Below are 57,671 nucleotides of genomic sequence, written 5' to 3' on the forward strand. Positions count from 1 at the left end.
AGCGTTGCGGTTCATACCATTCATGTTCGCAGTTAAGCGCTTGACTCAATCTCAGGTTGGGAATGACCCCTTCATTCAATAAAACGGATTTTGCGACAATATCGACCTGCTTGCCATTATGGGTGAAGCGCAGACCTTCAGCTCGCTCGCAACCGATAACTTCGAGATCTCTGCAACCCATGTAAAGAGGTACTCCCGCTCGTTTCACCTTCCATCTCATCTGCATCCCTTTAATAAGGTAGCTGGATCTGAGTAGAGCTTTAGGCAAAAATGGAATCGCTTTTAGGTAATCTTTAAAACCAGCCGTTTCGACCATCGCAGCGATTTCGACACCGTTATCAACTAAGTGGCAAGCTGCCAGCAATAGCAGAGGTCCACTTCCGGCAATAACCACTGGCTGATCTGGGACCATATTTGCGGACTTGAATAGAATGTCCGCCGCGGCAGCACCCATCACACCGGGTAGCGTCCAGTTTTTCATTGGTACTGGGCGCTCTACTGCGCCAATACCAAGCAGCATTCGCCGTCCCTTTACTCGTTTCATTGCCCCTGAAGATAAGAGATCTACATTGAAATCATTGGTGATATTCAAAACAGTGGTGTTAGGCATATATGTAACACCGGAACCACGGAAAGCTTCAATAAGAGACTTACCTGCAAAATAGTCCTTCCCTAGCACATGAGCATTTTCCGAACGACTACGCTCCATAGAGCGGTAGATCTGCCCGCCGGGCTCTGGCTGTTCATCAACTACTAAGGTGTTAACCCCTAAACTGTCGGCAGTGACTGCCGCTGCTACCCCAGCTGGGCCTGAGCCAACGATAATAAGGTCGTAAATTCTATCCATTTGCCAACACCTTTTTTCCGTCTTGACGATTGACAACCATACCGTTGCGTACCTGGATAGCGCACGCCTGCTGATTGGGGATGCCATCTATCTCCATTAAACACTCGAAACAGACGCCCATTTGGCAATACCCAGAACGATGTTCACCACTTATCGGTGAAGTTCGGTTGTGACCAGCACCTGCAGCCATGACTGATGCTAGAACGGTTTCACCAGCGGGTACCTGCAACTGTTCATCCTCAAAGGTGATGGTTACAAGTTCAGTGGTAGGAGTGTTTTCAGACAACCTTTTCAACATTCTTAATTCCTTGCAGGTACCCCGAAAAGCACCTATTTACAATTTGTTTAATCTGTACAAGTTTCACAGCCAAGAATCGCTTCAAGTTCAATTTCAACTAGTTGACTCGGACGGTTTAATTTTGGCGTTTCAACCATGGTGAACAGTGGTTTTACTTCTTTGAAATACTCACTAAACGCGCAAGCAACATCTTTGGCCTGCCCCATATCAGTGACGTAAGCCTTCACTTTATAGACATCTTTCGCTTCAGCGTCCGCTTGCTTCAACAGATCGATAAACTTGCCGAAAATGTACTTGGCTTGTTCGTAAGCTGTAGTACCAAAGACAGTGCCATCTGGTTGAACGGCTGTCGTTCCGCAAACATGGATTTGGTTTCCAATCTTGACCATGCGTGAATAGCCCGTAAATTCTTCGAGTTTTGAGCCCGTGGTATAGTTGATTCGTTGCATGTTCTCTCCTTATTTAAGTACAGGCTCATCCCAAAGGTTCAGTGAAACACCAATACCTTTTTCAATCGCGTTACGATAAATTTTTGTTGCCCATGCAACGTCTTCTACTGGCATCCCACCAACAGACATCACTATGATTTCATCGTCGTTTTTGCGACCCGGAGTCACGCCAGCAACAATTTCGCCAAGGTCTTCTAGTTCACTCTTGGTTAATGTTCCTTCCTCAACCATGTCCATATAACGCACCCCTACCAAAGGGATAATGTTGTGTGCAGGTTTCGGCACTTCTTCGTACCACGCCTCATATAAACCGGTGTTATCCAGAACCTTTCGAATATCGGAAGCTTCCATACCATCATCAAGTCGGCAGCTCGCAGGCATTGCTAAAAAGGCACCTGGTTTAACCCATTCACGTTTCACTTCTGGGTAAGTCATTGGGTCTCCGGTTTCTCCAGAATTACAGTAGGTAACTAGGTCTGAATTACGCACGACTTCTTCAACGGTATCGACGATCTGCACATTCGTGATTTGTGGATATTCAACGGAGAGCCAGGTGATAAAACTGTCTAAGCTCGTTTTTCCACGGCCTTTAATCTTGATTGTGTCTACACCTGGGCAGGCAGCAATAAATGCCGCTACTGTTGTTTTTCCCATAACGCCCGGCCCAAGCAGACCGATGACTTTAGAGTCCTTACGAGCTAAATAGCGAGCCCCCCACACCGGAATAGCCCCAGTTCGATAAGCGGACAGTAAATTTGCTGACATATAGGCAAGTGGTGCACTTGTTTCTATATCGTTGAGGATGAACATGAGAATAGAGCGAGGTAGGCCTTTCTCGCGGTTAGCGATATTGGAGCCATACCACTTAACGCCACAAGTTTGAAAGTCACCACCCAGGTAAGCAGGCATTGCCATTAGACGACGATCAGCCGTTGGCTTAGGCATATTCGGGAAAGGCGATTCATCAGGGAAGGTAACCATTGCACCATGCGAGTCGCTATTTGGGCCCGCCATACGGTAGTCTCCCTTTTGCAGGAGAACAAACATCTCCTCCATTGTATCGACGCAGCCGGACATATCGGTTACGCCAGCCTTAATCATGTCTTGTTCAGAAAGGTATATAAAATCAATTTTTGTGCTGTCTGACATATCGTCACCTATATCCATATTATCTGCTGTGGCTTCTTACTCTACTCATATGCCCGCGTTTGTTGTTGCAACGTTGACTGGGTGCTTAATGAGTTATTGCTTTCAATACTAATGCTCACATTTAGATGTGTATTGTAATTTTGCGACATTGGTCATAATCAAATACGCATAGCTGACTTGGCATTCACCTTGCTTATCTCACTTAATACTCAAGCATTTAAGGATTAGCTATGTCTGTCTCTTCATTGTTATCGAATATTTCTGGGATTCACTCTAAGCAACCTTTTTTTGTCTTGAGTTCAGAGCAATTTCTTACTCATCTCGCACCAGACATCCCGGAGGTTTCCCATTTCTATAGCTTTAAAGCCGGTAGTTCTAAAGAATCGACGATAGCAATCCCGGATGGCTGTATAGATATCGTGTTTGACTGTGATTCAGTGTCACCTGCTGCGCAGGTCTGCGGGACAAGATTAGAAGCAGGAGCTGTCTCATTTGACCCCGGCCATCAGTACTTTGGTGTTCGATTTGTTCCCGGAGTTCTCCCAGACTTTTTAACCATTTCAGCGCAAGAACTTATTGAGCATGAGTTAGATTTGCACGATGTAACCACGGGGTCCGAATGCCTGCTCGAACAGGTAATAAAGAGTGAAAACTTTTCGCAAAAAGTAGATGCAGTAAGTCAGTTTTTGAAGAAAAATCAACGACGAAAAACCTCTGAGTTAACCAATAAAGTGATCGCAAAGATCCGTCTACACAAAGGAAATATTCAAATTAAGGACCTGGAGCGCTTTTCAGGTTATAGCACCCGCACTTTGCAGCGTATGTTTAAGAATGATGTTGGTTTGACTCCGAAAGGATTTAGCCGTGCTATTCGTTGCCAATCAGCGGTTTATGATATCAATCACTGTGACGGTCTCGCTTTCTCTGATCTTGCTTTTGACCTTGGATTCAGTGACCAATCCCACTTCCTCAGAGAGTTTAAAAAGCTGGTTAATGTTACCCCACAGGAATATCAAAATAGGGTTAAAGAAAAGGCCTATCTTGAACGCATCCATTGCTATTGATGGGTCAATTTTGGTGCAAACTGCACCAACGGTGAATTCATTTACAAAGTTCAGCGAGAGATAGGCTGAGTAACTATGCGGCACTCGATGCAATGAATGTACAACTCTGGCTGACTTTTGACAAGGGAGCAATTATGGATACTCGCGGGAACGATTTTTTTTCACAAGCAGTCCGTAACCAAGCAAGTATGAGAGATAAACAGAAGCATTGTGATGGATTTCAAAAACTGTACATGGCTAAGTGAATCACACATAGCTCAAAGACAGATGACGTGTAATTAAAGAATTTATGAAAGTTGGTACCGGTCCTTCTCTCTTAAACAGCAGACCAGTAGGCTGACAATGTGTTTGTAAAGACTTAACTTAACTGTCAATGGTGAGCTCCTCGCATTTGGTCCCATTTAACGACAAGTTTCTAGAGCTTGGGGGCCGAACGCTTGGAGCTCTTTTCTACCTACGTAGAACCACTCTTTCGCAATACTCGCTATTGTGCTCAATAGTTAAAACCGCGCTGTAGTGGTCAACAAATTCCGGACACTAACATAAGCCGATTTTCGGCAGTAACTGGCGACAGCCCATCATTTGCTTGATGAGGCCGTTGCCTATTGTAGTAATCCATCAAGTAATAGCTGATATCTTTCTTTGCCTGTGTTTGGGTCAGGTACCCAGTAGCTGGTATCCACTCGGTTTTAAAGCTTCTAAATAGCCTCTCCATAGGAGCAGTATCCCAGCAGTAACCTCGACGACTCATACTCTGAGTTATGCGATATCGCCAAAGCCTTTGACGGTATTTTAGGCTACTGTATTGGCTTCCTTGGTCTGAGTGGAACATCACGTTGCTAGGTCGTCCTCGTTGTTCCCAAGCCATATCCAAGGCTTTGCAAGTCAACTCTGCATTGGGTTTGTCTGATAGCGCCCAACCCACTACTCGGCGGCTAAATAAGTCGAGTACAACAGCCAGATAACTCCACTTTGAACCTGACCAGATGTAAGTAATATCGCCACACCAAACTTCATTTGGAGTGGTAACAGAGAATTCACGCTTCAACCTATTGGGGATATCTGGTCGCTCTAGCTTGGCTTGCTTATAGCGATGCGAACCTGGTTGTTTGCTTATCAGCTCGGCTTCTTGCATAAGCTTGCGTACTTTGAAGCGTCCGACATCGAAGCCTTCAGACTGCAGCATAGAAGCAAGAGTCCGACTACCGGCAGCGCCACGACTCATGTTAAAGAGCTGTTTAACTCGGCTAGCTAACCGAATACGATTAGCATCCGGCTTTCGTTGTTTAAACTCGTAGTAGCAGGAAGACGAGACATCGAACAGCTCACAAAGAATTTTGACCGGTTCATGCTCCCTCAACTGGTCAATTAGCGAGAACGTTCGAGTTCGTCCGACATTAAGAGAGCTGTGGCTTTTTTTAGTATGGATTTTTCTCTTGCTAAGCGATTAATCCTAGCCTCTAACTCTTGGATCTTCTGCTGTTCTGGCGTCAGAGCTTTAACAGCTGGCGTTTCTCCGCCACGCTCAATCTTTAGTTGGTCGACCCAGCGTCGCAAGGCCGTATCACCGATATCTAAGGAGCGTGCAGCTTCAGATATCGAGTAACCTTGATCAAGAACTAAGCTTGCAGCATCTACTTTGAACTCAGAAGAAAATGTACGTCGTTGTCGTTTTGTCATTGAACACCTCATTTGTGGTGGAGACTTTACCACCTAATTTGGTGTCCGGGATCATTAAACCACTACACGCCATATCCTTTACATACTTTGAAAGTACTTTTTTAAGGCTGACCTTGTTGTCATATGATCGTTCGTACGCTTCGTGATCATCTATCTCGTCCACTCGAAAAGCATCTCTTATTGAGTCTTCTGTGCGATCGTAGTGCTCCAGCGCAGAGATGAGAGATGACGGATACAAATCACCATAAACCGTTGTAAAACTCTTACTCTCGTTGGCGAACTGTTTCCATGGTTCGCCTTCCGGTTTATCAGGAATATCGCCCTCCTTCATGCCATCGTAGCGACCTTCAATCCGTTCTAGTTCGATAAGTGTGGCTTCTTCCGCTTGCCTTAGCGCAGCCATTAGAGCCATCACTGGGTCTTTTCGAATCTGCCATGCCCTATCGCGCCGATTCGATTCAAAAGTGACTACTCACCGCCCTATTGGGCGATGCTTCTTATTTCGTTAGCCGTTGCTCGATAGTATCGAGACTTAAGCGGCTTCCATAAGCAGAGACGATTGCCCAACCGCCTTTAATTCCAGAATGCCTTTGTCGCGGATATTCAGGGCGGCATTTAAGTCGCGATCTATATCCGTTGTGCCACAAGATGGACAGTCCCACTTGCGAACCGATAAGGGCATTTCTTCCATTTTATGACCGCAACAATGACAAGTTTTAGAGCTGGCGTACCACTGATCGAGCTTTACTAGATGCTTACCTTCCTCTTTCAGTTTGTACTCTAGCCTAACGACAAAGCTATGCCATGAGGCATCCGCTACGTGTTTCGCCAGTTTGCGGTTTTTCATCATATTGGCTGATTTCAATGTCTCAACTATCACCGCTTGGTTTTCGTCAACGAGAGTTCGAGATAGTTTGTGTTGAAAATCAGCACGAGCGTTAGCCACTTTTTCGTGGCTCTTCGCCACAAGTAATCGTGCTTTCGCTCGATTGGCGCTCCCTTTTGCCTTGCGGGATAGCTGACGCTGCTTGCGTTTGAGGTTTTTCTCAGCGCGTTTTACAAATCGTGGATTGGTTGTCTTCTTGCCGCTCGACTCAATGGCAAAGTGAGACAAACCTAGATCAATGCCTGTAACTTTGTTTACCGTATGGAGCAGGTTAGGTGCATCCAGACCATCATCAACGAGGATAGATGCGTAGAACTTGCCCGTCTTGCTCAAGCTGACAGTAATGCTCTTAACCTTGCCTGCGATCTGACGGTGAATGTTCGCCTCTACAGGCTTAATTTTCGGGAGCTTTATTGCACCATCAAGTACCTTTACGCCTACACAGTGATAGCTAGATTGCTTCCCGTGCCTACGCTTAAATTGAGGATACTTGGCTTTCAGCTTCGGGTTAAAGAAGTTATCAAAGGCTTGATGAAGGTTGATTACCGACTGCTGCAAAGCAATTGAGTCATATTGCTTTAGCCAATGATATTTGCGGGATTTCTTGGCGACAGCAAGCAGTGGCTTAATGTCCTTTTTAGGATTCAATGCAACGCCATGCTTGTGGTACATGTGAGATTTTAAATGCAGAGCTTTGTTGTACGCGAACCGGACAGCACCGAACTGAGCCATTAGAAACTCAGCTTGCTCCTGTGTTGGGTAAATGCGTACTTTGGTTGCTCTTAGCACTTAAGTTACTCCACTGTATGTGTATACAGCATTATACTTGCTTAATTCTGCCTGTCTATTTTAAAGTGCTATCGCACTTTCGCCTTATATCCCCGCCCTCATCGGGCGAGGGTTTACGGCGAGATTGCTAAAATATGCGATCACGGTACCTATCACCGTTGCAATAGCTATGACAGCGTTGCTTGCATCGATATCTACCATTTCCATCCCTATAAGCAGCATTGCAACAACATACCCTATAGAGATCCCAAAAATAATCATTAGCATGGTCAATTCCCGTATCTATTTAGCTTCGCTAAGATGGAGCCGATTATACCGATAATCCAACTATTTAGGCGGCGTTTTACACGCTTCATACCTCATATCAGTACATTGAAAGCACGTTCATTAAGGTATAGACGCCATTGACTTGCACACGAGATGCTGACTACAAAGAGCTTCTGCTCAAAGAGTGCACTACCTTCATTGCAGAGCTTCAAACCACACCTATATCGCCACCAGCGAGTTGCAGTACTGAAACAGTGAAAGCACGCAGACTCATCAGTACTTGTCAGCGCTATGGCGTCTCTGGCTATCCAACCGCCATAAACGATGCATTAGAGTCGGCAATACGAAGCTACCGAGCCAAATATCTACAAGAACATTATCCACTCATGTGCCAAGCATGGTCCCCGAGAACTGAGTACAAACAAACACTCTCCACAGTGGTTACAGAACTCTCCGTTGAATATCTGGGTAGTCGCTCGGAAGCAGAACATGGGAGACTCAAGCAAACCTGGGTCAAAGAGCAGCTTATTGAATTTAGTGCATCAGTACGGCAAGCATTAAGGTTTTATCGTGGGAAGCTGTCTGGTTTTAGTAAATTAGAAAGGGCGCAATATTTAAACGACCATGGCGACAGGGTGCAGCGTTTGATTGGCATTATTCAGTTCATGCACGTCAAGTTGGGCCTGTTCGGGCCTCATGAGTTATCTGTTTTAAGTGAACTAACCCAAATCTTGACCATTACAGGGAGGAAAGTATGACGATAAAGACCTCTACGAAAGACTCAATACCCAACTACGAAGAAGTTGAAAATCTTGGGGTTGTAATGGCAAATGTGTTATACAAGCACTCTGCCTTTTCAAATACTTCAATCAATCTCACTGGGCTTTTCAAAGGTATCAAACCGATCTATAAGGACCTTCATACCTGTCGCTTCGAAGCTCAGTCAAAGGCAATAATGGAAGCAGAACGACTCGGAGCAAACGCGCTAGTCGGCATACGCTATGAAACCAGTCATATCGCGCCAAACTATATCGAACTGCTTTGCTTTGGTACTGCAATACAGGTTCGCGAACTTAGCAAAACCTAATTACTAATAACGAGGATTTTTCTCAACGTGTTCAACACTAATATGACAACAATGGACAGAGCCAAATATTTGGAGATGACCAACAAAAACCCTGAAGATGAATTGCTAGGTAAACTGCTGACAACGCTCGGAGACCAAAGCGCTGAACGTATTCAAAGTGTTGCCAACCGAATGGATATTGACGTTCTCAAGTCAATGACACAAAAGCTATCAATCTACCTTGAAGTTGCATCAAAGGAAAAGGCACAAGAGGTGATTGCCAAACTCCAACAAGAAGGATATAGCGAACAGGAACTGAGAGAGTTCTTTCAAGGTCTTACGGAGTAACGATTCACTTTGCTGAATAAATAGACGTTATGGTCGGAAAACATACGGGGTAAATACCCAAAATTATGTATAAATAGTCACCAAAATGAATAATATTTAACCAAAGGAAATTATAAAATGACTTCCCACTCTCAAGCTATTACGCTTTTGTGTTGATAAGAAAGGATGGTGCATACCATCCTGATCTGCACCAGTAGTTTTGGACACCGAGTTAAGTGAGTACAATCACTAACGAGGTGAATCATGACAAACAAGAAAAAACATATTATCCACTCTGCTGAATTCAAAGCAGAAGCTCTTAAGCTAGCAGAGAAAGTGGGAGTAGCAGCGGCAGCGAGACAGCTCTCGTTACACGAATCTCAGATCTATGGTTGGCGAAAGGCCGCCACTAAAGACACCAGTACCAGTCAGCGCGAAAAAGATCTAGCCGCTGAAGTCGCCAAGCTCAAAAGGCAGTTGGCCGAACAAGCTGAAGAGCTAGATATAGTAAAAAAGGCCGCCACCTACTTCGCGAAAAATCAAAAGTAGATTGCTACGAATTTATGCTTGAACACCTGCTGTGCTTCAGTACTGTCCGCATGGCTAAGGTGTTCAGCGTTTCACGAAGTGGGTTTTATTACTGGATTAAGCATCGCCACAAGAGCATTCAGCGTGAGGTAACTCGCCAAGAGCTTGATACGAAGGTCAAAGAAGCTTTTAACAATAGCAAAGGCCGTGATGGCTCAAGGCGTATCCAGAAAGAACTGGCTGAGAACGGTAATAGCCATAATGTTAAAACCATTGCCGCCAGCATGAAACGTCAGGCTTTAACACCCAAAGCGGCACGCAAGTTTAAGTGTACTACGGATAGCAAACATAAAATGCCAGTTGCTCCAAACCTGTTGGTCCAGGATTTTGAGGCAGAAGCTCCGAATCAGAAATGGGCGGGTGACATCACCTATGTGGCGACAAGCGAAGGGTGGCTGTATTTAGCTGTAATTATTGACCTTTATTCACGACAAGTTGTCGGTTGGTCTATGGATACCAGAATGACGGCAACGCTGGTCTGCGACGCGCTATCGATGGCTCTCTTCCGCCGTGGGTTCCCAGAGCAGGTTATTGTTCATAGTGACCGAGGTAGTCAGTATTGCTCAAAAGACTATCGAGAGATAATAACCACTTATAATCTAAAGCAAAGTATGAGTAGGAAAGGAAATTGTTGGGACAATGCTTGTGTTGAGAGCTTCTTCCATTCAATGAAAGTTGAAGCGATCCAGTACGAGCCGATCATGACGCGAGACGAGATGCGGCAAACGATCTTTGAATATATAGAGGTTGATTATAATCGAACAAGAAGGCACAGTGCTCTTGGGTATCTGAGTCCAGTTAACTTTGAAAACCAAAATGTCGCTTAATGAAGTGTCCAGTCTAGCTGGAGCAGATCACTCGACAATAAAGACTAGAACTATGACAATAAAATTCGAAACTTTTCGATGCTTTTTGTCGTAGTTTGGCTTTTACTCTGAAAAGGTTTCGCCCCTTTCTTCGTTAGAGCAATTGATCTACAACGACAAGTGACCCTATAGCTACCGAACTTTTGCTAATGCCAAGACGTCTGATGGGTAGGTGTGGATTGCGGTGGGATATTGCAATCAAATCCTTGCTTGTAACAATAGGCTGACTTATAATTTGTACGTTATTTGGTACAACTTGGAGTTCAGTATGAGCCGTATTCATTTCGATCAAGATATTCAGCCATTGTCTGAGTTTCGCTCAGGTGTAGCTTCTTACATCAAACAAATCAATAAGACTCGTCGTCCATTGGTCATTACGCAACATGGCAAAGGTGTTGCAGTTGTTCTTGACGTTGCTGAATATGAAGCCATGCAAGAGAAGATCGAATTACTAGAAGAAATGCGCACAGCAGAAGCACAGTTAGCTTCTGGTCTTGGTATTTCTAATGATGATGCGCGTGCTCAAGTCTTGGGACGCATTAAAAAATGAAAGTAGTTTGGTCTCCATTGGCGCTTCAGAAGCTAGGTGACGCAGCAGAGTTCATCTCTTTGGACGGTCCATCTGCGGCAGAAAAGTGGGTAAACGACACTTTTGATAAAATTGAATTGCTTGGAAGTATGCCTGAAATGGGACGCTTTGTGCCTGAAATGCCCCATACCAACTATCGTGAAATCATCTTTGGTCACTATCGTATTATCTACAGCTTAAGTCATGAAATCCGAATATTAACAGTTCGTAATTGTCGTCAGATGTTATCGGAAGATGACGTGTAAAATAGCGTTCTAATTGAGCTATTGCATAACTCAAGCTCTATACGCGTCGTTGGCGAGGTTTTGTCCAGAAGCTTCTCAGTGCGATCATCGCTAGCAAGGTTATGCCCCATTCCTTGCCAGTAACGTTCAATCTCACAAATAATGGAGAGGTGGTTTGACCTACTTTTTCTTATCTGTGTAATGTCTAGTAAACTGGGGCCTTACCAAACCTGCGACTTCACAAGAGACTTAACGCGACATGATTTACTTGTGTACGGGTGGTTGTTCCTATTCCGCTTCAAACGGCCTCCAGCACGCGTTATGAGAGCAAGCATATGGTTTTGCTTGCGCACAACGTGTAGATTACTCTAATAGTCCACAAGCACTTTAGTACATATGTTATTTAAGTATCTACCCCCAGAGAGAGTTGACGTACTTCAAAACCTATCTATCAGATATAGTCCTTTGAAGTCATTAAATGATCCTTATGAAAGCTTACCTTTGATAGATGCATCGGAACTAAATGATAAGCTGAGCACTGAGACCCACAAAAAGTTAGAAAAAATGTGGGAGGATCTGCCTGAGCATGAGAAAACTTTGCACAATCGTGAAATGTTGGATAAAGCTAAAGCAAACCTTAGCGAACAATGCTCCAATGAATTCACTGTTCCACAGCTAAAAGATCAAGTAATGGACTTGTTTGGCGAACACTTTGGCATACTGTCCCTTTCTAGATCTAATTCGAATCTTTTGATGTGGTCTCATTATGCAGAGTCGATGAAAGGGTTTGTTATAGGGTTTGACCGAGATAATGAACTTTTCAAACGGCCAACAGCTAACGGTCAACCAACCGAGCCAAGAGCCGTCACATACTCTGACGTTAGAAGACCTTACAAGGCTTTATCAGGCAAAGAACACTGTTCTATCCTGACAAATAAGCCATTGGACTGGGCTTATGAACAAGAAGAACGTGTGTTTATGGCGTTTATGCCACCTGAGTTCAGAACAGGGTATAAAGACGGTTTTGGTTTAGACGTATATCTCATCCCATTCTCAAGTAGTGCAATCTTAACAATTTATATTGGATGCAATGCTACGAAGGAAACCAAAGCAGAAATATATGAAAGCATTTTGAATAACCAAATAAAGTGCAAAGTATATGAGACATCACCATCAGTAACGCACTATCAATTAGAGTTTAAAGAAGTTTTACTCCCCTTAAACCTTTAATCTTAATGTCTCCAAATACAAGTTCATTTGAGTCGATAACTCACTTTTGTCGAGTAGACGACACTTGTTGCCAAGTGCCGCCCCTCTAAGAACCGTACGTGCAACTTTCACTGCATACGGCTCAAGCCTCCACTAAGGCATCGTTTGATACCCAGCAACTCATAAAGCAGTTGGAACAGGTTCAACCCAAGAGTTACGCGCTTGTCTTTTTGACTTCCGCTTGGCCAAGTACTCTTGATAATCGGGGTCATAAGGAGTCGCAGCACTTCGGATTTTCACATGTCGTTCTATAGGCACTTTTGCTATTTGGAACAGATTGAATTGGCAATCCATGTCCATAATTTTCTGCCAACCATGAAATTGCCATTGGCCTTTTCGGTTGAGAAAATACTTGTGAACAACCCAGTCTTTAGACTTAGTTGGATGACGCCTAACTGCCCAGTGCCATAGTGCTTGGAATAGCTTGTGGCCTACATACCCGAATACTTGTTTAGCGACGCAGTGGCGGTAGTAATTCGCCCATCCTCTGAGTTTCGGATTTATCAGTTTGATAAGGTCATTAACGGGTATAGTAGCGTGCTTTTTGACAAGTTCACGTAGATTTCTTAAGAATAACAGCGTGTTGGACTTGCTCGGTTTAATGAGCAATTTCCCTTTGTACTTCCTATGGTTGAAGCCCAGAAAGTCAAAACCATCATCAATATGAGTAATCTTCGTTTTTTCTTCGGATAAGGTTAACCCTCTTTCAGCCAAAAAGTCAGCAATCAACGGTTTGATATCGCTCACTAGTACTTCCTTTGAAGAGCAAGTGACCACGAAATCATCAGCGTAACCAATGAAGTTAGCTCTAGCACCTTTTCTGAGAGCTGTGGATTTTATGCGTTGTTCTAACCCTGCGAGGGTCATTAGCATCAAGGTTGGGGAGATTATCCCTCCTTGTGGCGTACCCTCATCGGTGTCGTAGAACAGGCCTTTATCCACAAAACCAGACTTTAGCCATTGCTCTAACATTCGTTTATCTACGGTGATATTGTTCATAAGCCATTGATGCCCGATTTTATCGAAGCAGGCTTTAATATCGCCCTCGAGAACCCATTTTGCTGATTTCTTCAGAGCCAAGCATTTAAAACATTGACTGATGGCGTCAGCGGTGCTGCGGTTTGGTCTGAATCCATAGCTGTTGAGGTCGGCTAGTGTTTCAGAAACAGGCTCAAGTGCAAGCAGGTGGAGCGCTTGTTGCGCTCTGTCTATCATGCACGGAATACCTAGAGGTCTGAGTTTGCCATTCTTTTTGGGGATGTAGATACGTTTGAGTGGCTTGGCTTTGTAAGTCTTGCGACTTAGTTGATTGACTGCTTTCATACGGCGATTATCTGTGTTCCAGATAATGCCATCTATTCCAGGCGTTTTACTGCCTTTGTTTTGAGAGACTCGCTTAACAGCAAGCAATTTTGCTGAGCGAGAATGAGTTAAGAGCCACTGTAAGGATTTCACCTTACCGTATTTCTTTTCTCTTGTTGCTTTTGCGATACGCATTTGAAGCTTTAATACGTGCGCTTCAGCGGATTTCCAGTCGATAGACTGCCACTGAGCACCGTCAGAAGATGCACTAATCTCTTTCGAGATCACCATTTACTTTTCTCCTTAAATACAGTTCTTCAAATTCTCTCGCAATGGGAGACCAGTCGGAAGTGGGCCCACTTTCGTGATCAGGCACAAGCCTGTATCTGCATCATTACAATGCAGCTTTCGCTTTCTCCGACCTCCTATACCTGCATCACTATCGGTCGCAAAGACTTTCCCATAGGGAGTGATACAGGCTTACCGTGTTCCGTATGTCACGCAATATCAGGTTAGATGCCCGCTATAGTGCGGAGGGCTTAATTGATCACGAAAGAGTATAGGACAACCTCTTTCCAACTCTCGTTGCCTTTTGGCTACAGCGTATTAACCACTTCCGCTGTTTCATCACATAACGCACCTTAAACGGATTCACATTCGTTCATCATACTGATTATCTAGCACTCACCCGATTTGTGGTTATCAGGAGGATCAACCTCTCACGATTTCGATCCCGAGCAATTGTTTAATTGCTCTTCGTTACATTGTCAGAGCCGCTACTTTATTCAGGCTCGTAGGTTCATCTGGTGATACAGATGGTTCACTCTTAAAGCGGTGAACAGCGCTTCATACGACTTCACGTCGCACGTCCAAAATCGAGTTACGAGGACTATTTCTTGTATGTGATCACCAAGCGATTCTGTCGTACCTTAACTACCAATGGGAAAAGTACCCTAGTGGTCATTGCAGTATTTTCGACTCACTCTGCGTCTAAATAAATCTCACATAATATCAATATAATCAATGAATTACTGCTTTAGCGTACAATAATTTCCGAATCGTCGTGTGACCCCTTGTTGAGCCCAAGTTGGGAGCGGCAGGAACATCAACATCATTAACAACAGTGTTGGTTTCATAGCTGTCTACTCTTGAGTTATTGGTCAATAGTGACAGTAAACCGCATTTCACCAACTTGCGCTACTCCGATTTTCAGTTTGCTGGCAACCGTTGCACTAGCAACGGCAACTTTTCGTGATTTATCTGCAACATACCGTAGCGTGCTTTTGCTACATTATTAACGGTATGTGGTGTTGTATGTATGTTTGCTAACTGTTACATTAAGGTTTGTTTGGATTTTGTTGTTGTTAATGGCTTGGTTTGTGTTCTGCGGTGTAAATTTGAGCTATTTCAAATTGTTCCAAAGATAAGTGCCAATCGCGTTTGTCAGTTTAAGGAAGTAGTGACAAAGTATGACTCTCATTCAGCGCTTGCGCCTCATATTGTTACCAATCATATTGCTCGTTTTCACAATAACGGGTGGTCTGGTTTACAAGACCGTTTATCAAAGACATCTTGATAGTGAGTATCAGCGCTTGTCGACGATACTGGATTACTTCTATAAGGATTATCAGCTAGAGTTAGTCTCTGCGCAATCGGCATTAGACTTAGTGCTAAGTGGCACTGAACTCGCTGACTACTTATACCAGATTGAAATCGGTTCTTCCGCTCATGCAGTCAACGAGGTGCTAGATAGCCAACTTAGCCTGTTACAGCAGCGTATACCTGGCGCACACTCATTGCAGATTGTCGACTTATTGAACGATAAGACCTTCTCCGCAGGTGATGATGATCTTTTCGAAGCCTTAAGCCGCTCACCTTTGCAGACTCACACCGATGATAGCTACCTTGTGACGGATAACCGTGACAATCGGCTCCACGAGCAGCACATTGTGTATTCATTAGATGGTGATTTGCTGTTAGGAATGATCCGCTGGTTTTCACCCGAGTTGCACTCTGTCAGTTCGCCTACCCATAGTAACGCGACATACCGAGCGAGATATGATGCTAACGCATTGTCTTATCAACACCTTCTCGAAACGATGTCTGATAACTACCAGCATGGTTTCGCTATTACCTTAAAACCGAGTTTGCCCGGAAGTGACAACATTACCCATATCGTCGGCGCGTTCGAGCTTGGTGGCGATCTGTTTGTCCGTAAGGTGACAGAGTTTTTCACCATCGAAGTGACGGTAGATGAGCATAATATTAATGCAGCGCTGAGTGATCTCCGCTGGCAATTATTTGCCCTTAGCTTGGTACTAACCGTAGGCAGTTACGTTGCGATTTGGTCTGGCATTCGACACCAAGTGATTTCGCCAATCCGCCGACTCGTCAAGTCGTTGCAAGATCCCTCAGATACGCCAAAACTAGCACGACTATCGGGTGTCAGTGAAGTGGCTAGCCTCAATAATGCTTATGTTGATCTTGTCGAGAGAGTACGACATATCTCGGCATACGACCGTCTTACAGAGCTTGGCAATCGGCGAAGTTTTGATCAATGCTTAGAGCTGGAGATGGAGCGAGCAAAGGCCAATAAAACAACCCTAGCAGTGCTCTACATTGACTTGGATAACTTCAAGCGGGTAAATGAACACTTTGGTCATCAGCAAGGTGATGAACTATTGTCGCAGTTTTCCCAACAACTGCTCAGTTTTGTTTGTACGCGCCATGCTATTACAGCTGCACAAGGGCTGCGTATTGTTGACTATGTTGCGCGTCTCGCCGGCGATGAGTTTGGGATCATCCTCAATAACGTGCCTGATGCTGCGGCTGCGGAGGCCGTCGCGCTAGAGATTAATCATCACTTTAGCCAAGGTATTGAAATTGATAACAAGGTGCTCGACGTATGCGTCAGTATCGGTGTTGCCGTTTATCCAGAGGTAGCCCAATCGCAGCAAGAGTTAGTGGTCTATAGTGATGAAGCGAAACTGCAGGCTAAGCGGCGTGGTAAAAATCAGGTTCAAGTGTTTACTAAAGAGATTGCCGACGGGCTTGAGTTGCGCAAGTTTATGGAGACCGAGCTATTAAAAAGCTATCACGACGATCAGTTTGAGCTGGTTTTTCAACCCATGTATCACAGTACCTCACTGCAAATCGTATGTTATGAAGTGCTATTGCGCTGTCCGTTACTCGCCATTCATGGCATAGGGCCAGATAAGTTTATCCCAATTGCTGAGGCGACAGGTATGATTCGGCTCATCGACCTCTGGGTGTTAGAAAATGCGTTCAAAGCACAGCGCCGGCTCATAGCTAGAGGCTATAGAGGCAAAGCTGCCATTAATATATCCGCGGTCGAACTAAGCAATCCACAGTTTCCATCACAGCTTGAGCGGCTACTTGAACAATACCAGATTGATCCTGAAACCATCGAGTTGGAGATCACTGAAACCAGCTTGGTCGACAATACAGAAAAAACCGCAGCAATACTTTGGGAGATCAAATCAACCGGCGTCAATCTGGCGTTGGATGATTTTGGTACTGGCTATACTGGGTTATCTCAGTTGGCGAAATACCCGATAGATACGCTGAAGATAGATCGCTCTTTCATTACTAACCTAACCCCCGATAAACGCGGGCAACAATCCACGTTCAACATGATTGTCCAATTAGCAGAGATGTATCAGATTGACACGGTTGCTGAGGGGGTTGAAACCGAGACTGAGTTTATGGTCACGAGTCAACAATGCACTTACTTGCAGGGGTATTACCTCTCAAAACCTCTGTCTTTAGCAGGGCTGATTGAACAAATTGAGGCACCGATCGCGGTTCAAATAAGTAATTGCTAATGATACAAATGCTAATATTGTCAATAAAACACCCATACCGTACAATGTGTTTATAATGATGTAGTGGATTGGAACCATTGTAGTGAAAAGGGATATTTTAGCAGTCTGGATTGGCGTCGCACTCGCAAGTCCAAGTGTCGCAGAGGATTTGGACTCGATTTTAGAGCTCGATCTTGAAGATCTATCAGCGTTTGATGTCGAGATGGAAACGGCAGCCAAAACTACTCAGTCTCTCAATGACATTCCCGCATCTGTTTACGTACTCAGCAACGAACGAATTGTACGCAGTGGTTACACGACCATCGCCGAACTCTTGTCCTTAGTGCCGGGATTCTTAGTGACTAAGTACAGCGAAACCGGTTTTGATATCTCGAGTAAAGGGTTTCACGATAGCTTTTACAATAAACTGTTGATTATGGTTGATGGGCGAAGTGTCTACAGCCCAATCTATGGCAGCACCTACATGGCCGACCTTGATTATCTGATCGCAGATATTGAGCAAATAGAGATCGTGAGAGGCCCAGCAGGCACCATGTGGGGGGCGAACGCTGCCAATGGTGTGGTTAATATCATTACTAAGTCGGCACAAAATACCCAAGGGACCCATGTATCGACATACGTCGGTCAAGCCGACAATTACAGCGCCGAAGTTCGTCATGGCTTTGCAGTTGGTGATTACTCGTTCGCCAAGGTGTTCTACAAGTATAAGCATTCACCCACAACGCTAGACGATAACGCCCGTTTTAGAGAGAGTCATCAATACGGAGGTGCTTACGAGTCATACGGTGATAAGCACACCTTGCTATTACAGCTTGGTGGTGAAACCTCGAAAGAGGGCATAGTAAATACTTGGTACACCTTTGATCCAGACAGCTTTTACTATACTCCGAGTGAACATGAGAGTGAGCTAAATAGTCACTCTTGGCACCTTAACTTGCGTCATCAATATAACGCCTCATCGGCAACCGACATCAATACCACTTTTTTTGTCAATTACGACAAAGACAATGATCCGTTTGCTGCGGGTCGCTATCTGCACGCCGAAGTGGATAGCTTTGCAAATACCGAACTAACGCAAGCGATATCGTTAACCTTGGGTGGTGGTGTGCGTTGGGTTGATATCGACTTTGCCAAGCATATCTCTGAGTTCGATTATCGCCACTTCCTCGCTGGCGAGCGCGCTGCGGCGCATAGTAGTGATATTTCTGACTATTCATTAAACCTATACGGACAAGCGGAAGCTTGGTTGAGTGACAGCTTCAAGCTAGTGGTGGGCGCAAAAATCGAATACTTCGATCAAAACAAAACCTCGGAGTTATCACCTCAACTGCGGGGTTTATACAATATCAACAACCAACACTCTTTATGGGCAGGTATAGCACGCGCGGTTATGCTGCCAAGTTATATCGATACCCAGATGGACGAGCTTAACGTGTACGGTGGCTACCCTGATCTCTATTTGTCCGACACTGAGTTGGAAAATGAGTCGGTGGTTACCTTTGAACTTGGCTATCGATACAGCCCCTCCGCTCAATTGGAGTTTGATTCGGTACTGTTTGTCTCACAGTATTCCAATTTGCGCGGTGTGAATTATATGGACTGGACGCTGCCTTATTATGACGAATCGAGGTTAGGGGAGTCTGATGTCTATGACCCTTGGGTTTCCGGAGCCGCGATTTCTTATCTCAATGACGATTATGATGCGCAAACTCGAGGGCTAGAACTCGCGGTGAGCTTTGTGCCATTAGAGCAGTGGTCATTGTATGCGAGCTATGCCTATTTATCGGTGAAATCAGAATGGACAGGACAGGCACTAGAGGGCGAATGGCAGACGTCGATTGGTAGCTATGGCATTGATTACTACGATATCAACTCTCAGCATACTGCGACCATTCAAAGCCTCTGGTCACCCACAGAGCAGTTAGACATCGACGTTATTGGTCGCTATTTCAATCAGCAATTTCCCCAGACTTCTGCCGATTATCAGGTTGATCCCTTTACGGTGCTAGATGCGAGAGTGGCATGGCAACAACAGCCAAATCTGCCAAGCGTTGAACTTATTGCACAAAACTTGTTAGGAGCGGGGCACAGTTACCTCAATCCAGAGCTTATTACCTCTGCTTATATAAACGAGCGAAAATGGTACGCGCGTGTGACTTATGATTTTTAGGTTCAACCACCACCTCAAGGCAACCCTTGTTCGCCTCGTGGTCACGAGCGTTGCAATAATTTGCCTCAGCTGTCTGACCAGTAGTTTGGCGGCTGCGTCACAACTAAAGCCTCACGAAGCAAAGGCGGTCTATCTGTACAAGATAGCCAACTATATTCGCTGGCCTAACAGCAGAAACAAGACTGAGATCCGCTACTGTATTTTCGGTGATAAAGCGCTGAGAGGGGTTTTTGATGGCATCGCAAACAAGAAAATGATTGGTGATAAGAAGTTAGTTGCGGTAACTGCGATAGAAGAGTGTGATTTGGTGTACATGGGCAACAAATACCTAATTAACCCTTTAAAACCCTACCAGATAGCGGTGGGGGATAAACATCAGTTTGCCGCCAATGGAGGCCAAATTGAGCTTAAGCAAAATAAAAACAAGCTTGAGTTGATTGTTAATTACCCTTTGCTCAAAGAGAGCGATGTGCGGTTGAGCTCTAAGCTACTGAAGATTGCAACGGTTATTGAGGAACGCTCGTGATCAAGTATCGTTCAATTAAGAATAAAATCTTAGCGCCTCTACTGGTGAGTATTGTGGTGGTATTTGTTCTGTTTCAGTGGATCAATGACCAGTTTCAATACAATCTCTATCGAGATGCGAAACTTACTCACCTGCAGACGCTAGGTCGCACGGTTTCGTACAATTTACAGGCACCGCTACTGTTTGAGGATGCCGAGTCTGCTCAAGAGCAAATCGACACCTTTCAAGCGGATGGCTCTATTCTGTCAGTCATTCTCAATGATACCTTAGACAATACCGTTGCAGCTTATCCATCCAAACAAGACAAAGATTGGTTTCAATCCATTAAGTTCAATTGGGAGCTCGAAGGCTCGCTCTATGCCTCAGGCAAACTGTTTGTTTATGTGCCGATCGAGGTTGAAAATGAGTTGTTAGGTAAGCTAAAGATCGTCGCGGATGTCGACTACAACAAAGGCACTCTGCAACATTTCATCGAGGTAGCTAGCCTAATCGCGTTACTCGGGGTTGGTGTGCTCTACTATCTATATGAGCGGCTTAGTCGGTTGATCTTGGTACCGGTATACAAGATCAAAAACTCAATGACTAAGTTGTTAGGCTCTTCCGGAACCATGGAGCCAATCACGATAAAACAGTATGACGAACTCGGTGATTTAGTCGAAGGCTATAATACGATGATTGCGCGTATTCATGCCCGTGATCTGCAAATCACCGCTTCTATGGACAAGCTTGAGAGAGAGCGAAACTTCGCCAATGAGCTATTTGAGTCGCTAGCTCATGGCATGCTCGTTGTCGATAGAAAAGGCATTATCAAACAAGATAACCGTTACGCCAGTCGGCAGTTTGGGCTGCAAGGCTCTATGATAGGCACCAATATTAATCAGTATTTTCGCTATAAAGACAAGCACACCATTTTAATGGCATTACTTGGTCGCGAGCACCTTACCGATGATAGGCTGTCGATAACCAGCTCGACTGGAGAGAGTAAAACCTTAAAGGTATCGAGCTTGCAAACCACAGACTCTGAGATGGTACTGTTTTCAATTATCGACATTACTGAAGAGCTAGCTAGAACCTACAAGCAACAACTAGCGACCAGTATTTTTGAGAATAGCCAAGATGCCATCCTAGTTGTTGATAAGTGCGGGCAGATCCTAATTGTTAATCCTGCGCTAGAACGGTTATTTGGCTATCGAGAAGCCGATATTATCAATGAATCCATCTATGAGGTTTGCTTAGACCATGAGTTAAAACCAAGGATTGATACCATGCGTCAGTCAGCGCTCGAAAAGGGATTTTGGGAGGGAGAGCTTGCCTCACCTCATGCGGATGGCACGCTGATACCTATTTGGGTTCATGCTAGGTTTATCTCGGCAACTAGTCACAGTCTTAATATCGATAGTGACCTAGTATTGGTGTGTCAGGATCTACGCGATCGCAAGGAGATGGAACGACTTGAGCATATCGCGTCTCATGACCCACTCACCCAGTTGGCCAATCGCGCTAAACTGCTCACCGACACGCAAGCGCTTATTGACCAGAAAAGATATGGTGAATTTGGCTTGCTGTTCTTAGATCTCGATGGTTTCAAGCTAATTAATGATCAGTGGGGTCACGATGCAGGGGACTTTGTACTTAAAACGGTGGCGGCACGCCTTCAAAGTGCTGTTAGAGATAGTGACCTTGTATGCCGCCTTGCAGGCGATGAGTTCGTGATTCTGATGACTCAGTCAACACTACAGCGTTGTGGTTCTATTGCAGAGCGGGTACTCGATGTGGTGTCGAGTCCAATTCTGTTTGAAGGTCATACTATGCAAGTTGGCGTCAGTATCGGAATTCATATGACAGAAATTGACGATGACGAAACGGACGCGATTGCGGTGATAAAACAGGCGGACAGAGCGATGTATCGCGCCAAATTTCTTGGTAAAGGCCAGTTTTCGACCAGTCGAGATCACTAAGCCCCTGTCGCTAAACGGCAACGGCGCAGGACTGCAGTCGAAGAATTGCCGCGTTTTTCCTAGCAGTGATACAGTTCGCAAATACCATCGCTGTATACAACAAGTTTTCCACTACTTTCTATGCTTAAAGTTGTCTATAAAGTGCTGCGACTCAGTGACATGGTAAGCTGGCGGTAAACACCCTATTGCAATAAAAAATGGAAGGTGGTTAGCCTTCCGTTTTTGCTGTTCTTGGTCAACACCGTATGTTCCAGGGCATCACCGATTCTAAGTCTTCTGGTGCTATAGCTAAGCGCTCGAAGCACTCAGTCAGATAGTCAGATGGCAACAGCCCGTTTGCCTTCGCCGTCTCCACCAAGCTGTAAAGAACACAACTACTGCGGGCACCTCGTTCACTTTTGGTAAACAACCACGCCTTACGTCCCACCACGAACGGCCTAATAGCGCGCTCGGCCCTATTGTTATCAATACTCAGTCGACCATCATCGAGGTAGCGAACCAGTTGCGACCATTGACCCAGCGTATAGTGAACCGCTCGACCTAACGCGCTTTGTTTAGGGACTCGTAGTACGGTCTTGTCCAACCATTTTTGAACTTCTTCAGCTCGGCTTTCGAGGTCGATTGACGCTTCTGATAACGTTCATCGGCTGTGGCGCCCTGGTCTTGAAGCAGTGTTTCTGTTCGGTACAGCTTCTTAATGTGAGTCAGAGCCGTGCGAACTCCACCGTCATCACTGCCTTGCACCTTCTGAGCGTCAATAAACTTACGGCGAGCGTGAGCCCAACACCCAACCAAGTTGGCGTCCGTGTCTTTATATCCCTGATAACCATCCACATGCAGATAGCCTTGGTACCCCGCTAAAAAAGCACTCGCATGTGAGCCTGACCGGCCCAGTTGATGGTCATACAACACGATATTACGCGCATTCTCATCGTAAGACGGGGGCGTGGGTCCGTCACTGCCTGAGCAATACACCCACATGTACGTTTTACTCTTATCACTGTCAATGACCTTGACTGGTGTCTCATCCGCATGAAGCCAAGACGACGCCAGCATATGTTGGCGAAGATGTGCCCAGACCGGCTCTAACACGGTGGAGGCTTGAACCATCCAATCGGCTATCGTGCGTCGATTCAGTGTAATGTTCCAGTTATCCAGCAATGAAGCAACTCGAGTCAGAGGGAGTCCATATTGGAATTTCATCACTATCATCTGAGCGACAAGACTGGGTGTGGCGATACTTTTCGGGAACACAGTCGCAGGCATGGGTGCTTGGTGAACCTCTGTGGTTTCCCCTTGCTGCTCACAGTGACGACAGACGCATTTAGGCCGAACGTGCTGCTCTACCTCGACCTTAGCAGGAATGAAGTGCAGCTTCTCTGAGATATCTTCGCCAATACAATGCAGCGTTTCACCACAATCCGGGCAGTGCGTTGCTTCAGGCTCATGTCGAATGACCACTCTCGGTAGGTCTTTAGGTAGCGGTTGACGCTTAGGCTGGCGGCGAGTTTTCGGCTCGTCAGAAGGCTCTGGGGTATCAGGCTCTGACGCGGTGATGTCTTCATCCACATCAAACAAGGTACCTTGATGGTCATCCACGTCTGCGCTCGCACCAAAACGATGGCGGCGAGCCAAACGAAGCTGCTCAAGAAGGTGGTAATAACGCTGCTTGAACTCATCTCTTTCTGAGAGCAAAGCAGCAATCATCGACTCAAGTTCGTCAATATACTCTTGAGGTTGGGCGTTATCGTGTGAGGAAGAACAGGTCGTTTTCATGGCCTGTATTATACCATGAAAAGGCGATAATTATCTGTATTTGTTGACTATTTAACCATTATTCCATCAATGTTTGTGCATCTACTCTTTGGTGCCCTGATAAGGTAAAGCCGGCGAGTAACGCGTCGAGTTCGTGAGGTTCAAGTGTTAAGGTTTTGGTCCCTTGACTTGGCCATCGAAATCGCTCTCGGTCGAGTCGCTTGTACCACAATGCAAAGCCAGTGCGATCCCAATAGATCGCTTTCACTTTGTCTTTCGCTTTGTTGCAAAACAGGAAAAGAGCGGAGTCAAAGGGGTTGAGTGCCATACGCTGTTCAACTAAGTACGATAAGCCATCAATGGATTTACGGAAATCGACGGGGGTGGGATAAAGGTATAGATGCTGAAATTCAGTGAAGGTTTTCATTGGTTCACCTCACGAATAAGTTCAGCGACCCATTGTGGAGAGGCATGCTCAGGTAAAATGAGGCTCACCACACCGACGGTTAACTCGAAAAACGATGGAGAGCGATTTGTTGTGATTGGACTATCTTCTATGGTAACGGCAGCTGGTTCTACTTTAATGAACTCGTCGTTCGAGTGGTGACTCTCGAGACGGTTGCGTTGGCGGTAAAAGGCTTGCTGGTTGATACTATTTTGGCGGCAGAACTTGGCGACAGAGAGTCCGCTGTCTTGTTGTGTCTGGATCAGTGTTGCCCATTCTTCATGAGTACGGTTTCGGACAGTTCGTGGCATAGGGTCAATACTTTCGTTGATAAACATACCCTCAACATACCGTGTCACCTGGCTGATTGTTAGATGGGGTTTACCGCCAGCTTACAAAGATGCTGACACTAGTGTAACGTATCCTTTCACCCTGAGTGAGAGTTAAGAATTCTTGACATCCCCCACCAAATTCGGGAGGGAATTCCCATCACATGGGCGAATACTAAATTACTTTCATGGCAAGTTCCGGTTGTTAGCGGCATTGCTGCACTACTCACTTTACAGGTGAACAAGCGATGTTCTCGCTCTAAAGCATTCAGTACACCAACAACATCAGCGTTGTTGGTGTAACCGCACTCAACACATTCAAAACGCGCGTGAACTTTTTGGTTATCTTTCGATACATGATCACAGCAAGGGTATGCTTGGCCAGTATACTGAGTTGGGACAGCTACAACGATCCCACCATTCTATTGCTGCTTATACTCAAGTTTACGCCTAATGTCATATCAACCCTGCTCAAGAATTGATTTGTTGCACGTTGGAATGCCACTACTGTGGCTTGATACGCTCTTAACGGTCGAAACTATATCTGATCTCGCTATAACCTCTTCTCTTATGTAGCTTTCGGTTGCGAGCAGTCACATGTAGATCCTCGTTCGGGGACTACAGCAACATCAAATTAGCCCAAAAAGACCTGGAAGATACAGACTGACAGATGGAACAAAAGTGATCACAAGTAGAGTCAATATTAACACTACGCAGAACGGTACTATAGCCTTGATGACACTTTCAATACGAGCCCCACTAACGCTACAGCCTACAAATAATGCCGTGCCCACTGGTGGCGTTGCAATACCTATACAAAGATTGAAAATTAACATCATTGCAAAGTGCACTGGATGCATTCCAAGCTGAGTCGAGATAGGCATGAAAATTGGAGTGAATATTAACACCGCTGGCGTCAAGTCCATAAACATACCTACGATCAGAAGTATCACATTCATTAATATAAAAATGATGATTGGATTATCAGATATCGATAGCATCCAATCACTAATCAGCACAGGAAGGCCGGTAAATGCCATAGCCCAAGACATTATTGTAGAGGCACCAATCAGGAACAACATAATTCCTGTTATCTCAGCGGTTTCTGCACAAACGACTTTTAGCTCGCGCCATCCAATAGAACGATAAACAAGAGATAAGCCTAACGAGTATAAAACCGCAATACATGCTCCTTCAGTTGCAGTGAAGATACCTCCAACAATCCCTCCAATCACAACAAATATCAGCCCAAGGCTAGGGATTGCTCGCAAGACGATAGAGAGTTTTTCAGCGTGACTTTTTGGTGCGCTAATACTCTTATAGCCTTTTCGCTTAGCGATGACATACGCTACTATCATGCAGCTTAATCCCATGAGAATCCCAGGAAGGTAACCAGCTATAAACAGCGCAGCTATAGATGTGCCTCCGCTTACAACTGAGAATACTATTAAAGAATTACTTGGTGGAATCAGTAGTCCTGATGGACAAGATGCTATGTTTACAGACGTTGAAAAAGACTTGTCATATCCCTCTTTTTCCAGCTCTGGCGATAGCGATTTACCTACTGCGGCAGCCGCTGCGACGGCGGAACCGGAGACAGATCCAAACAACATATTCGCTATCACATTCACATGAGCTAAGGCACCGGGAATCCGCCCTACTAACAGCTTGGACAAGTCAACTAATCTCGAGGCGATACCTCCCCGATTCATTATATTGCCCGCTAGAATAAAGAAAGGAATAGCTAGCAGACTAAAACTATCAATGCCAGTAACGAGCTTCTGCCCGGCAGTCATTAAAGCGACTTCCGGTGGAAGGATTGTAAACATGATAAGTAATGACGACATAGCAATTGCAATAGCTATTGGAACGCTGATGGCCATTAACAAGCTAAACAAACCCAGTAACCATAAACCAACAGTAAGGTCCATATTTAAATCCTCTCCCTATGATGGTTCAGAACCTGAACACTATTAATTAACAAATAGGTGATCATAATAGAACCAGAAATGGGTAGTATTGCGTATACGTAAGACATTGGAATATTTAATACTGGCGAAAACTGTTGCATCGTCCTGCTCATAAGCAGTAACCCGCCTTTAATCATTGCTAGATAGATAAAAGTACCACAAATAAAATTAATCATGATCTGAAAGTACTTCTTCCATTGCTGGTTTACGGAGTCAATAAGAAGAGTAATAGCTAGATGCCCATTTTTACCAAAAAGATAACTGGCTCCGAAAAGACCAAGCCAGATCATTACGTAGCGTGATAGTTCATCTGTAAACGAGCTAGGATCATTTAGTACGTACCGGCTAAAAACTTGCCAAGAAACGCTGGTGACAAGAATAAATATTGCACAACCACATATTGAAACCAGCATTATGTCTAGAAGGCTTTTTACAGTACTGAAAATTGAATTTACCACTTTATTACCTCATAAAAGGCCCATAAGCATGGGCCATCAGTCAGTATTTATAGGTTCTGAATTTCTTCGACGTAACCCGCTATTGCTTCGTTTTGTTTAGCTGCATCAATCATTGGTTGAACCTTTTCTATAAACTTTGACTTATCTACCTCTACAAAGCTCACACCAGCTTGTTTACCAAGCTCGATATTGTGCAAGTCAATCTCTTTCCAGATATTGATTTGCTCCTCCATCGACTCTTTGGCTGCGGATTTAACGATATTTCTCTCTTTCTCACTTAACGAGCCCCAAGTTGCTTCGGAAATCATAATCAGATCAGGAGTCATCATGTGTTGGTCCATTGAATAATATTTCGCGACTTCTGAATGTTTCATTTCGATAAGGCTTGGAATGTTGTTTTCTGCAGCGTCTATCACGCCTTGCTGCAGGGCAGTATATACTTCAGTAAAAGGTACTGGAGTAGCTTTTGCACCTAGTAGTCGAATCATCTCAATCATCGTAGGGGACTCTGGGACACGAATTTTAAGTCCTTTTAAATCATCTGGGGTCTTAATCGGCTTTTTACTGTAGAAACTCCTAGAACCTGAATCATATAAAGTCACACCAATGAACCCTTTTCCTTGACTAGAAGACAGCAGTTTTTCAGCAGTTTTACTTCTCATAAAGGTATGCATATGTTCTGTATCTCGGAACAAATAAGGAAGCGAAATAGTTTTGTAAGTCGGCTCGAAGGATTCAGCCAATGACCCCATAATTTTGGCCATGTCTAAAGCGCCTGTTACAACCTGCTCAGCTTGCTCACGCTCAGAGCCAAGCATTCCATTTGGATATATACGCACCGTCAATGAACCATTTGACTTTTCTTTAACTTTTTCTGAAAAGATTACCATGCCTTTGTGTGCCGCACTCTCGAGGTTCATCGAGTGACCTAAAGTCAATGTCTTAGAATTTACAGATAGAGATAGTCCCAAGGCTGTTAAGCAAAGCACAAGCGTTGATGTTTTCATCATTAACCTCTTTAACATTATTGAACAATAAATCTGTTCGTTAGGTAGCTAGATTGAAGTCATGTAGCTAAAATCGTGACCAATTAGGGGTTTACGAGTGAAAGCTAAAATAGACCAATAATAATGAGCATTCCCTAATATAAAGGGAGGTAAAACTAACATCTGTTTAGAATAAGTGATCTTATAAATATTCACAGACTCAATAAATATTTGCACAGCTTTATGTTTTCATCAAAATAATTAATCAATTTTAATTTTCTATTGTGATGGCGATCTCCTATTGAAATGGTGTTTCAATAAATGTTCGGTTTAATATTATTAAAAATAATATTATATTAATAGTATATTGATACCCACAGTTAGCTTAACAAGGTAATTCACTATTGGTAATTTATTTATTATTTATGAGTGATTTACAAATCGGAAAAAAAGCAATATTACTCAATAGAATTTAAGAATGGATCTTAATTTCTATTGAGTATATAGAGGGAGAATGTCACAGTTGACTTTGGGTATAACCACCATTCATGTCACTTTATTCACTGTGTTCTTCACCAATAGATTGGTTAATGCGTAATCGTTCTCGATAGACGTAATATTGATTTGATGTCTAGTATACGCTGACTGGGCGCTTTGAATGGGCTGTTAATCAGACGGTGAGCAAATAGTTAACCTTGCAATAGTAAATTAGGGCTTTTATCGTTACTCAGACCACGTAAGTACCTTAGTACCATTTCGTTGCTCTTCCAATCTCCAAGTTGTATGAGTTGGGTTAAAGATAATCCAGCGTCATAGCCATCTTGTAAAGCACCGACTCGACTAGAATGACCGCTCCAAATACAACGGTGCCCATTACTAGATGTTACAACGTCACCCTCTTTCTCTAATTTGTTATGAGCACGTTGGTAGATCCGATCAACAGTCATCCCCGACATTGGGGTTTGACGATAACCGTCTGGTCGACTTCCCTTTGTTGTAAGCCAACAAAATACGTAATCCTCATCACTTAAAGTATCACAGTAGCGTTCAAAGTAGCGCTTGAATACTCGAGCAAATCTTCCTGTTAAACGTTTAGGCTCGGGGCTGATAGAAGTTTTAGAAGTGACACGTTCTATGCTTATGTCACCATTATCGATGAAGTTAATGTGTTTTTTACGGATTTTACCAATTTCGTTTTCCCGTAGCAACGTACCGTACGCGACGGTTAATACGGTTAAATCGCGATACGGAACTGCGAGGGACTCATTCTCCCACAGTATCATAAGTTTATCTAGGTGATGTCTTCGAAACGGTTTAGCCTGCAGTTCAATCACTTGCGACCCAGTCAGTTCCATCTCGTCCTTGAGTAGTGATTTAAAGAAACTTGTCAATGCCGGTGTCTTGGTTATATCTTCAATGCCCATGACTTTGTGAAACAAGCTTATCTGTGCACGATACTGTTTTAAGCTGTTTATCTTGACGTTAAATTCTAGTTTGAGCCACTTAAACCAGTTTAGAAGCACCCATTCATTAATGGGAAAACTATAGAGCGACTCAGTTTTGCAATACTCATCCCATTTACGAATTACAAACGCCAACATTTTCAAGGTATTCACACTGTAACCACCGCGATTTTGTTCAAAAGCCTGTAAGTTTGCTCTTACCATAGGAAGTAGTGGCCAATCTGGCGCAAAACTCTCGCTGAGATCGGGAAAGTTAAGTTTGAAGCGGCCAAGCTGCTGTTGTTTTTCTTGCCACTTATTGACGGTATCTTGCTGAGATTTTAACTGTGACAGCGTCACCTGAGTTTGTTTTGCCGTAGGCACTCGTTGTCGGTTCATTTCAGCGCGTTTCATTAACATAGTGTGATATAAATGTAATTATATCACACTATCGTGATTTTCTACAATTTCCCCATTAAAACGCCCACAATATACCCATAAGACCCCGTCTTCACTGATGAAAAGCTGTCGTCCGTCTCTATTGCACTTGTCTTTTTAGTCATCGTATAAATAGCTAGACGATGTATTGAATAATGGAAACTTCAGGCATCTGATGGAGACAAGAACGCATCGCTGGTGTAGAAAAGAGAGTACTTAATGTAATAGTAAACACTAGAACAACATTGCCTAACGATCGAATTCCAAGAAATAGGCCTGGTTATGGACGTAGAGGTAATCTCAAGACCGCCGAATAAAAGCACGACTAGCGGTGTCTTACGAAGGCTCACCGAAGATCAGTTCCCGGTTTAAACTGCTCTGTTGGATAGCTCGCTGTTTCAGCTGCCTATATTTTGCAATGTTATAGCTATACTCTGTACTATTTTTACACTATATGAGGCTTTATTCGCCTAAGATTTAGCTCATTTAAAAATCATTAGTAAAATATAAAAGAACGTAATTTATCTAATCAAAATATCGTTTTAATATCTTACTGTGACTTCACATAATGACTCTCTTTAAAAGCCCCCTGTCATTGAGCCCTTGGGAAAGGAAAACGCTCAATGAATTGCTTTGCCCCTCATAACTATGGTTTTCTACTTTCTTCACAGTTTTGAGGGTATTTTTTTTAGGTTTGCTTTTTCAACTGTTGTTAACGCAAGTTTAAAGTTGACCCACCTATCGATGTTAAGCGTTCAAAAAATACAATCACTACTTTGAGAGCAGTATGGCACAACATTTTCTGTCGGTGCTATTAGTAAAGTGAAGCCCAAACGAAAGTTTCCCCTGTCTTGGCCTCATCGCATCGGGTGACCAAACAAGCCTCGATTCCCTTGAGGAATAATGAGGTGGAACGTTGTATTCACAATGTTGTGAATCTATGGAAATTAGTTTTAAAACCACCACGGATGCAGAAGATAAATTCCCGAAGTTGGGTCAGACACTTAAAGCAACGGTTCAGTTTTTAGCAATTGAACTTCACTTCTGAACTCATCTTTATTAAGAAAACAATTAAAATTAATTGAAGCTTATTTGATAAAAATCAACTAAATAGAGATACTACTTTACTTTCATAAAAATGAAGCATTTCTTTAATTTCTATGAAATACACCAAAAATAAAGTGTGATTTTTTTAAACGAGAACTAATAAATGTGTATCAATAAGAGTGTTTCCCGCCGTGCGTTTTTAGGTGGAATGGCTAGCGTAAGTACAGCTGTAGCATCGACATCGTTATTAACCGCCTGTAATAGTGATAGTTTATCAGACGGCAAACCCGATATTTCGGGCGTTAAAGTTGCTATGCTTGCAGATGTTCACTTTCATGATGTTTTTGGTGACTATGATTTTTCATATTTTAACAGCGAAGTTACTATCCGCAGCATGCAAGATTCTGTTGAGTCAACTCGCATGTTCAATGAAAATTACTTTGCATTTATTGAAGCTCTCGAAGAATTAGGCCAACAAAATATCAAGTATATTTGCCTTTTAGGTGATTTCTCTGACGATGGACAAGTTGATACACTCAAAGGATTCAACCGTGTTGTTAAACCTTATGTTGAGAAATACGGGTTTGAATTTTTTATTGCTAATGGCAACCACGATCCAGTGAGGCCTTATGGTGACCACCAGACAAAAAACTTCCTAAATCATGTTGGCGCCAGCATTGAAGTCACTAGTGATCCAGACCGCAATTTTACTCCGAGCAATGTGACTGTAGCCCAGCACCAGACAGATGGTATGTTTGGGAGCGGTTATGATCATATGTTTCATGCTCTTAGCCAATATGGCCTGCAAAGCAAAGACAGCTACTTTTACTATGAAACACCGTGGGGGTCTGAAAAATTCGAGGAGAGAGGGCTGTATATTAAAGGGGCAGACGGCACAGAAACATGGTGTCCAGACGCAACATATCTAGCAGAACCGATTGAAGGCCTTTGGATTTGCTCTGTTGACATGAACGTATATCTTCCTAAAGAAGACGGCAACTGGTCTCATGACTCAATCGGGTGGGAGGATGGCAAAGTACACAAAAAACCTGTTTTCGATTGGCTAGCTGAAGTTAACCGCCGGGCCGATGAGCTGAGCAAGACCTTAATTGTTTTCAGCCATTATCCATCAACAGAATACCTCAATAGCAGCGCCAACGACTTCTTCTACTTATTTGACGACAGCTCATACAATGATAAGCGAGTCCCAAATTCAGACACTAGCGACAGCGTTATTGACGCTGGAGTAAAATTACAGTTTGCGGGACACATTCATGTGAACGACACTTGCCACTACCAAAATAGCAAAGGTACGCTCATCAACGTCCAATCCCCTTCACTAGCGGCTTACAGCCCCTCATACAAGGTTGTTACTTGCCATTCTAATACTTTATTTGAGATTGAAACCAAAACTATCGAGGATGTCCGGAATTTTGATACCTTGTTCCCGTATTACCAAGAGGAGCTTGAATGGCGTGAGTTTGTCGGTGCCGAAGTGCCTTGGAAAAAAATGCTTGATGCGACCAACTATCGCGATTTCATGTTCAAACACCTCGATGTGCTGATGAATGTTCGTTTGATGTCTCAATGGGGTGAAGACATGTTGCTTCTCGCCAATAATCGTACTCCTTTATTCTGGACATTAGTATTATCAAAGCTTGTTTACAACCTAAAAAATGAAGAAATTGTCGGCTTGGTTGAAAGAATGACGGCTGAGACTTCTGATAATGAGATCATCGACTTCGTTGAAGAGCACACCTCAGGTACTGCCGATGACATGACGCAGGCAATTGAAGCTGCTGATGTACATTGTGAACAATTCTTGTTGTCTCGAAATCAGTTGATGGAAATCAGCTTCGATCAGTTGTGTCTGATCACATTATACCAGCGAAATGCAGATGAAATCGCACTTGAAGATCTTAACTATACCCAGCTCATCCCAATTAAAATCTTAATGGAATCTTTCAAGCTGCACGATGCCGATGGAGATCTTAGTAATATTGACTGGGCTCAGGATTATGTTGGTGGTAACCCAGCGGCAGGTCGCGATATTAAAATGACCGACTGTTCTTTAAATGACATAAAAACCAAATTTGCAGCTTTTTCTCGTATCTATCACCAGTTCAGCGAAGCGCAGCCGGCTGACCATTTCTATGTCAATCTGAAAAATGGTTCTATTGAAGATCTAGCAGGTAACAAAATCATATAACCAATGTTCAGGGATTCCTGCTTCGCGCACCCGTCTTCGTACGGAACTGTCCTGATTGTGAACGTACCAATGACCACGACATCAATGCAACACAGAATATAGCAACCGCCGGACTGGCGGGGTTAACTTAGGGAGCGGATTGGAGTAATCCAATCCCGTGAAGGCCTGTTGACTCGATTTGACTCGGGCGAACTAAGAACCCCCTTCCTTTATGAAGGGGGCAAGTCAACACTTCTAAGTTTTCGACGATTAATTGACAGCGTAAGGGTTGGTAACATTTAGGGGTAACAATTGCTTACCAAGATCAGTCCAAGGCTCATAGGTATTCCAGCACAATGGAGAACCACGCTCTACACCATTTGATGTAGAGTCTGCAAATTCGATAGCTTGGGTGATTATCGGGAAGAAGCGAGATAACGCATTATCGTTGTTTAATCTCAGCTCCATTCTTAGCTCACCACCTTGATTCTGTTCATTTGAATCATGATAGTAGAGGGTTTCAAGCAACTGGTGATCACCTACTGCAACAACCGTTGAATGAGCATCCGTCTGTGGTTTCCTATCGTCATAATAAAAGTGTTTTATTTTCCTTACATCTACCGAGCTTGGCAAAGTAAGATCAAAATTTCGGTTTTCTTTTCTACTGAAAAAGTCCCCATGAACCAGACGTCCGTAATGATAGTGACTAATTGTCGTATTATCTGGTGGGTTGTATATATTATTTTGTCGTACGCATTGATATGTTTTTTCCTCTGTCGTCATTATTATCGGTATAAAAGGATGTTGGTACATTTTTACTCTGGGTGTTTCGTAGTCTACGGAAGCTTCTATTGATAAATTGCAGCCATTACAAAGCACTTCGTCCGATATTTCGGCTTTTAAACCAAGCTCCAAAAAGAGATCAACGCTGCCTCCGATAGTAGAAGTAGCGCGCTCAAAGGCTTCTCGCTCAGCACCTTCTAAAATATACTGTTTACGTATAGTTTCTGCTGCGCCAGCGGCACGCCCCTTTATACCCATTCCGGCCAATTTAAATTCTGGATATAGACCAAGACCTATCTTAAGAGATGATTCAATTGTATTGTGTGGCGCAACGTTTGTTATACCATCAAACGGGCTGGTAAAATCAATATTCGTGCCGTTATGGCCAAGTGGCACATTTTCCAAATCTAGCTTTAGTCTTGTAACCGGGAAAAAGCGTAAATCAGACCTAAAGCGTAATGTCGATGATGACGCGATGGTTATCCCCGTCTCAACGCCGACACCTAAATCAAACTCAAACTCGATGCCAGGCCCCGGCTTTACCTCTAGCAACTCCACGGTTTTGCCTGCAAAAAAACGCTCTAGCTTTTCACCAATTAAAGGAATTTTAGTCAGTGCAACCACTTGTTTGGTAGGCGAGAATTGAAATACTTTCCCAAACTTGGCTTGCGCGATATCAGCTGATGCTTCACCACTGGCTGAATGAGTGCAAAATCCATTCACCAGATTTTTGCTAGTAAAAATGTTCTCAACCCAACAACGGCGCGAGATCTCAGCGCACATTTGCAATGCTATGGTCGAATCACCACCATTATTGATGCAAAACGACCTACCTTGTTTCAGATCCAGCTCAGACCCTTCGTTTAAAATACGATCTTCAGGAAAAGTTAATAGTAGTGCTCCATTATTGAATTGGCGGTTATCGATACTATGTTGTTCTCGAATTGCCTTCTTTAATAGAGCAGCCTCAGCATCGGGATCAAGCGAATCATCAACGACAATGACAGACAATGGAGAATCATCGCTAAACAATTCGAAAGGAAGCGTCATTCCGTAATACAGGTATTCTTCTTCGTCTTCATCTTTACCGATTCGAACTGTGTAAAGGTCGTTACCAAATGCGACTAGTGAATTTGGCTCCTCAGTCGGTATAGGTAAATCCTCAAACCTAGTAGGTGAACGTTCTATAATATCTCTTACTTCCGGGGCATTTTCAGGAGTGTTCACCTCAACAATGTTAGACATAGAAACACCGTTTGGCCCTTCGATGGCAAGATAGAGAACATAATCTTCACCATGACGAACATCAACCGTGCCGTAGTTGTCATTGAAATCGAATCGATCATAAATAGTTAGAGGATCTACTGGGTCGGCCACATAAAGTTGATAGGTAACGGACTCCAAGACTTCGCCATCAAAAACAGCGGGAAGCCACTCTACATATAGTTTGTTATTGTCAACTAGACTGCTGATAGCAGGAGAATGAACAGTAGCTAGCGGTGACTTACTTTCTACGGTAACCGGAACGTCAATTTCTGCTAAAGGCTCTGCATCTTGACCAGATTTAAAAACAGTTGCAGTAACAAGAAGTTCTCCATTGCTACCTGGTGCAACGAAATAACCATAGTTAGTCGTATCTACAGAATGTATAAGAACTGGTGAGTTATCAATAACTGCATTCCATTCAACATGGATTTCATCAGATTTATTGAGTGGTAACTCAACTAACTGACCGCCTCGGACCGACATAGTGTCCGGCAAACATACTTCGAGATTCTCTACATCGTGACAAACTAAGTCACTATTTGGCGGTGGGGGTGAATCAGGCTCTTTTTCTGGGCTACACCCAACGAGTAAAAGCCCTAAAAAGACGACCGCATGACGTTTCATTGAATTATTATCCTTATATGAGTTGAAGAGTTTTGTAGCGGGAAATCTGTGACCTCCATTCCAAAACCCACGAACACTATCATAAACAACCCTTATATCTCCATGGCAGATGTGTAACAAAAGCTAAGTAAAACAGACTGTTAGCAAGTATATTGTAGTGAAACTAATGTAATGTTGACTTATGGGATGGATGTTGTTTATTTGCTGCCCAATCTATTTCTGGGCAAACTCATAGACAATTTCCACCATGCCTTCCATAGTTTCTTCAGCCCAAAATTAAAAACCAAGTATCCTCAGTTCTAGCGAAGACATAGTAAGTATTCTAGCTATGACTTCGTTGATGTGAAGGCACTCGATGGTGCAATCAAACTCCCGAAAATGAAACCAGTGGAGGCGATCATTCACCGTGAGATCACAGGCAAGGTTAAGAGAATCACTGTCAGCTTGAGCAAGACGGGTAAGTTCTTTTTGATTATGGACTCGAAGCGTCTAGCTCGTGTCACTCGGTGAACAAGGTTACGGGCATTGATCTAGGTCTATCTCACTTTGCATTGAGTCGAACGGCAGAAAGACAGCTAATCCACGATTGGTAAAACGCGCTGAGAACAAACTTAGAGACAAGCAGCGTCAGTTGTCCCGCAAGGCAAAAGCACAAAATAGACCTAAGGTTTGCTTGTTTGTTGCTATATGCTATGAAAAAGTAGCGAACGCTTACGCTGATTTTCAACACAAACTATCTCGAACTCTCGTTGACGAAAACCAAGCGGTGATAGTTGAGACATTGAAATCAGCCAATATGATGAAAAACCGCAAACTGGCGAAACACGTAGCGGATGCCTCATGGCATAGCTTTGTCGTTAGGCTAGAGTACAAACTGAAAGAGGAAGGTAAGCATCTAGTAAAGCTCGATCAGTGGTACGCCAGCTCTAAAACTTGTCATTGTTGCGGTCATAAAATGGAAGAAATGCCCTTATCGGTTCGCAAGTGGGACTGTCCATCTTGTGGCACAACGGATATAGATCGCGACTTAAATGCCGCCCTGAATATCCGCGACAAAGGCATTCTGGAATTAAAGGCGGTTGGGCAATCGTCTCTGCTTATGGAAGCCGCTTAAGTCTCGATACTATCGAGCAACGGCTAACGAAATAAGAAGCATCGCCCAATAGGGCGGTGAGTAGTCACCAATTTCGCTGTAAACCCTCCCCCCAGGGACTGGGAGTAATCACATTAAGATTGCTTGGCCAATCGAGTTTGGCCAGCCCAAGCAGTGCGCTTTTGCATAAGGAACCGATAGGTAAACGCTGCCGTAAGGCCACCAATAAATAGTGCGAAGTTGGCTAGTCCATCGATAAAGAACGCGGCTATGATGGCAACTACACTGGATACCGCCAGCGCATACACACTATTCATATTGATGCCATTCTTATACCAATACTGCCCCTGTGGAGACTCAGTATATAAAGAGGGTACATGGATCTCTCCCTTCTTCAGAATAAAGTAATCAACAATGATAATGCCGTAAAGTGGACCAATCATGGCAGCAAGCACATCAACCGTGTAGTGGATAACCTCAGGGTTGTTAAACAAATTCCAAGGCGTAAGAAGTACAGAGCCGAACGCTGCAATAAAGCCGCCAGTCTTAAAGCTAATCTTCTGAGGTGACACATTTGAGAAATCAAATGCCGGCGCTACAAAGTTAGCTACGATATTGATACCGACGGTGGCGAAGATAAAGGTCAGTGCACCCAGTACAGTGATCATTCCAGAATCTAAGCGCTTCACTGTTTCTACTGGATCGACAATCATCTCACCAAATACAGGGATCGAAGCCGATACAATAACTACAGCAAACAGAGAGAACAGAATAAAGTTAACCGGCAAGCCAAGAATGTTACCTATCTTTAGCTCTTTATAACTGGTGCAATAACGAGAGAAGTCACTGAAGTTAAGAGTCGGGCCGGCAAAATAACCCGCGACCAGCGCTGTCGCGATTAGCATCTGCACGATGGCATCGCTACCGAGTAGGCTTTCTTTACCTAGGTTAAAGCTGATGTTTTCCCAGCCAGCTAAGTTGATCATGTATGCACACAAGGCAAACATAGCCAAATAGATAGCAGGACCTGACCAGTCGATCAACTTACGAATCATATCCATACCGAACATAAATACGATAGCTTGCAATAACCACATGGAGCTAAAGCCGATCCAACCAAGATAGGACAGACCGATAAACTCATTGTTGGATAGGTGCTCCATGCTTGGGAAAAAGTAAAGGAGCAGAATGATGAAGGAGCTAGATGCCAGATAAGTTTGGATACCATACCAAACGACAGCAATAAGCCCGCGCACTACCGCAGGAATGTTTGCCCCAAAGACACCGAAAGACATACGAGCAACCACCGGGAAAGGCACACCCGCTTTTTGCCCTGGTTTACCCATCAAATTAGCAAATAGCAGTACGATTGAGATGCCCGCTAGCAAGCTAATAAATACCTGAATACCATTGAGTCCCAGCGCAAATAGACTAGCTGCAAATACATAACCACCTACGCTATGAACGTCTGACATCCAAAACGCAAATATACTGTACCAACCCCATTTCTGTTTCTTCTCCGGCGCTAAGTCTGCATTACTTAATCTCGGACTTTCGGGAAATTCCTTGTTCATTGATATATCTCCATTACGATTGTATACAATAACAAGGAATACAATTAGTGTGCCAAATTTTAACACCTATACATTTAAAGGGCTTTATAAAGATTAGAGGGATTAATATTGCGCCCGTTCGCACCAATATAATCATCATTGTACCGAAATGGTGCTTGATTAAGCGGAAGTTAACTTCCTTACTACAGCGACTAATGTCAATGAAGCTAAATGTTTATTGTATACAACTAGCACTCTAAAATTTGGAACTATTATGGTATACAACTTGCAAGAGTATCAGGACGAAATATACAGATTCCTGGGTACTATAAAGATGTCTAACGATGAGAAGGTCTACCAAAAACTGCTGCGAGCTATTGTGGAGCACAAACTCGCCCCCGGAGCGCGCCTGCCCGAGGATAAGTTGTCTGAAGCCTTTGGTATTAGTCGTACTGGTATTCGCAAAGCACTTCAACGACTGGCAATAGAGCGCTTTATAGTTATAGAGCCTAACAAAGGAGCTCAGGTAAACGAGCCTAGTCGCAAAGAAGCTGTAGACGTATTACAGAGTCGTGTCCTGATAGAGCCTTTGTTGATCACAGATATCCTAAAGCACTGGGACGATACCCAGTCCCTGTATTTTCGTACTCTAGTCTCAGAAGAGCACAAAGCCGAGCATCAGGGGGACCGTGCCGCCTCTATTCAATTAACCGCTCGCTTCCATTACGAATTGGCGCGCCTGTCCAAAAACGCGGTGCTAGCTGACCTTATCCAACAGCTATGTCTGCGCTCTTCATTGGTCATTGCGGCTTTTGGCTCAAAGAGTAGCGTAAACTGTGAGTGCGGCAGCCATAGCGAAATCATAGACCTGTTAGATGCAGGAGAGCTCATAAACGCGCAAGCCTGGATGGCCCACCACCTAGAGCTAATCAAAGACTCTCTAGATCTAGACAAAAAAACTAAACAACCTATCAACTTTCAACAGCTTTTCTCGGAAATGGAGCAATAGATGAAGATAAACCTTATCAACCCCAATACCTGTCAAGGAATGACCGACAAGCTTTACATAAGTGCACAACAGGTTGCTTTACCAAGCACACAAATCTACGCCAATTCTCCAGCTAATGGCCCTGAGAGCATAGAGTGCGCCTTAGATGAAACCATAGCGGCAGCGGCCCTTTTAGAACAGATCAAACTGGGAGAAGAGCAAGGTATGGATGCTCATATCATCGCTTGCTTTGGTGACCCTGCTTTAGATGCCGCAAGAGAGATAGCCACCAAGCCTGTGATCGGCATCGCAGGAGCAGCCTTTCAACTGGCTAGCATAGTTGCGCATAAATTTGGTGTAGTGACTACTATGACTCGCACCCTTCCAGCAAGTAAGCACCTACTGCAGCGATATGGCTACGATCACCTTTGTAACGGTGTACGCGCCACGGATATCGCCGTGTTGGATCTAGAAGCTATCGACAAGCAGACTTATGAGCAACTCAAGCAAGAGTGCCAATTGGCTATCTCCCAAGACGGGGCTGAGGCCATAGTTCTTGGCTGTGCAGGCATGTCTGACCTAGCACAGGAGTTAAGCAATGAGCTTAAGGTTCCGGTTATCGATGGAGTGTCAGCAGCAGTTAAACTCGTCGAATCACTCAATCAGTTAGGATTGACCACCTCTAAGGTCGGTCAATATGCACCGCCTCTTGCTAAACAATTTCATGGCCAATACCAGCACTGGAGTCAATAATCCATTCCCTCAATTAAGCCGTTCAAGGAATAAAATATGAACCAAGACAACCCTCGTGATTACATTGGATATGGGCGAGACAATGTGCCGGATGTTAACTGGCCAAATGAAGCAAGAATAGCACTGCAATTCGTCCTCAACTATGAAGAGGGCGGAGAAAACTGCGTGCTACATGGCGACAGCCACTCTGAAACCTTCCTATCGGAGATAGCTGGCGCAGAAGCCTACCCAGAGCGCCATATGAGCATGGAGTCCATGTATGAATATGGTTCTCGCGTAGGTGTATGGCGCATCTTAAATGAGTTCAAACAGCGTTCACTACCACTATCCATATTTGGTGTGGCCACTGCTCTTCAGAAAAACCCTCAAGTAGTGAAAGCGATAATTGAAGAGGGTCATGAGGTTGCTTGCCATGGCCTTAAATGGATCCACTATCAGCATATGCCTATAGAAACAGAGCGAGAACATATGCAGCAAGCGCTCAAAATTATCAAAAAACTGACGGGAAAGGACTCTATAGGTTGGTATACGGGTAGAGATTCACCCAATACTCGAGCATTGGTGGCCGAGCAAGATGGGATTTTATATGACTCAGATTACTATGGTGACGACCTACCCTTTTGGACTCAGGTTACTAACAATAAAGCCACGGGAGGTACTCGCCCTCACCTAGTGATCCCTTACACTCTAGATTGCAACGATATGCGTTTTTCATCTCCTACCGGATTTAGCCAAGGAGACGAGTTCTTTCAATATCTCAAGGACAACTTCGACTGTCTGTACGCTGAAGGAGAGACCAAACCTAAGATGATGTCCATTGGACTTCATTGCCGCATCACAGGCAAACCGAGTCGCTTTATGGCACTAAAACGCTTCTTAGATTACGTGCAATCACACGACAAAGTGTGGATTACTACTCGAGAAAAAATCGCGAAGCATTGGTACGAAAACCACCTTCCGAGCTAGATCATAACGCTTAAAAAATGAATGAATACCCGTTTATATTGATCTGTGGCGGTAATCAAATTAGCTAGCTCTTGATATAGTTACAGTTTGTCGCATTTAAGCGGGCTAAGCTTCCTTTGCGAATATGAAGTAACAATTACGAGCATGGTGTAATGTTTAATAATAAGTCAAAAGTTGAAAAATGAACGGTTAAAACAAGAGTTATTGGACTTAAAAGCGCAGTATGAAAGTAAGATAGAAGCAATGTGCCAACAACTTTTATACAATACTGAACAAAACAATACTGAGCCAAAACAAGCTTAGCATTGACCTTATGCTGAGTAACCTAAAAGGTGGGATCATATGCTTCAAGCTATCCGTGATGGGATGGCAACAAGTGCGCACGCTCTTAAAAGTGAAAACCATGAGCTTGAGAAGCTTGACGAACTCTTTAAACATACACATCAAGCCCTGTCCCGACTTGATTCTCGTGCGGAGAAGATTGCCTATCAGGCTAATCGTAGTAAGGAGTCAGTTACCACACTCGATAAAACAGCAAATTCCATTGGCCAGTTAGTATCGAGTATTCAGGAGATTTCTGATCAAACGAACTTACTAGCATTGAATGCAGCAATAGAAGCGGCACGAGCTGGTGAAGCGGGACGTGGATTTGCAGTAGTCGCTGGTGAGGTTAGAGCACTAGCGGGTAAGGTTGTACTAGTGGTATGTGTTTTAGGACTAATATCATTAATAAGAGCCTATCGCGCAGGGAAGTTAGACCACTATCCTCAAACAAAAGCACAAACTTTGTGGCAAGTCAGACTGACCTGTATTTTTTGTGTAATTGTGGCAATAGTTTCTATCATTAACTTACTCAAAAAGGAAAATTTTCCCTCAATAGGGGGCTGTTGCAAAAACTCAGGTCAAGGTTGAAACTATCATTGTCTGTGATGATTGGTGATTTCAATGATCAACCTTGAAATCATTCTTTGGTGCCTTCGTTGGTATGGTTCAACGACAATTAGCAACATAGAATATGTTAGATCGTAAGGGAATATAGCTGTAAGTGCATGATTAAAAATAGCCTAACTTCCTGCCGAAGTGGAAGTTAGGCGAGTATGAACAAATGTCGCTCACAAACAGCATCTATTAGCTAGGAACAATAGTGCCAGTTGACAAAATACTTCCAGCTCACAGGAAGTACCTTATATACTAATACCAACTATCATATTATTATTAGCATCAAAGTCCTTTTGATTAATCTACTGCTAATTATGTATAAGCCTCAACGTTAGGTCGTGCGATATGACTAAATTAACTCCAGATTATCCTCAAAAGACATATCACTCACAACCAGTTTACTGTAGAACCGGTCTAACGTTACAAAACAGCCAGAGAAATTAGATGCGTTAAAACCACCGAAGACGCAAATGCGTGGCTTCTCCAACTTATCGCCAACTTTAACCGTCATTTTGCTAAGCCAACTGCATAATTCGGAGCATTCCGATCCGTCATTTCCGAACGAGCGGAATCACCAAAATATACATGTTATGTAATCTCCCCGGTTACCTATCCATTTCTAGTTAAAAAACCACCTCAACATCAAACAAATGGCTCATGAAGGCGGATCTCTCCCGTACTTGAATCTTCTCTGCGCAACCAAAAATCAAACTGTTCTTCGTTTAAGGTCCTCAGTGATTCATAACTTCGAATCGTGGCCCACGCTCGCTTTCGGAAACCGTTTCCTACCTCAAGCAATTTCTCTATCGGTACGTGATCTGACTCGGTACCATTATTGAGACACTTTACTTGGCGGTGAACAATGTCCCTTCTAAGCTTGCCTTCCTTTTTAAGCCGGTCAATGTCAACTGCATAGAATGAATATTTGTCCACATTTAACGTGATAGTTTCAGCGCTGTAAACACCGCTTGAGGAACAGATGAGCCGCATACTTGTTACGTTTAGGAGAAAGAATAAAGTCGTTCGTCTGCCCTTGTTTGCTGATGGCACGATAGAGGTACTGTCATTTCCCTTTGACCTTGTCGTAGGTTTCGTCTAACTGCTAAGAGAAGTCTCTGTTGATAAACTGATAGCGTCGGAAGACCCTGTGCAGTTTCGGTGTGTACTCAATAGGCCTACGATAAATGGTTGAACGGTTTATAGAAATACCGCGCTCTTAAAGCATGTCGTTAAGATGCGCATAGCTCAAAGGTGTCGAACCATATCAACGGATGGTCCACATGATGATCTCTAGGGAAAATGTTTCCATTTGAAGTTGGGATTATCCACTCAAAGCTCACTTGCTACCAATTGGCAATACTAGAATAGTCTTACTTACCTGCTGTTTTTGCAACAAGTCCCATGCGATAGAGATAAGGAGCGGCAACAGACAATGGCATCAATGTCACTCTTAACCAAAGCTTGAAGACCGTTGCCACAAAAAGAATGCAGTATTGAAATGAGAGACAGCAACAAACAACATGAACATCCTTGTTCTTATTGCTAAGCCAAACTAACTACTGTTGTTTCTACACCATCATGGGAAATAAGATGATGCTCATCAATCTTAATTACCTCACTCTATCTTCTTGCTTTTACGAATTTTTTCAACTCATTAGCATTTCCCTCATAAACTATTTTCAAAGTGCTTATAGAAACTTCGTGGTTTTAAGTAAAATTACCCCATCGATTCTAAGGTTTAACTTAATCTGCAGCGCACACTACCCTAAACACCCTCTGCCTATTTAACACCCCGCTGCAGACACAATAGGCATTGGCCCCATAGGAGATAAGCATTGACGACAACACTAGGCTATTTTGACGTTGCCAACGCAGCGTGTGAATTTGAAAGAGAAAAACAGTGGTGGTTAGCAGGGGAGCACTGGCAACGCGCACGAGAATACACAAAAGGGGCAAATAAGTTTTGGGCTGAGCACCGCGCTCAATATTGCTTCAAGCGAGCAGGTATTCAAGCCAAATGCCCCATAACAGCCACATTGAATTCTCCAAACTTCATACCTGGGACATTTCAATGAACGATACTTAACTGAACCAAGAGATCCTTTATGACATTGATTCATCTATTCACTCACATCGCCTTACTTGGTGTATGCGCGAGTTCAGCCCACGCGGTTGCACAAGGTAACACCACGATTAATTCATTCAATAAAGCAAAGAAAATCATGCAGCAACAGATTTACACAGACCCATCCATGCAGAGCACTCTGTATTGCGGCGCCCTCTTCGATGCAAAGAGAAATGTGTCTTTACCCAAAGGGTTTTACACCGACAAGTACACAAACCGACTCAAGCGCTGGGAAGCCGAACATATAGTGCCCGCAGAGAACTTTGGTCGCACCTTTTCAGAATGGCGAGACGGCCACCCAAGTTGCCTCAACAGCAAAGGCAAAGCGTTCAAGGGCCGACGATGTGCTGAAAAAGTGAACACGGAATATCGTTTGATGCAATCCGACCTTTACAATCTCTACCCCGCCATTGGCAGCGTCAATGCCGCTCGGCAGAATCACAACTTTACGATGTTGCCTCAAGCCAAATCCAATTTTGGGCAGTGTGACATGCGCATTCAAGACCGAAAGGCACAACCACCTGAGCAAGCGCGAGGACGAATCGCTCGTACCTATCTTTATTTTGAGGCGGTCTACCCTCGATACTCAATGAGCAATGCGCAGCGCCAACTTATGAAGGCGTGGGATAGACAATACCCAGTTTCTCAAAAAGAATGTACAAGAGCGGCCCACATCGAACGCATCCAAGGAAACCCCCACCCTATTCTCAGCTCTCGTTGCCAGCAATAGGATAAAAAGCTCAACATCACTCGTCAGCATCTTGACCTAAAGGCAAAACTGGCGCTTTTATTATTAGTAGTAAACTGTTGAATTTTAAAAGGAGTGAACCCATGCCCAACGGTACAGTAAAGTGGTTTAACAACCAAAAAGGATTTGGTTTTGTTCAAACCAACGGTATCAACGAAGATATTTTTATTCATTACAGCGACATTCAAATCGAGGGGTTTCGAGCCTTAAGACCAAACCAAGCCGTCAGCTTTGATATTGAGCAGACTAAAGGCGGACTGAAGGCGTTGAACATTAAACCGCTCGCCCACAAGGTTGCTCTTTAAGGTCCGCACCACCTCATTGATTTACCATCAAAAGTAGCCGTCGCATTCCTATCTAATGGAATACCTCTGGGCGCTTAGACTATCTGTGTTTACGCGTTACCGAAAAGACCCCGAATGAACTACAAATTAAAACGAGGCCCGCCCATGGGATTTGTTGCAAAAAATCAGAGGTAAGCGGAAACTATCACCGTCTGCTTTAATGATTGGTTAAATCAATGACGAACGAGTTCAAATGGAAACACTTTGCTCCTGAAATCATCCTTTGGTGCATTCTGCACTCTGTGATTAGTTGCAACACCCCCAAAGAGATCCCACTTTCTAGTTGAAAGTGTACAAAATTCCAGACCTGCGATGCTAGGCGTACGCAAGTTGGTTGAAGAAGAAAGCACTAAAGTATTGCTTAACGAGTTAGCATAGACGACCTTCTTACTCCCAAGCTTTTGAAAAATCGTGATATTTAAACGCTTCGGCCAAACCAGTTGTTTGTTGCATTCGTAATACTTCGTCCTTATCCATTCCCAACTCATTGGCAATGGCTTCATCTTGCCAGTTCATTGCCTTCAATCTCAAAATTAAGCTAGCTGTTAATTCAACTTGGTGGATGCCTCTCGCTACATTATGCCGAACTGAAGACGCAATTCTCTGATCTAATGAATTATGCAAAATACTTACGGGAATTAAACCTTTTAAACTCTCATTGATGCTGATATCGTTTTTGATAAGTTTCGACCGATGATAACCATCTACTATAGAATAGTTCCCGCTTTTACTATTAAAGCCTCCAACTACAACAGGCATTGTTAAGCCATCTGTTATTATAGAACGTGTTAGCAATCGATATTCAGGTGGCGCAACCTTATTGGGGTTATAATCATTATCAACTACATGTTCAGTCGGTATAAGTTTAATGTTCAGTACAGGATGTGGGATCTCTATTATATTATATGCAACATCAGAAAGTAAATTATAAAGCTTACGCCTTTCCTCCAATGACAGATCACCGCTTTCATGTACTGTATTAAGATACTCTATAAGGATAACTAAGTTATCAAACATTCATTTCCCCGTTAAATAATCCTGATAGATTTTAATGTAACTATCCGTAAGTTTCTTTGTCTGTGAAAAAGAAAGATTACGACACCAGTAATCATTCTTTATCAGTGTTTTACAGATACGTCGCCAGCTTGGTACTTTTCTTTGATTTTCTAAATTCTTATCGGCAAAATCTGGAATTCTGTAAACCCCAAACTTTTTCCCATTATTCTTCCACCAAACAAGAAACTGAAAAATACGGCTACGATAATGACTGGAAAGATGGGGAGGCATACTATTTAACAAAAACTTGCAATACATCTTATAGCTGTATCCATCTGGAAGTTTAAAGCGGTAATAACCTAAGATATGACCTTGTTGCTTACTATATCTAGCCCCAAAATTGCACCCTTCAACTCGAGCTACAAGCTTTTCCCATGTTTGAGGTTCCAGAATATGATATAACCACAAACCTTTGCGTTGATCATCACCAAAAGGTTGACACAGTCTCTGTTGATGTAAACTTACTCCCGCCTTGTGCATTAAATCATATATGAAATTATATGACCACCCAAACTTTCCATACGCAGCCCAGATGTCTTGCACTTTCCAGTCATATATGGGGTAAGCGAGATACAAATCTTGAGAAATCTCTGTTGTCCACTGATATTTGTTAAGCTTATTCTTTTTTCGATTTCGAATAGTATTATAGCGGTTTAACGATTCATCAGTTCTTATACCAATCAAGGCTGCTATTGTTGTCTTTAATTTCTTAGATAACCATAATCCGTACTCTTTTACGAATTCTTCAAATTCCATAGCGTATCGATAAAAAGGGAAAAAATTATGATCGGTAATCACTTCACACAATGGGTTGTTGACTTTTGGAACTTCTCTTACCCAAGCAGCTTGACTAGATGGCTCCCAACAAATCCATTTAGGTTGATATTGAGATACCGCATTACGAAGACTAAGTGGTAAGCAAACCCAATGCATCTTAACGTCATCTCGCTCAGCTATTTCTCTTATATAATTCAACGTATGTTGATATTGTGCCTCCATATCGACATAAAGCACCTGCACTGGCAAGCACCCTCGCCTCCTAGCTTCTTCAATAGCTAAATGTAAAAGCACTCCGGAGTCTTTACCTCCAGAAAAAGCCACATAAAACTGACCTAGTTCTTCAAAAAGAATATTGATTCTAACGCGAGCTTGAGTATTGACATCGCAATCTAACAGTTTTTTTTGTGTCATTAAGATATAAAACTAACTATTCATTTTAATATACAATGTCCCATAGCAGCCGCCGATTAAAGTTGGCATACGCAGAATTAATAGTGTAGCGATGCAAACTATTGCTTAAAGGAAATATGTATGCACCGCTCGCTTTGTTGCACAAATCGAGTGAACCAATCAGAATCTCACTATCAGATCAGGGGGTCTTCATTCACTGACTTTGATTTCATGCCTAAGCCTCATTACAATACCACCAACTCGCGCAAGTGTTAAAACTCCTTGATCAACAGAAGTTCGCTCACGTTCCAGATTGACGAGGATATCTTAACTGAGTGGAAACAACCTAGGCAGGACTGACGGAGTAGACCAAGACTGTTTAGTGAACTCACTATAACGATGTTTCACGTGGTAAGACGAATTTTCCCATTACCTATGAGGGTTATTCTGTGTTTAGATTGGAGAAAGCCCGATTGGTTAGTCCTCACTATACCTATATAAGCCGAGGATGTAGAGGTGAATTTCAAAGCCTCAACACCAGGTGCCATCCAACACCTGACCGTTGATGCAACTAGGCTCAAGGTATACGGTGAGAGTGAAAAGTGAAAACAGAAGTATGGTTACCATAAGCGGTCATTGTCGGACACCGCTATGTATCGCGCAAAGCAACTACTAAGGTGCCTTACTGACACTTCGAAATTACAACGCACCGGTTGGCGAGACGTACGCAATGATCAAAGCACTCAATAAGCTAACTGGGATGGGTATACCCGAAACTCTATATGTTGTTTAAAATGCGAACGATTTAGCTAGCGAATTAGGCAACATATATGGACGCACCTCAGAATGCAATGGTTGATTCAATGATGCAGTCACTAACATATATCCGACGTCTTTCTGGGTCGATAATAGGCGTGCGCCATGATGCAATCCGCTCCTCACTGTCTTTTCAAAAACTCGGTTTCAAGAACCCTGTTGGGCTATCAAAGTGGAATAAAGATGGTTCGTCGTTTATTCATCAGCTATTGTAAACTTAGTTGCTTATCTAGGATATCTCATTAAAACTTGCTACTTTTAGTAAAACCCACCTTCTTAGAGGGTAAATTTAGCTTTCAGCCCCTCTGAGGGGGCATCTCCACGCTGTTAGTTCATCTTCAGCTCCAACTGAACCTCATATTCTTGGTCTTTTTTGTCTTGATGTCTAACGGAACGCCGAATTATGTCCTCGCCCAAAAATTATTTCCCCATCGTTTCTTTCGAATATGAGCAAACTTATTGAACAGACGAATTGCAGACCGCCCCTTCAAAATACTCATTGACGTTGAAATCGAAACTTTCGGAGGGACGATGACATCTAAATGAACGTGATCAAGCTGAATATTTAGTTCCAGTGCCTCACAATCTTTCATATTGCAGAGTATGTAGAAAGACTTGTACAACTCTTTGGTAACGTTGCCCTAGGAACAATCACAACCAAAAGGATTGAGGAGGTTATAGTTGTTCTTTAGGTGAACAAACAAGTTGTGATTGAACACCTTAAGAAAATCTACGGTCAATGAAAAACGTCATCATGCAATCGTGATTATAGATTGTGCTGGATGACACTCCAATGACGTTGCGAAAGGTTCAATAATGCCAGCATAATAAAACTCTCGCCTTACTCTCCAGAGCTAAGCCCAATAGAGCATGTATGAATGTAACTCAGACAACACTATCTCGTTAACCAGAGCTCTATCCATTACGATATCGTGTCGAAAGTATGAAAGACATCGAATCCATTCTTGAACAGTACGGTTAAGTTACCAAAATTTGCACAATTAGATGGACCTGAACAGTTACTTTTCAAGATTGGTACTATTACCGAGCCATAGATAAATACGGTAATGTGATTGATTTTCTCCTGAGTGATAAGCGAGATGGAAAGGCAGCGAGAGCCTTTTCCAAAAAGCCATCGGACAACATGAGTTACCCGAAAAGGTAATGATTAACGACAGCCATTCCAACGCGCTGGCTCTGTATCATATAAATTTTAGGCTTTAGCTAAACGGTTTGATGCTCAACCTCATTGAAGTCCTTCAAGTGAAATACCTGAACAAAATTGCTGAGCAAAGCCACCGCAGAAGTAAAAGGGAAAATGAACCAGACACAGGTTTGGAAATCTGACGAAGGTGCAAAGCCGACTTGAGTCGCAATAGAACTGTGGGCGATGATTAAAATTGGTTATCACGGCAACTCAGATGATTTATCAGTTTGAGATGAATTCTACGCGCTTGCAACCAAGTTGCGTCGGGAAATCAATACATTAACGCATCAGCATAACTTTGCGACATAACCATTTTTGCATTTTCCACGTTTATTTTATTTGGTCTGAACAAAACGTTGCCCGTTTTTCTGCCCATCGCTTTTTTGTTGGGTCGGAAGAAAGTTCAGCTACTTGCCGCCATATAATAGACGCTTTTTGGTACTGATTGCAACGTTCAAGTTCCGCAGCTCGTTGAGTGAGTGCAGGAGCTCCGCTTTTGCGTTGTTTTTCATATGAATGCATAAGTTACCCTTTTGTTCTTGCGTCAATTGTTAATCATATATGAACGTTTAGAAACATAATCAACATCCGCGGATGGGTATTTAATATATAATCATAACATCCTGAATTTGTTGATTATAATTACGAATGAAAGCAAAAACCACTCTATTTAGTGCTATCAAAAACATTAAATAGAGTGAACTGTCACCATGAACAAACAGGAGTCTAACACACACTAAAGAGCTATTAACGAAGTAAATAGCAACCAAGTACACTGTTTATCCGCGAACACCGTAATAACAATACTATTATAATCCCCATCACTTATACAAAACCAATGTCAATAGAAAAATGACAGTTGACGAGCATCACATACCATTTATCTTTAATTGACTAATTCATCATTATGGGAGGAGTAGTCAAAAAAAATGAAAGCAAAATCGATATGTTGCATGATAACGTAAAAACTAAAGTAGAATCAAAACCATTAACGACAATGATTAATCAAACGATACTTCGAACATTTTTCGTTAAGGAACCATTCGAAATGCGGATGTGAAATTTCCACACCAACAATTCAATGCACTAGTACAAAAGAGCGAAACTCATCTCAGTCAAGCACACCAAGCCCCACCAAAAGTTAGCATTCTCAATATTTATTTTTTCCAAATGCGTATAAACAACCTAGTAAGAACACATAAAATAACCTAACTCGTTACAGAGTTTTATAAAAAGATGTTTGTATATATGTTGTTTATTAAGGATTTTATTATGAAAAAATCAAATTGGGTATTGCTACCGTTGGTTACAACCTTGAGCAGCACTGCTATTGCTGCTTCAACCAATACGATTACTTTTCAAGGAGAAGTAACAGACCAAACTTGTACCGTGGCCGTCAATGGTGAAGACGCAAATCCAATAGTTCTCTTACCAACAGTGTCTAAAGCGGATCTTACGACATCTGGTGATGTGACAGGCGCTACAGATTTCAATATTTCAGTTTCGGGTTGTACAGCTGATGCGAGCGGTGTATCAATCTCTACCGTTTTTGTAGGCAATCAAGTAACAACTGCTGGCAACCTCGGAAATACAGGAACTGCATCAAACGTTGAGCTGCAGATTGTAGACACGACAAGTGCGCCTATCAACTTTAACAATGTATTTGAGGGCTCAGATGATTTAGCTTTAGCCGCTTCCGAAACCGAAAAGACCGCGACATATAAAGCACAATACTATTCAACTGGAACAACTACGGCTGGTACAGTGTCTGCGTCACTACAGTATGCCATTTCATATCAGTAAATAAACTCATACGGGCGACTCAACGTTGCTCGTATATACCCTCCAAAGAATGAGAGTTTTAGTTATGAAACCTATCACTTATACTTATTTAGTTATAATTTATGTGTTTAGCTCTTCTTGCCTTGCTAATATAGTTATGACTGGAAGTCGAGTGGTATATAATGAAGGTCACCAATTCGTTGAAATTGACCTTAACAACAAAAGCGATAATACATTTCTAGTTCAAGCATGGATAGATGATACGAGTAATAGTTCAAAGAACGTAGATTACGTGATCGTACCGCCTTTAGCTAAACTTAATCCACATTCTGGGCAAGCAGTAAGGTTAGTAGCTACGAATTCCAATAATTCATTTAAAGATAGAGAGTCTGTGTCTTACTTTAATTTTTTGCAGATCCCTTCTAACAAAACCAACACGGAAGGTGTTTCTCAAAATAAACTAGTCGTAACCGTAAAGCATAGAGTAAAAGTATTCTTTAGGCCCAAAACCATTTTAAATTATAAAGATAACTTTACGACCAACGTTAAGGCTAAATTAATACATCATGAAGGAAATAACTTATCAGTAAGAGTTTATAATAATCGACCTTATCATTTATCTATGTCAGGTTTTGTGAAATTAATTTATAAAACTAATGAATTTACGTCACCAGGAAAAATGATATCGCCGTATTCATACGAGGACTTTAATTTTACTCTTCCTATGGGTTTTTCTAAATACCACGAAAATGGCGTTATTGAGTTCCATTCCATCAATGACCAAGGTGGAATCGAACGAAGGCATTATAAACTAAAATAAGTCAATGGTTTAAGGTTAACATGGCATATCGAAAAATAGTCATCATTTTTGCTTTATATCAGCATTCAGCGTTGAGTCATGACTTTGATCTATCTTTGTTACAAGGAAATGTTGATCTAAGTATACTGTCACACGAATCCAAGTTTCTACCTAAAGGAGTTAATGACGACAAAATTGTGGTCGACTTGTATTTAAATGACAAATTGGTTATGAAAAACGCAGCTATAAGATCTACATTTAATTCAAATAGTAGCAAGCATGAACCATGCTTGATTGAATCTCAACTTAAAATGATTAGTTTGGATAATCCAGTACATTCTTTGCCTTGTTATTTCGTTTCAGACATTGCCCCTTCATCTACATGGGATTACGACTCATCACGATTTAAGCTAAAGTATACAGTCCCACAATCTTTATTGAATAAACCCAAGCGAGGTGAAACAGATCCCGCCACTTGGGATGAAGGGATTACGGCACTATTTGTCAAGCATAATTCCAACTACTATATAACAAACTACTCGGGGGTAGATACTAGTCACTACATAACAAGCAATTTAAAAACTGGACTTAACTTCGGCCTTTGGCAATTCAGACATGATGGTTTTTTTCGGCGAAATAATAACGAATCAAAATATAATGTAATAAATAGCTACTTACAACGCCCGATTGCATCCATAAACAGCAGCGCAACGATTGGTGAGTCGAATACTTCAGAAGGACTATTTTCTAGTCTAGCGTTTACTGGACTAAAATTAGAGACTGACAAGCGAATGTGGCCACAGAGCCAACTTGGTTATGCCCCTGAAGTTAGAGGTCAAGCATTAACTAACGCTCATGTATCCGTCATTCAAAATGGACAAGTCATTCGTGAAGTGACTGTTCCACCAGGCCCATTTTTGATTGACGACCTAAACGATACTAGGAGTAATGGGGATTTACAGGTTGTTATTCGAGAGACTGACGGGGCGGTCAGTACGTTTACAGTTCCATATTCATCAGTTCCGTTATCTATCAGACCAGGAAACAGTGATTACGGTATTGTATTAGGAGATGTTCGTGGTTTTGATTCAACCGAAAGTTGGTTTGGTCAAGGTACTTTACAAACTGGCGTTAGCAATCGAGTGACAATCAACTCAGGTTTTAGAGTGGGAAACAGGTACCATTCTTATCTTACAGGTGGTGTAGTTGCAACTCCGATAGGAGCGTTTGGCCTAAAAGGCATTTATGCGTTTACACAAATACATGACAACGAATCTACAACTAACGGATGGCAGCTTGAGTCTTCTTACGGTCGTTCATTTGTAACAGGCACTCATTTTTCGTTGTTAGCGTATCGTCATTCCTCTGAAGACTACATGAGCTTAGAAGACGTTCTCAGTAAACGCGTACTGAGAAAAGACTATGACTTAGCGAACACAAGAGAGTATTTAAATCAGAGAAATAGGTTTACGCTGTCGGTCAGCCAAACATTGCCAAGTTATGGAACGTTAAATCTCAGTGGTACTTTGGTAGATTATTATAATGCTGATGGTACTAGCATTAATTATCAGGCAGCTTACAACAATAGTTGGCGTAACGTTTCATATAATGTTTCATTAGGTCGTCAGTATTCTTTGAATATTGGTGGTACCGCTACACATGAAGACACTTTGTCTATTGGATTTTCGATACCTCTAGATTTATTCAATCGTGGGTCGACCGTCGGTTTTAATTATGCCACAAGCTCCTATGGAGATTCAGCGACGACTAATGTAACAGGGACAATTGGAGACAAATCCAAGGTCGCATACTCAGCTTATGCAGGACTAGAGAATGGTGATAATACTTACGGTGCAAATGTGTCTACGAGAACTAGAGTTGGAAGTTTCTCACTAGGGTCAGTGTCAGGAAACGGATATACACGCATTTCTACAGGTATGTCGGGAACAATCGTAGTACATAGGGATGGGATTACGTTGGGCCCTTATGCAAACGAGTCATTTGCGCTAGTTCAAGCTGAAGGGGGTAGCGGCTTGGAAGTATTGAACGGACAAGGCGCAAAAATTGATGCGAATGGGTACGCTATTCAACCGTCTTTGATGTCTTACCGCCCTTCTAGTGTTTCCCTAGGAGCTTCTGCAGATACGTTTAAAACGGTTGAACTTAAAACGGGCAGTAAGCATGTAACTCCGTATGCAGGAGCCATTTCAAAAGTTACGTTTGAAACGGTGACTGGTGCTGCTGTTTTAATAACAACTTTATTTGACGAAGGTGAATATCCTCCAATTGGAGCTACTGTTTATAATGAAAATGGTGAGGCTGTAGGTATGGTAGGACAAGGTGGTCAAGTCTATGTTCGTCTAATGAAAGGGACAAATAAAATATTTGTTCGCTGGGGTATAAATCAAGAATGTGGTATAGGAATTGATGAACATATCTTCAACAATAACAAGCCTCTTCACAGTTTTACAAGTGTTTGTGAGGTAGCTCAATGATACGTCGCAGTTGGGTAATTTCGGCTTTCGTGTATTTCTTTTCATTCCATGGATATGCTACGTGTACGAAGCTTAACACTACTAATAGTACGTACTTATCATCGGAAGCCATTGCCGCCGGTTACTACGTTAACAACAATGTGGTTGGTGCAGCTGATGGGTATTTTGGGGATTTAGGATTGCCATCTATTATTAATGTAAATAGTGGTTCCGCTTTTCAACCAGATGGCTCAACATTGGCATATTCAGTGGCTTCATTTCTAAACTCAGCGAATCGAAGTCCCTATGGTGAGAAGCAAGTGCTTTTTCGTTGCGATATCTCTGACAAAAATGAGTTGTACGAATATTATTCCGTAAATGGAGACGATCACCGGAGAGGACACAACGAAGTTGTCGGAATTACTGGAGCCTACTATTCAGACTATAGGTATGCAGCTTATCGATTGACAAACCTGTCTACGGGTGAGTATTACACGAGACACTGGAAAGCGAGAAAATTAGATCCTTCAGACCTGTTTAGTGATGACAATTACATCTATGTGCATGCTGGAGCCTTCAGTGATGTCGCAATTGAACTGATTAAGGTAAGCAATGCATCTACTAACTATGGTTCTAACACCGGTAGATATTCTTCGTCGTATGTGGGAAATCTAGGTTATATCGCCTTCAAAGGAGGAGGTCGAAGCTCAGGATTATCAGTAGGGTGCGACCACGGCGGAGGTTGTTACAGCGGGTGGTATGGAGACTGGCCAGGTGCATGGGGTTGGCAGAATCAAATTACCTTTATCCGAGGCGCCTATTGCGAAGTAACGGATTATACGCCTTATGTTTTATTTCCGACCATTAGTAGGAATGCGTTGAATCAAGGAGAAACACTAAGTAAACCGTTTTCGTTCGGGCTAATGTGTGAGACTGATGCAGTATCTGGTACATCGCAAAATACGAGTACAAGTGCTTCAGTAACTGCAAGACCAGTTTCTGTTGGCTTTTTAGTTAATTCCAGTAATGCCGTTACGCAAGCAGAACTCCTTGGATTAAGAACCGCTGGAGGGGGTCTCACTTACCTACTGAGCAATGATTACGGGCAAAGCGATACTGCAAAGGGCGTAGGTATTAGGATATATGATGGTTCGAACAATGCTCTACAATTGTTACCTAACGTTCAAACAAACACCGGAAATTCAGGCGGGTGGTATGGTTTTAAACAATTGACTCAACTAATGTCTAACGAATCAGATCATGATGTTTATCGCGGGGATTTTATAGCATCACTAGAAAAATTGCCAGGGCAATCAGTTACGTCGGGAAAAGTATATGGTCAATTACAGATTATTGTCAGCTTTCAGTAAATTAGCTTCTACCCTATTGCTACTACTTTTAACTAGAGATTCGTTTGCAAGCGTGAACATCGACAAAACTAGGTTGGTCATTAATTCAAATGAACATTATTCAGATCTGACGCTGTCCAATCTCGGGACAGAACGGTCATTAGTGCAACTTTGGGCGGATAATGGAGATTTTCGAGTATCGCCCTCTAATGTAAATATTGGAGTAGCTATTTTACCGCCTCTGTTTGAATTAGAGCCTAGGGAAATTAGACAGATCAAAATTGTAGTGAATAAAGAAGAACTTGGTTCACAGGAGTTGGAGAGTTTAATTTGGTTGAACATATTGCAAGTACCGAAAAAAAGAAATGTTGATGACCACGTAACGTTCGTTACATTACCACTACGGTATAGAATTAAAGTACTGGTCCGCCCGGTTGGGCTGGCCAAACCAAACTTAGAAGACTATAGGAAAATTATCTTTGTTGCCACTAAAGAAAACCTTAAGGTCTTTAACCCTACTAAATGGCATGTAAACCTATTATCAGTTCGTATGTTTGATCTGAACTTTGAAGGAATCACATTACCACCGTCAGGAAGCATTTCATTGCCCACAACAACATCGACTAAAATTAACGATAGTTCAATACTGAAATATACGGTGATCTTAGATGATGGAAATTACGCAGATTTTACTACTACGGTAAGGATTGATTCAAATTAATTAAATAAAAATCTCACTAACGATCAGTCGCTACATAGACTTATTCGATGGTATATGTAGTGAACACAATGAATAGTTTAAGGATCAAACTAGGTTACAGAATGTCAAAAAATAGTTTTGGAAGTCTTCTATCATGCTGGCTGAAAGAAGATAACACTTCTAGAAAAAATTTAATCGCTTTATTGCAGAACAGATTCTATCGAGATTTTAGCGGACTGGATTCTATCACTCTGTCGCGTTGGATTAATGAAAAGAGTAAGCCTGCACTGTATAAGCAGTTGCTTATAGTTAAAGTTCTGGGCAAAGACCCCATAAGATTTCTCACTCACATTGATGAGCAAGAGCGATATCCAAAGAAAGTTTCATCTATTGTAGACATGCTAATCAAATCACTAGACTTGTCTTTGAATGTTTTGTCCTATGAAAACATTCCTGAGAGAACCATAAGTGAAATAGTAATACATTCGAACGTAAAGCATTTTGAACAGTTTGATGGGTTTTACTCAAATGTGTCAGCATTGAGAAAATTCCGTGCAGAGTTGTCTAATTTTGACAAATATAAACATCATGCAATTTTGCTTAAAAATAAAACTGGTACCATTGTAGGCCATTGGTCTTCCATCCTAGAGATTGACTTTAGAGAATTCACCACGCTTCCTAAATTGTCAAAAGATAATGTAGCTAAAGCATGCTTAGTTCAACTTGGCTATTTCGCCAACTCAGAGCACTTTTTTGAACTAGTTGTACAAGCTTCATGTTTCTACTTAGAAAGGTTGTGGGAAACGAAAGAGACTGTGTATATATTTGTAGCAGGAAAGCCCGTCGTTGATTTTTGTGTACTGGTTTTTGGAGCAGAAATTGTTCAGTACTACAGGCCGATGAGTCAAGGTGACAAACT

General features: G+C 42.8%; 46 protein-coding genes and 6 pseudogenes (2 of these 52 running past the window's edge). 29 read left to right on the plus strand and 23 right to left on the minus strand.

Translation table 11 applies throughout. From position 1 onward, the window contains the following. The 4 genes in view from AC6I8U_RS26030 to AC6I8U_RS26045 are tightly spaced (at most 47 nt apart) and all read right to left on the minus strand, a layout consistent with a single transcriptional unit that may run on beyond the window. Positions 1–847, minus strand: the 5' portion of a protein-coding gene (locus AC6I8U_RS26030; RefSeq protein ID WP_498019732.1) for an FAD-dependent oxidoreductase. The gene continues 548 nt to the left of window position 1, outside the view; only the first 847 of its 1,395 coding nucleotides appear in the window; the start codon lies at positions 845–847; its stop codon lies off the left edge, out of view. Next, positions 840–1,145 (minus strand): (2Fe-2S)-binding protein, encoded by a 306-nt coding sequence (locus AC6I8U_RS26035; RefSeq protein WP_498019733.1) that lies wholly within the window; start codon positions 1,143–1,145, stop codon positions 840–842. The genes AC6I8U_RS26030 and AC6I8U_RS26035 overlap by 8 nt, the downstream gene beginning before the upstream one ends. A gap of 47 nt (positions 1,146–1,192) precedes the next feature. Beyond that, positions 1,193–1,594 carry a Rid family hydrolase gene (locus tag AC6I8U_RS26040; protein WP_498019734.1) on the minus strand — a complete coding sequence of 134 codons (402 nt, stop codon included), beginning with the start codon at positions 1,592–1,594 and terminating at the stop codon, positions 1,193–1,195. A 9-nt stretch (positions 1,595–1,603) separates the two neighbouring features. Beyond that, entirely contained in the window at positions 1,604–2,743 is a 1,140-nt protein-coding gene (locus AC6I8U_RS26045) for an ornithine cyclodeaminase family protein (RefSeq protein ID WP_498019735.1), read from the minus strand. 230 nt (positions 2,744–2,973) lie between these two features. Between AC6I8U_RS26045 and AC6I8U_RS26050 the strand changes: the two genes are divergently transcribed. Further along, positions 2,974–3,807 carry a helix-turn-helix domain-containing protein gene (locus AC6I8U_RS26050; protein WP_498019736.1) on the plus strand — a complete coding sequence of 278 codons (834 nt, stop codon included), beginning with the start codon at positions 2,974–2,976 and terminating at the stop codon, positions 3,805–3,807. 520 nt (positions 3,808–4,327) lie between these two features. On the opposite strand, the gene AC6I8U_RS26055 is transcribed toward AC6I8U_RS26050, so the two are convergent. From AC6I8U_RS26055 to AC6I8U_RS26065, 3 genes are all read right to left on the minus strand, one after another. Continuing rightward, a protein-coding gene (locus AC6I8U_RS26055; protein WP_498019737.1) for an IS3 family transposase occupies positions 4,328–5,487 on the minus strand; the annotation gives its coding sequence in 2 pieces (ribosomal slippage) (positions 4,328–5,220 and positions 5,220–5,487; 1,161 coding nt in all). Continuing rightward, positions 5,453–5,899 (minus strand): hypothetical protein, encoded by a 447-nt coding sequence (locus AC6I8U_RS26060; RefSeq protein WP_498019738.1) that lies wholly within the window; start codon positions 5,897–5,899, stop codon positions 5,453–5,455. The genes AC6I8U_RS26055 and AC6I8U_RS26060 overlap by 35 nt, the downstream gene beginning before the upstream one ends. A 120-nt stretch (positions 5,900–6,019) precedes the next feature. Then, complete coding sequence (locus AC6I8U_RS26065; protein WP_498019739.1) at positions 6,020–7,162, minus strand: RNA-guided endonuclease InsQ/TnpB family protein; 1,143 nt, start codon at positions 7,160–7,162, stop codon at positions 6,020–6,022. A 404-nt stretch (positions 7,163–7,566) separates the two neighbouring features. On the opposite strand from AC6I8U_RS26065, the gene AC6I8U_RS26070 reads away from it, so the two are divergent. The 7 genes from AC6I8U_RS26070 to AC6I8U_RS26100 all read left to right on the plus strand — a co-directional run bounded on the left by AC6I8U_RS26070 (position 7,567) and on the right by AC6I8U_RS26100 (position 12,319). Beyond that, the gene (locus AC6I8U_RS26070; RefSeq protein ID WP_498019740.1) at positions 7,567–8,187 is read left to right on the plus strand and encodes a hypothetical protein; all 621 of its coding nucleotides are present in this window, start codon (positions 7,567–7,569) and stop codon (positions 8,185–8,187) included. After that, positions 8,184–8,516: a YbjQ family protein gene (locus tag AC6I8U_RS26075; RefSeq protein WP_498019741.1), complete on the plus strand. Its 333-nt coding sequence runs from the start codon at positions 8,184–8,186 to the stop codon at positions 8,514–8,516. Before AC6I8U_RS26070 ends, AC6I8U_RS26075 begins: the two co-directional genes overlap by 4 nt. Positions 8,517–8,543: 27 nt before the next feature. Next, complete coding sequence (locus AC6I8U_RS26080; RefSeq protein ID WP_498019742.1) at positions 8,544–8,843, plus strand: hypothetical protein; 300 nt, start codon at positions 8,544–8,546, stop codon at positions 8,841–8,843. 243 nt (positions 8,844–9,086) lie between these two features. Next, positions 9,087–10,237, plus strand: a protein-coding gene (locus AC6I8U_RS26085; protein WP_498019743.1) for an IS3 family transposase whose coding sequence is annotated in 2 segments (ribosomal slippage) — positions 9,087–9,330 and positions 9,330–10,237 — 1,152 coding nt in all. Because the reading frame shifts where the segments join, the coding sequence is not laid out codon by codon here. 307 nt (positions 10,238–10,544) lie between these two features. Further along, positions 10,545–10,826: a type II toxin-antitoxin system Phd/YefM family antitoxin gene (locus AC6I8U_RS26090; RefSeq protein ID WP_498019744.1), complete on the plus strand. Its 282-nt coding sequence runs from the start codon at positions 10,545–10,547 to the stop codon at positions 10,824–10,826. After that, positions 10,823–11,110, plus strand: a complete 288-nt coding sequence (locus AC6I8U_RS26095) for a type II toxin-antitoxin system RelE/ParE family toxin (protein ID WP_498019745.1) — start codon at positions 10,823–10,825, stop codon at positions 11,108–11,110. The genes AC6I8U_RS26090 and AC6I8U_RS26095 overlap by 4 nt, the downstream gene beginning before the upstream one ends. A gap of 444 nt (positions 11,111–11,554) precedes the next feature. Next, a complete protein-coding gene (locus AC6I8U_RS26100) occupies positions 11,555–12,319 on the plus strand; it encodes a DUF2971 domain-containing protein (protein ID WP_498019746.1) in 765 nt (254 codons plus the stop codon). Between the two features lie 159 nt (positions 12,320–12,478). On the opposite strand, the gene ltrA is transcribed toward AC6I8U_RS26100, so the two are convergent. After that, positions 12,479–13,951, minus strand: coding sequence for a group II intron reverse transcriptase/maturase (ltrA, locus tag AC6I8U_RS26105; protein WP_498019747.1), 1,473 nt, complete (start codon positions 13,949–13,951; stop codon positions 12,479–12,481). Between the two features lie 1,178 nt (positions 13,952–15,129). Between ltrA and AC6I8U_RS26110 the strand changes: the two genes are divergently transcribed. From AC6I8U_RS26110 to AC6I8U_RS26125, 4 genes are all read left to right on the plus strand, one after another. Beyond that, complete coding sequence (locus AC6I8U_RS26110) at positions 15,130–17,505, plus strand: putative bifunctional diguanylate cyclase/phosphodiesterase (RefSeq protein WP_498019748.1); 2,376 nt, start codon at positions 15,130–15,132, stop codon at positions 17,503–17,505. 82 nt (positions 17,506–17,587) lie between these two features. Next, a complete protein-coding gene (locus tag AC6I8U_RS26115; RefSeq protein WP_498019749.1) occupies positions 17,588–19,675 on the plus strand; it encodes a TonB-dependent receptor plug domain-containing protein in 2,088 nt (695 codons plus the stop codon). Positions 19,676–19,760: 85 nt separating this feature from the next. Continuing rightward, positions 19,761–20,201, plus strand: coding sequence for a YfiR family protein (locus tag AC6I8U_RS26120; RefSeq protein ID WP_498019750.1), 441 nt, complete (start codon positions 19,761–19,763; stop codon positions 20,199–20,201). Then, on the plus strand, positions 20,198–22,159 hold the full coding sequence (locus tag AC6I8U_RS26125) for a diguanylate cyclase domain-containing protein (RefSeq protein WP_498019751.1): 1,962 nt from the start codon (positions 20,198–20,200) through the stop codon (positions 22,157–22,159). The genes AC6I8U_RS26120 and AC6I8U_RS26125 overlap by 4 nt, the downstream gene beginning before the upstream one ends. Before the next feature lie 235 nt (positions 22,160–22,394). Here AC6I8U_RS26125 and tnpC read toward each other — a convergent pair. The 8 genes and pseudogenes from tnpC to AC6I8U_RS26165 all read right to left on the minus strand — a co-directional run bounded on the left by tnpC (position 22,395) and on the right by AC6I8U_RS26165 (position 29,943). After that, positions 22,395–23,935: pseudogene (gene tnpC, locus AC6I8U_RS26130) on the minus strand (IS66 family transposase). A 58-nt stretch (positions 23,936–23,993) separates the two neighbouring features. Next, positions 23,994–24,341 (minus strand): IS66 family insertion sequence element accessory protein TnpB, encoded by a 348-nt coding sequence (gene tnpB, locus AC6I8U_RS26135; protein WP_498019752.1) that lies wholly within the window; start codon positions 24,339–24,341, stop codon positions 23,994–23,996. Beyond that, the gene (gene tnpA / locus AC6I8U_RS26140) at positions 24,338–24,670 is read right to left on the minus strand and encodes an IS66 family insertion sequence element accessory protein TnpA (protein WP_498019753.1); all 333 of its coding nucleotides are present in this window, start codon (positions 24,668–24,670) and stop codon (positions 24,338–24,340) included. The genes tnpB and tnpA (AC6I8U_RS26140) overlap by 4 nt, the downstream gene beginning before the upstream one ends. Positions 24,671–24,786: 116 nt before the next feature. Further along, entirely contained in the window at positions 24,787–25,101 is a 315-nt protein-coding gene (locus AC6I8U_RS26145) for a zinc ribbon domain-containing protein (protein WP_498019879.1), read from the minus strand. 216 nt (positions 25,102–25,317) lie between these two features. Next, a complete protein-coding gene (locus AC6I8U_RS26150) occupies positions 25,318–26,619 on the minus strand; it encodes a TRAP transporter large permease (protein WP_498019754.1) in 1,302 nt (433 codons plus the stop codon). Between the two features lie 2 nt (positions 26,620–26,621). Beyond that, the gene (locus AC6I8U_RS26155) at positions 26,622–27,071 is read right to left on the minus strand and encodes a TRAP transporter small permease (protein ID WP_498019880.1); all 450 of its coding nucleotides are present in this window, start codon (positions 27,069–27,071) and stop codon (positions 26,622–26,624) included. A 92-nt stretch (positions 27,072–27,163) separates the two neighbouring features. Beyond that, complete coding sequence (locus AC6I8U_RS26160; protein ID WP_498019881.1) at positions 27,164–28,123, minus strand: TRAP transporter substrate-binding protein; 960 nt, start codon at positions 28,121–28,123, stop codon at positions 27,164–27,166. 668 nt (positions 28,124–28,791) lie between these two features. Beyond that, positions 28,792–29,943, minus strand: coding sequence for a tyrosine-type recombinase/integrase (locus tag AC6I8U_RS26165; protein ID WP_498019755.1), 1,152 nt, complete (start codon positions 29,941–29,943; stop codon positions 28,792–28,794). A 1,249-nt stretch (positions 29,944–31,192) separates the two neighbouring features. Between AC6I8U_RS26165 and AC6I8U_RS26170 the strand changes: the two genes are divergently transcribed. Next, positions 31,193–33,238 carry a metallophosphoesterase gene (locus AC6I8U_RS26170; protein WP_498019756.1) on the plus strand — a complete coding sequence of 682 codons (2,046 nt, stop codon included), beginning with the start codon at positions 31,193–31,195 and terminating at the stop codon, positions 33,236–33,238. Between the two features lie 249 nt (positions 33,239–33,487). Here the strand turns inward: AC6I8U_RS26170 and AC6I8U_RS26175 are convergent, their stop codons facing one another. Continuing rightward, positions 33,488–35,890 (minus strand): hypothetical protein, encoded by a 2,403-nt coding sequence (locus AC6I8U_RS26175; protein ID WP_498019757.1) that lies wholly within the window; start codon positions 35,888–35,890, stop codon positions 33,488–33,490. Positions 35,891–36,476: 586 nt separating this feature from the next. Between AC6I8U_RS26175 and AC6I8U_RS26180 the strand changes: the two genes are divergently transcribed. Further along, the gene (locus tag AC6I8U_RS26180; protein WP_498019758.1) at positions 36,477–37,004 is read left to right on the plus strand and encodes an RNA-guided endonuclease TnpB family protein; all 528 of its coding nucleotides are present in this window, start codon (positions 36,477–36,479) and stop codon (positions 37,002–37,004) included. Between the two features lie 113 nt (positions 37,005–37,117). Here AC6I8U_RS26180 and AC6I8U_RS26185 read toward each other — a convergent pair whose 3' ends face one another. Continuing rightward, positions 37,118–38,557, minus strand: coding sequence for an NCS1 family nucleobase:cation symporter-1 (locus AC6I8U_RS26185; protein ID WP_498019759.1), 1,440 nt, complete (start codon positions 38,555–38,557; stop codon positions 37,118–37,120). A gap of 313 nt (positions 38,558–38,870) precedes the next feature. On the opposite strand from AC6I8U_RS26185, the gene AC6I8U_RS26190 reads away from it, so the two are divergent. The 4 genes and pseudogenes from AC6I8U_RS26190 to AC6I8U_RS26205 form a co-directional block, all read left to right on the plus strand. Beyond that, on the plus strand, positions 38,871–39,545 hold the full coding sequence (locus AC6I8U_RS26190; protein WP_498019760.1) for a GntR family transcriptional regulator: 675 nt from the start codon (positions 38,871–38,873) through the stop codon (positions 39,543–39,545). Then, on the plus strand, positions 39,546–40,277 hold the full coding sequence (locus AC6I8U_RS26195; protein WP_498019761.1) for an aspartate/glutamate racemase family protein: 732 nt from the start codon (positions 39,546–39,548) through the stop codon (positions 40,275–40,277). It abuts the gene before it with no gap. Between the two features lie 36 nt (positions 40,278–40,313). Beyond that, positions 40,314–41,243, plus strand: a complete 930-nt coding sequence (puuE, locus tag AC6I8U_RS26200; RefSeq protein WP_498019762.1) for an allantoinase PuuE — start codon at positions 40,314–40,316, stop codon at positions 41,241–41,243. A gap of 366 nt (positions 41,244–41,609) precedes the next feature. After that, positions 41,610–41,927, plus strand: a pseudogene (locus tag AC6I8U_RS26205) (methyl-accepting chemotaxis protein); the annotation flags it as partial. An 878-nt stretch (positions 41,928–42,805) separates the two neighbouring features. Here the strand turns inward: AC6I8U_RS26205 and AC6I8U_RS26210 are convergent. After that, positions 42,806–43,511, minus strand: a pseudogene (locus AC6I8U_RS26210) (IS6 family transposase). Positions 43,512–44,017: 506 nt separating this feature from the next. Here AC6I8U_RS26210 and AC6I8U_RS26215 point away from each other — a divergent pair. From AC6I8U_RS26215 to AC6I8U_RS26225, 3 genes are all read left to right on the plus strand, one after another. After that, positions 44,018–44,257, plus strand: a complete 240-nt coding sequence (locus tag AC6I8U_RS26215; protein ID WP_498019763.1) for an ANR family transcriptional regulator — start codon at positions 44,018–44,020, stop codon at positions 44,255–44,257. Positions 44,258–44,287: 30 nt separating this feature from the next. Further along, positions 44,288–45,037: an endonuclease gene (locus tag AC6I8U_RS26220; RefSeq protein ID WP_498019764.1), complete on the plus strand. Its 750-nt coding sequence runs from the start codon at positions 44,288–44,290 to the stop codon at positions 45,035–45,037. Between the two features lie 101 nt (positions 45,038–45,138). Continuing rightward, entirely contained in the window at positions 45,139–45,360 is a 222-nt protein-coding gene (locus tag AC6I8U_RS26225; RefSeq protein WP_498019765.1) for a cold-shock protein, read from the plus strand. 426 nt (positions 45,361–45,786) lie between these two features. Here the strand turns inward: AC6I8U_RS26225 and AC6I8U_RS26230 are convergent, their stop codons facing one another. Both AC6I8U_RS26230 and AC6I8U_RS26235 read right to left on the minus strand, forming a co-directional pair. Further along, the gene (locus tag AC6I8U_RS26230) at positions 45,787–46,416 is read right to left on the minus strand and encodes a ParB N-terminal domain-containing protein (RefSeq protein ID WP_498019766.1); all 630 of its coding nucleotides are present in this window, start codon (positions 46,414–46,416) and stop codon (positions 45,787–45,789) included. Beyond that, the gene (locus AC6I8U_RS26235; RefSeq protein ID WP_498019767.1) at positions 46,417–47,646 is read right to left on the minus strand and encodes a DUF3440 domain-containing protein; all 1,230 of its coding nucleotides are present in this window, start codon (positions 47,644–47,646) and stop codon (positions 46,417–46,419) included. A gap of 261 nt (positions 47,647–47,907) precedes the next feature. Between AC6I8U_RS26235 and AC6I8U_RS26240 the strand changes: the two are divergent. After that, a pseudogene (locus AC6I8U_RS26240) lies at positions 47,908–48,418 on the plus strand (transposase). 350 nt (positions 48,419–48,768) lie between these two features. Here the strand turns inward: AC6I8U_RS26240 and tnpA (AC6I8U_RS26245) are convergent. Beyond that, a pseudogene (gene tnpA, locus AC6I8U_RS26245) lies at positions 48,769–49,082 on the minus strand (IS200/IS605 family transposase); the annotation flags it as partial. Between the two features lie 398 nt (positions 49,083–49,480). Here tnpA (AC6I8U_RS26245) and AC6I8U_RS26250 point away from each other — a divergent pair. After that, positions 49,481–49,606 (plus strand): annotated as a pseudogene (locus AC6I8U_RS26250) (DDE-type integrase/transposase/recombinase); the annotation flags it as partial. A 372-nt stretch (positions 49,607–49,978) separates the two neighbouring features. On the opposite strand, the gene AC6I8U_RS26255 reads toward AC6I8U_RS26250, so the two are convergent. After that, the gene (locus AC6I8U_RS26255) at positions 49,979–50,170 is read right to left on the minus strand and encodes an ANR family transcriptional regulator (protein WP_498019768.1); all 192 of its coding nucleotides are present in this window, start codon (positions 50,168–50,170) and stop codon (positions 49,979–49,981) included. A gap of 750 nt (positions 50,171–50,920) precedes the next feature. On the opposite strand from AC6I8U_RS26255, the gene AC6I8U_RS26260 reads away from it, so the two are divergent. The 6 genes from AC6I8U_RS26260 to AC6I8U_RS26285 form a co-directional block, all read left to right on the plus strand. Next, positions 50,921–51,451, plus strand: a complete 531-nt coding sequence (locus AC6I8U_RS26260) for a fimbrial protein (protein WP_498019769.1) — start codon at positions 50,921–50,923, stop codon at positions 51,449–51,451. 64 nt (positions 51,452–51,515) lie between these two features. Continuing rightward, positions 51,516–52,250, plus strand: coding sequence for a fimbrial biogenesis chaperone (locus AC6I8U_RS26265; protein WP_498019770.1), 735 nt, complete (start codon positions 51,516–51,518; stop codon positions 52,248–52,250). A 20-nt stretch (positions 52,251–52,270) separates the two neighbouring features. Continuing rightward, positions 52,271–54,724, plus strand: coding sequence for a fimbria/pilus outer membrane usher protein (locus AC6I8U_RS26270; protein ID WP_498019771.1), 2,454 nt, complete (start codon positions 52,271–52,273; stop codon positions 54,722–54,724). After that, positions 54,721–56,073 carry a fimbrial usher protein StbD gene (stbD, locus tag AC6I8U_RS26275; protein WP_498019772.1) on the plus strand — a complete coding sequence of 451 codons (1,353 nt, stop codon included), beginning with the start codon at positions 54,721–54,723 and terminating at the stop codon, positions 56,071–56,073. Before AC6I8U_RS26270 ends, stbD begins: the two co-directional genes overlap by 4 nt. Positions 56,074–56,125: 52 nt before the next feature. Next, on the plus strand, positions 56,126–56,773 hold the full coding sequence (locus AC6I8U_RS26280; RefSeq protein WP_498019773.1) for a fimbria/pilus periplasmic chaperone: 648 nt from the start codon (positions 56,126–56,128) through the stop codon (positions 56,771–56,773). A gap of 101 nt (positions 56,774–56,874) precedes the next feature. Next, a protein-coding gene (locus tag AC6I8U_RS26285; RefSeq protein ID WP_498019774.1) for an XRE family transcriptional regulator crosses the window boundary here: on the plus strand, positions 56,875–57,671 show its 5' portion. 151 nt of this gene lie beyond the right edge of the window; 797 of the gene's 948 nt are visible here — the first part of the coding sequence; it begins with the start codon at positions 56,875–56,877; the stop codon falls past the right edge of the window.

Source organism: Vibrio sp. KUL80 (assembly GCF_059725495.1).

What these genes read in the sequence shown, in the direction of transcription:
- AC6I8U_RS26035 (WP_498019733.1), bottom strand. Translation starts at nt 1,145, where the DNA reads ATGTTGAAAAGGTTGTCTGAAAACACTCCTACCACTGAACTTGTAACC.
- AC6I8U_RS26040 (WP_498019734.1), bottom strand. Translation starts at nt 1,594, where the DNA reads ATGCAACGAATCAACTATACCACGGGCTCAAAACTCGAAGAATTTACG.
- AC6I8U_RS26045 (WP_498019735.1), bottom strand. Translation starts at nt 2,743, where the DNA reads ATGTCAGACAGCACAAAAATTGATTTTATATACCTTTCTGAACAAGAC.
- AC6I8U_RS26050 (WP_498019736.1), top strand. Translation starts at nt 2,974, where the DNA reads ATGTCTGTCTCTTCATTGTTATCGAATATTTCTGGGATTCACTCTAAG.
- AC6I8U_RS26060 (WP_498019738.1), bottom strand. Translation starts at nt 5,899, where the DNA reads ATGGCTCTAATGGCTGCGCTAAGGCAAGCGGAAGAAGCCACACTTATC.
- AC6I8U_RS26075 (WP_498019741.1), top strand. Translation starts at nt 8,184, where the DNA reads ATGACGATAAAGACCTCTACGAAAGACTCAATACCCAACTACGAAGAA.
- AC6I8U_RS26090 (WP_498019744.1), top strand. Translation starts at nt 10,545, where the DNA reads ATGAGCCGTATTCATTTCGATCAAGATATTCAGCCATTGTCTGAGTTT.
- AC6I8U_RS26095 (WP_498019745.1), top strand. Translation starts at nt 10,823, where the DNA reads ATGAAAGTAGTTTGGTCTCCATTGGCGCTTCAGAAGCTAGGTGACGCA.
- ltrA (WP_498019747.1), bottom strand. Translation starts at nt 13,951, where the DNA reads ATGGTGATCTCGAAAGAGATTAGTGCATCTTCTGACGGTGCTCAGTGG.
- AC6I8U_RS26110 (WP_498019748.1), top strand. Translation starts at nt 15,130, where the DNA reads ATGACTCTCATTCAGCGCTTGCGCCTCATATTGTTACCAATCATATTG.
- tnpB (WP_498019752.1), bottom strand. Translation starts at nt 24,341, where the DNA reads ATGAAAACCTTCACTGAATTTCAGCATCTATACCTTTATCCCACCCCC.
- tnpA (WP_498019753.1), bottom strand. Translation starts at nt 24,670, where the DNA reads ATGCCACGAACTGTCCGAAACCGTACTCATGAAGAATGGGCAACACTG.
- AC6I8U_RS26150 (WP_498019754.1), bottom strand. Translation starts at nt 26,619, where the DNA reads ATGGACCTTACTGTTGGTTTATGGTTACTGGGTTTGTTTAGCTTGTTA.
- AC6I8U_RS26155 (WP_498019880.1), bottom strand. Translation starts at nt 27,071, where the DNA reads ATGCTGGTTTCAATATGTGGTTGTGCAATATTTATTCTTGTCACCAGC.
- AC6I8U_RS26160 (WP_498019881.1), bottom strand. Translation starts at nt 28,123, where the DNA reads ATGAAAACATCAACGCTTGTGCTTTGCTTAACAGCCTTGGGACTATCT.
- AC6I8U_RS26165 (WP_498019755.1), bottom strand. Translation starts at nt 29,943, where the DNA reads ATGAACCGACAACGAGTGCCTACGGCAAAACAAACTCAGGTGACGCTG.
- AC6I8U_RS26170 (WP_498019756.1), top strand. Translation starts at nt 31,193, where the DNA reads ATGTGTATCAATAAGAGTGTTTCCCGCCGTGCGTTTTTAGGTGGAATG.
- AC6I8U_RS26175 (WP_498019757.1), bottom strand. Translation starts at nt 35,890, where the DNA reads ATGAAACGTCATGCGGTCGTCTTTTTAGGGCTTTTACTCGTTGGGTGT.
- AC6I8U_RS26185 (WP_498019759.1), bottom strand. Translation starts at nt 38,557, where the DNA reads ATGAACAAGGAATTTCCCGAAAGTCCGAGATTAAGTAATGCAGACTTA.
- AC6I8U_RS26190 (WP_498019760.1), top strand. Translation starts at nt 38,871, where the DNA reads ATGTCTAACGATGAGAAGGTCTACCAAAAACTGCTGCGAGCTATTGTG.
- AC6I8U_RS26195 (WP_498019761.1), top strand. Translation starts at nt 39,546, where the DNA reads ATGAAGATAAACCTTATCAACCCCAATACCTGTCAAGGAATGACCGAC.
- puuE (WP_498019762.1), top strand. Translation starts at nt 40,314, where the DNA reads ATGAACCAAGACAACCCTCGTGATTACATTGGATATGGGCGAGACAAT.
- AC6I8U_RS26220 (WP_498019764.1), top strand. Translation starts at nt 44,288, where the DNA reads ATGACATTGATTCATCTATTCACTCACATCGCCTTACTTGGTGTATGC.
- AC6I8U_RS26225 (WP_498019765.1), top strand. Translation starts at nt 45,139, where the DNA reads ATGCCCAACGGTACAGTAAAGTGGTTTAACAACCAAAAAGGATTTGGT.
- AC6I8U_RS26230 (WP_498019766.1), bottom strand. Translation starts at nt 46,416, where the DNA reads ATGTTTGATAACTTAGTTATCCTTATAGAGTATCTTAATACAGTACAT.
- AC6I8U_RS26235 (WP_498019767.1), bottom strand. Translation starts at nt 47,646, where the DNA reads ATGACACAAAAAAAACTGTTAGATTGCGATGTCAATACTCAAGCTCGC.
- AC6I8U_RS26255 (WP_498019768.1), bottom strand. Translation starts at nt 50,170, where the DNA reads ATGCATTCATATGAAAAACAACGCAAAAGCGGAGCTCCTGCACTCACT.
- AC6I8U_RS26260 (WP_498019769.1), top strand. Translation starts at nt 50,921, where the DNA reads ATGAAAAAATCAAATTGGGTATTGCTACCGTTGGTTACAACCTTGAGC.
- AC6I8U_RS26265 (WP_498019770.1), top strand. Translation starts at nt 51,516, where the DNA reads ATGAAACCTATCACTTATACTTATTTAGTTATAATTTATGTGTTTAGC.
- AC6I8U_RS26270 (WP_498019771.1), top strand. Translation starts at nt 52,271, where the DNA reads ATGGCATATCGAAAAATAGTCATCATTTTTGCTTTATATCAGCATTCA.
- stbD (WP_498019772.1), top strand. Translation starts at nt 54,721, where the DNA reads ATGATACGTCGCAGTTGGGTAATTTCGGCTTTCGTGTATTTCTTTTCA.